This is a genomic window from Streptomyces sp. NPDC052043 (assembly GCF_044548235.1).
In the GTDB taxonomy this organism is placed as follows: Bacteria; Actinomycetota; Actinomycetes; order Streptomycetales; family Streptomycetaceae; genus Streptomyces.
Map to the genome: position 1 here is coordinate 115,344 of NZ_JBIUBT010000013.1, position 55,547 is coordinate 170,890.

Below are 55,547 nucleotides of genomic sequence, written 5' to 3' on the forward strand. Positions count from 1 at the left end.
TGCTCAGTGCGGCCGTTGACGACGGGCTGTTGCCCCGTAACCCGTGCTCCGCCAAGTCCGTCCGCCCGCCGGCCGCCGAACAACGCCGCGTTGTGCCGTGGCTGCCTGCCCAGGTTCACGCGGTCCGCGCCGCGCTCCCCCAGCGCTACCGGCCCATGGTGGACGTGGGTGCCGGGTGCGGGCTCCGCCAGGGGGAGATCGTGGGACTGGCCGAGGATGCGCTCGCCTTCGACGGCGGCATCATTCGGGTGGTCCGGCAGGTGAAGCTGATTCTGGGCAAGGCCGTGTTCGCTCCGCCGAAGTGCAATAAGGAGCGGGACGTGCCGTTGCCGCCGTCGGTGGCTGAGGCCCTGCGGGCTCACATGGATGCCTTCAAGCCGGTTGGGATCACCTTGCCCTGGCGTAAGCCGGACGGCCCGAAGGTGTCGGCCCGCCTCCTGTTCGCGAACACCGCGAGCGGTCTCGTCTGGCGCAGCAACTTCAACATCCAGGAATGGAAGCCTGCTCTTGCGGCTGCTGGCTTGATCTCGGAGGCCGGGGAGGACGGTAAGTATGAGTCCGCTCGCGAGCACGGCATGCACGCCCTGAGGCACTTCTACGCCTCGGTCCTGCTCGACGCGGGAGAGAGCATCAAGGCCGTCAGCGAGTACCTGGGGCACTCCGACCCTGGGTTGACCCTGCGGGTGTACGCACACCTGATGCCGTCGAGTCAGGAGCGGACCCGTCGAGCCGTCGACACACTCTTGGCGGACCGGCCTAATCATGACGACAACAGCTGACCTGGGGGAGTCAGGGCAGTTCAGCAGAGTTCGTTTGACGCCGAGCCTCATGCACGAGGCGTCGGCGCCGAGCCTCAGCCGTGTGAGAGGTGAGGGGCGGCATCTCTTCTTCTCTCAGGCTGGCACCCAAGCAGCCAAGCGCTTCCGCAGTCACGGTGAAGGCTGCTGTGAATCTTGTTTGACGGTCATCTTCAAAGCCTTGAAAAGCACGTTGGCTGGCCAGCGTGACGTCACCGATACGGATCCTGAGCTGCTCGTTCGGAAGTCTGACGAGTGCCTGGTCAATGCGCAGGTGATGATCCAGCGCCTCTAGGCGAAAAGGGCGCATTTCATCCTCACCGGCGTCCTCCTCCGGGTATCTCCTTGCTAGGTTCCGTAAGGCCACGAACTCGGCCGTCAATGTGTCAACGGCCTCTCGCTCAAGCTGCGAACGCCGTTCGTCACGGGCCATGGACCGTTGATGACGCTGTGAAATCAACGTCGACGCTATAGCACCCGCTGTCCCTAGCGCCGCTCCCGTCAAGCCAGAGATGGCGCCAACCCACACTGCTGCATCCACGAGGCCATTCTCGCGTGCCCAGCAACGACTTCGGGCGGTCTCAGCTCAGGTTGATAGAGCGGCGCACCTCACCTCACGGCCCACAGACGGCCCAGCCCCACGTTGAAGGATCCCGATCACCCGAAAAAGTGCAGGTAGAAGCCCTAAACGAGACGGCTACTAGTTAGTTCTCCGGGCTTAGGCATGGCTGTACCAGTGTCGCAGATCCAATTGGGTGACCTGGGACTGTCCACCCGGACGACTGTCGTCAGTGGTCGGCACCGGTCGCCGTTGAGCGTCCCCGCACGGCCCAGAGACGGCCCAGCCGACCGGACGCCCCTGAGGCGCTGCCGTATCGGGCACGCGGCAGGCACGCTCAATCGTCGGCCTGGTGATCTTCTTGGCTTCGAGGAAGCGTCGATTGGATGGACCACACAGCCGCGAGCAAGCCGAACCCGAAAGGCACGCCGTCCCACGGCTGCGGCAACGTGGACTGGAGCCACCTGGTCCCCACGGCGATCAGCACGAGGACCAGGATCAGCAAAGGGCGCCGGACAATGTGCCTGACTATCGCGATGAACGACGCGCCGAACTGCCTCAGTCTCCCCGGCTTCATGTCCGGGACTGTAGCGCCGCTTCCCCCACCTTCACCACGTACGCCAACCCACCACTCACCCCGGCTCCCATCTCGTCCACCGTCGACCCACACGCATGGGGAGCGGGCTTGGTCCAGGGCGTCAAGGTGGAGCGCGCCACTGCACGAACGACTGTGAGGATGATCTGGCACCGCTCGGCGGCCTGACCAGTTCAGGAGGCCGGGAGCGACGGCGAGCGAAGCGAGCCTTGATGAAGGAGGGAACGTCTTACCGCGCGCGTCACCGCGTCGTGTCTTGTCTCGGTTGATGCTCGGCGTTGTGGCTTCACCTGATGCTTGACACCGCTTGCCTCGGCTTGGCTGTGCGCGTCTGACGAGCGTGCGCAGGGGCCGGGGCCGTCGGAGTCAGAACATCCCGAACGCCCTCACCCCGGTCACTGCAAGGGAGACGACACCGAGGACCCCGAAGATCCCTCGCATGACGTCCGGGGAGAACCTTGGATCGACCCCGCCACCAGGTGAGCGCTGGGCTATCAGGTCATACACGCGCAGCCCAACGTTCCGATAGTCGAGTGCGATGACCGTCGCGCCAGCACCCACGGCGCCTCCCCAGATCAAGCTCGTCCAGTCACCCACGGATTGCCCCTCCCCAACGGATTGCCCGGATGGAGCATCTCGGACCCTGGCCTCATCGCCTGCGGGTGCCTTTTCAAGGTGGCCGTCCCGCCAGCCCGCCACCGCTGCTGCCCCCGCCCGCCGAGCAGATCGCCGAGCGGACCGTTAGCAGTGTCGGCGGTTTCATGGTCGCCGGACAGCGCATCCAACTCGGCCGCGGCTATGCCCACAGGGTCGTCACCGCCCACCTGAGCGAGGTCGTGATCCGTGTCTTCCCCGGCCAGGGCTTGATCATCACCGTCCCGAGAGTCACCAGAAAGGAGGTGGTGGTCCGCAAGTCCGGTGAACACAACCGTCGGAGCATCGACTAGGACAGACGTCAAGCGTCACCCGATGCCAACACGTCAACCATCAACTGAGACTAGACACGCGTCACCGCGTCGAATAGGGGCCAGCCGTCCACCTCGACCGACCCCGCCGCCGGAAACACTTCACGGGCCAGGGCCTCGTCCAGCAACGCTCTTACGCTGCCGGGCTCGTGGAGATTCAGATACTCCCGGTCCGGCAGGCGCACCGCCGCGCCCTCGTCGAAGTAGCCGTCGGCGATGACCCGGTCGGGTCCCGGCCGGAACACGAGACGCAGACGAGCCGGGCTTCCAGGACGCCATAGCGTCACCGTGCTGCTGCACCCGGGGTAGCCCCGCACCCGATCGTGCCGGTGCCCAACGCGGTCATCAGGTCGCGCCGTGCGCACAGCGTCGCCGGATGTACCCGCGCCCTGTAGTCGTGCGGTCGCCACCGTTCCAGGACCGCGCCTTGGTGATCGGTCCGGCTGGGGGGCGCCCTCGAAGCCGACGGTTGAGCATCGAGCCCCCAACCCGTGCGGGCTGGGGGCTCGATGGCCGCCGGCTTGGGCGGGCCACGGCCGTGGGCTCAGGCGGAGCCGACGAAGAGGACCAGCAGGAGCCAGACCACCGGCGCGGTGGGCAGCAGGGAGTCGAGGCGGTCCATGATGCCCCCGTGGCCGGGGAGCAGGGTGCCCATGTCCTTGATGCCCAGGTCCCGCTTGATCATGGACTCGCCGAGATCGCCGAGGGTGGCGGTGGCGGCGACCGCGAGGCCGAGCAGCAGGCCCTGCCACCAGGCGCCGTCGTCGATCAGGAACTGCATGCACAGCGCGCCGGCCACCATCGCGAAGGCCACCGCGCCGAACAGGCCCTCGCGGGTCTTGCCCGGACTGATGCGCGGAGCGAGCTTGTGCCGGCCGAAGCGCCACCCGACGGCGTACGCGCCCGTGTCGCTGACCACCGTGAGCAGGAGGAAGGTCAGCACACGGCGGGGACCGTCGTCCGCGGTCAGCATCATCGCGACGAACGTGGCCAGGAACGGCACGTAGAACGCCGCGAAGACGCCGGCCGTGACGTCCTTGAGGTAGCCCTCCGGTGGCTTCGTCATGCGCCAGACCAGGATCGCGAGCGTGGTCAGCGCCATCGCCACCCAGGCCCCCTCGGCGCCCCGGACGTACCCGGCGACCACCATGGCCGCTCCGCCGACCGCCAGCGGTACGAGCGGCGCCTTGATGCCCTTGCGCTCGTCGAGCCGACTGGTGAGTTCCCACAGGCCGACCACGACCGCGACCGCGATGACACCGACGAACACGGCCTTGACGACGAACAGCGACACGACGATCACCGCGCCGAGCCCGAGGCCGACGCCTATGGCGGCGCCCAGGTCGCGACCCGCGCTCTTCTTCTGCGGCGCGGGCGCCGGCTGCGGGGCGTCGGGCATGGGCTCCGGATTCTGCGACGCCATCCCGTGCAGGGACGGTGTCTGCGGCGTGTCGTGGGGCCGCGGCGCGTGGTGCGGCGGCTGCGGCGTGTCGTCGCGGAACGGGGCGCCGCCCCACTGGGCGGCCCCCCGGTCGTCATCCTGGTTTCCGCCGTGAGCGGGCGCGTCGGGCACGACGGGCATGGGGCGGGTCCGCTGGGCGTCATGCGCATCGTACGCGGGACCCGCCGGAGCGGCCCCCGGGACGGGTCCCTGATGGGCGGGTGACCCGTCCGCGGGCCCCCAGTACCCGGCCTGCCGCGGCGCTCCCCAGGAAGTGTCGTTCATCAGACTTCGAGCAGCTCCGCTTCCTTGTGCTTCAGCAGCTCGTCCACCTGCGCCACGTACTTGGCGGTGATGTCGTCGAGCTCCTTCTCCGCACGGCGGCCCTCGTCCTCACCGACCTCGCCATCCTTGATCATCTTGTCGATGGCGTCCTTGGCCTTGCGGCGCACGGAGCGGATGGACACCTTGGCGTCCTCGCCCTTGCCCCTGGCGACCTTGATGTACTCGCGACGGCGCTCCTCGGTGAGCTCGGGGAACACCACGCGGATGATGTTGCCGTCGTTGCTCGGGTTGACGCCCAGGTCGGAGTCGCGGATCGCCTGCTCGATGTTGCGCAGCGCGGTCTTGTCGAACGGGGTCACGACGGCCATGCGCGGCTCCGGTACGGAGAACGAGGCCAGCTGGTTGATCGGCGTCGGCGCGCCGTAGTAATCGGCCACGATCTTGTTGAACATCGCCGGGTGCGCACGGCCGGTGCGGATCGCGGCGAAGTCCTCCTTGGCGACCACGACGGCCTTCTCCATCTTCTCCTCGGCCTCGAGGAGGGTCTCTTCGATCACCACTTGCTCCTGCGTGTCTTGAGTAGGCCCGGCTCCGGTTCCCAGTCGGGACCGGTGGCCGGCTTCGTCGCGTCTTCTTCCTGCACGGTTCCCGACCGGCAGGACATTGTCCATCCCCCGGCCAGGGTCCGTCCCGTCCGTCGCCCGGACAGGCCTCTTTCCGGCTACCCCTGTGCGGGGTCCGCCGGTCAGCCCCGGCTGCCTTGGTCACCCACAAGCGTGCCGATCTTCTCACCCTTGACGGCTCGGGCGATATTGCCCTCCTTCAGGAGTTCGAAGACGACGATCGGGAGCTTGTTGTCCCGGCACAGCGTGATCGCCGTGGCGTCGGCGACCTTCAGGTCCCGCGTGATGACCTCCCCGTAGCCCAGGGAGTCGAACTTCACCGCGTCCGGGTTGGCCTTCGGGTCGGAGTCGTACACCCCGTCCACGCCGTTCTTGCCCATGAGCAGCGCCTCGGCGTCGATCTCCAGGGCGCGCTGGGCGGCGGTGGTGTCGGTGGAGAAGTACGGCATGCCCATACCGGCGCCGAAGATGACCACGCGGCCCTTCTCCATGTGGCGCACGGCGCGCAGCGGGATGTACGGCTCGGCGACCTGGCCCATGGTGATGGCGGTCTGGACCCGGCTGTCGATGCCTTCCTTCTCCAGGAAGTCCTGCAGGGCGAGGCAGTTCATCACGGTGCCGAGCATGCCCATGTAGTCCGAGCGGGCGCGGTCCATGCCGCGCTGCTGGAGTTCGGCACCGCGGAAGAAGTTGCCGCCGCCGATCACGACCGCGATCTGCGCGCCGTCGCGCACGACGGCCGCGATCTCACGGGCGATGGCGTGCACCACGTCCGGGTCGACCCCCAGGCCCCCGCCACCGGAGAAGGCCTCTCCCGACAGCTTCAGCAGAAACCGTCCGGGTACTTTGCCGTCGTCGCTCTTCTGGGCCTTGGTGGTCATGAGATCCCGCCTCTGTTACGTGGTGCACATGCGAAGAAGGCCATTGCCGGTGGGGCGTGTTTCGCATCCCATGCAGCGGCAATGGCCTCCTCGTCAGATCTGCTGCCGTCCGTCACGCGCGTGAGCGTGGGCGCACACGCGAGCGACGTGGACGACTGCTGTCGACCCTATCGGGGTCGGGGGTCCGTCGCGGTACGGACCGTGGAGTCAGATGCCGACCTTGATGCGCGTGAAGCGCTTCAGGGTGACACCGGCCTCGTCCAGGACCTTCTGGACCGACTTCTTGTTGTCCAGGGCGTAGGGCTGGCCGAGCAGCGTCGCGTCCTTGAAGAAGCCGTTGACACGACCCTCGACGATCTTGGCGATCGCGGCCTCGGGCTTGCCCTCGGCGCGGGTGGTCTCCTCGGCGACACGACGCTCGGACTCGACGATGTCGGCCGGCACGTCCTCCTTGGCGAGGTACTTCGGCGCGAAGGCGGCGATGTGCTGGGCGATGCCCTTGGCGACCTCGGCGTTCGGCTTGTCGAGCTCGACGAGGACACCGATCTGCGGGGGCAGGTCGGGCATCGTGCGGTGCATGTACGCGACCACGAAGCCGTCGGAGAACTGCGCGAAGCGGTCCAGGACGATCTTCTCGCCGAGGTTGGCGTTGGCCTCGTCCACGAACGCCTGGACGGTCTTGCCGGCCTCGATCTCGGAGGCGAGCAGGGCCTCGAGGTCGGCCGGGGAGGTCTTGGCGACGTGCTCGGCGATCGCGCGGGCGACGGCCTGGAACTTCTCGCCCTTGGCGACGAAGTCCGTCTCGCACTTCAGCTCAACGAGGACACCGGAGGAGTTGTCGTCGGCGATGATCGAGACCACGGCGCCGTTCTCGGCGGAGCGGCCCTCGCGCTTGGCGACGCCCTTCTGGCCCTTGATACGGAGCGCCTCGACGGCCTTGTCGACGTTGCCCTCGGCCTCGTCCAGCGCCTTCTTGCAGTCCATCATGCCGGCGCCCGTGAGCTCGCGGAGCTTCTTGACGTCGGCGGCGGTGTAGTTCGCCATGAGTCTGTGAATCTTTCTCGAAGTCTGGAGGATCGAAGATCTGCACGGTCTGCGGTCTACATGTAGATGCAGGTTCCCGACTCGGTGCTGACCTACGGGTGAACGGCGGGAGCGGACTTCATGTCGCCGCTCCCGCCGTCAACGCTGGCGCTGACGGGTCAGGCCTGCTCGCCCTCGGCGGCGGGGGCCTCCGCGACCGGAGCCTCGGCGGCAGGAGCCTCGGCAGCCGGAGCCTCGGCAGCCGGAGCCTCGGCGGCAGGAGCCTCCGCAGCGGGGGCCTCCGCAGCGGGAGCCTCCTCGGCCTTCTTCTCGCCCTCGAGCAGGTCGCGCTCCCACTCGGCGAGCGGCTCGCCCGCGGCCTTCTCACCCTTGCCCTCGGCAGCGCCGGAGCGGGCGATGAGGCCCTCGGCGACAGCGTCGGCGATCACGCGGGTGAGCAGGGTGACGGAGCGGATCGCGTCGTCGTTGCCCGGGATCTTGTAGTCGACCTCGTCGGGGTCGCAGTTGGTGTCGAGGATGGCGACGACCGGGATGTTGAGCTTGCGGGCCTCGCCGACCGCGATGTGCTCCTTCTTGGTGTCCACGATCCAGACGGCGCTGGGCACCTTCTGCATCTCGCGGATACCGCCGAGGGTCTTCTCCAGCTTGGCCTTCTCGCGGGAGAGGACCAGGAGCTCCTTCTTGGTCAGACCGGAGGACGCGACGTCCTCGAAGTCGATCTGCTCGAGCTCCTTCAGGCGCTGCAGGCGCTTGTAGACGGTCGAGAAGTTGGTGAGCATGCCGCCCAGCCAGCGCTGGTTGACGTAGGGCATGCCGACGCGGGTCGCCTGCTCGGCGATGGCCTCCTGCGCCTGCTTCTTCGTACCGACGAACATGACCGTGCCGCCGTGGGCGACGGTCTCCTTGACGAACTCGTAGGCGCGGTCGATGTACGACAGCGACTGGAGCAGGTCGATGATGTAGATGCCGTTGCGCTCGGTGAAGATGAAGCGCTTCATCTTCGGGTTCCAACGGCGGGTCTGGTGACCGAAGTGGACGCCGCTCTCCAGCAGCTCCCGCATCGTGACGACGGCCATGGCCGTATCTCCTTGAGTTTCTCGGTTGTGCCGCGGCTGCCGGACGGCTTCCGCGCCTGACGCCCGCTGCGCGCCGTGCCACGAGGGACCGAGGGGCGCTGACACCGACCGTCGCCGGTCCTGGTGTCGGGGCGTGCGAAGTCGACCCGGTGACCCGGGTCGCCATCAGAAGTGTACGGGACCCACGGGGCGCCGGGTGACGCCGCTGTCCACAATCGGTGGGTTGTCCACAGGTTCCGGCCGTCGTCGGCGGGGTTGCGGGACGGTGGGCGCATGGTTCGGACGCGTGCGATGCGATGGACGGCCGCCGACTTCCGGCGGGGACCGCTGCCCGGGTGGGCGGCGGCACGGGTGGCCTCGACGGTGCTGGTGGCGCTGGTGGCACTCGTGCCCTCGGCGGCACCGGTGGGCTCGGGGGGACGGACGGCGTGGACGGCATGGACGGCGTCGACGGCCCGGGCCGACGGCGACCGCGCCGTGCCGGTCGATTCCGGCCCGGATCCCGGTCCAGGGCCCGGTTCAGGGCCCGGTTCAGGGGAAGGGGATCCGCCGGTCCCGGCCGTGGGCCGGGTGTGGCCGGTGGGGGTACGTCCCGAGGTGCTGCGCGGTTGGGATCCTCCGGCGACGGTCTACGGGCCCGGACACCGCGGCGTGGACCTGGGCGCGTCGCCGGGCGCTCCGGTCCGGGCGGTGGCGGCCGGGCGGGTGTTCTTCGCGGGCCCGGTGGCCGGCCGAGGCGTGGTGTCGGTCGAGTTGGCGGGCACGGGCGAGCCACCACTGCGGACGACGTACGAGCCGGTGAGGGCGTCGGTGAAGCAGGGCGACGAGGTGGCCGCCGGCGCGGTCGTCGGCACCGTGGAGGCGACGGGCCGGCACTGCGAAGGCCCGTGTGTCCACTGGGGCCTGCTGCGCGGCAGAACCTACCTGAACCCGCTTCTCCTGCTCCCGCCGTGGCTCCTGAACGGCCCTACGAGACTGCTGCCGGTGCTGGGGGTGCCGCAGCCCCGGTGATCCGACCGGCGTGCCTCCTGACTCCCGTCGCGTCCCGGGCCCGCCACTGTGCGCGGCCGGGGAGACCGGGTGCTCAGGGGCCCGCAGCCGGCGTCAGCCGCACACGCCGCGCAGCGCCATTCCCACCGCGGCCTCGGCGATGACCGCCGGATCCTCCGCGGCCCCCAGCTCGATCCGCCGCACCGCGGCGTCCACGACGCCCTGGAGCAGCATCGCCGCCAGCCGCGGCTGCTCGTGTCCCAGCTCCCCCAGCGCCTCCACGATCATGGCGACGAGCCCGCCGTGGGCGGCCCGGATCTTCTCCCGGGCACCCGCGTCCAGCTCACTCGCCGAGATCGCCACGACGGCCCGGTGGCGCCGGTCCCCGACCAGCTCCAGCTGCTTGCGCACATACGCCTCGACCTTGGCGGCGGGCCCGTCGGCGCAGGCCATCGCGGCCGCGACCTCCGCGGTCCACACCGGGAAGTCGACCTCGCACAGCTCCTCGACCACGGCAGCCCGTGACCGGAAGTACTCGTACACCGACGACCGCGCGAGCCCCGTCCGCTCGGCCAGGGCCGGGAAGGTCAGCGCCTCCGTTCCCCCCTCGGACAGCAGGGTCCGCGCCGCGTCCAACAGGGCGGCGCGCTGCATCGACCGGTGCTCGGCCACGGAGGCCGCTCGAATCCTTGGCACGTCAACCACTTTACGGATGTGCCACCCGCACCGGGAGGGAGTCCGCCTCGGTCAGCGCCCGAAGCTCGCCAGTTTCGCCCGCAGCTGGAGCACCGATTTGGTGTGGATCTGGCTGACCCGGCTCTCGGTCACACCGAGCACATTGCCGATCTCGGCGAGCGTGAGGCCCTCGTAGTAGTAGAGCATCACGACGGTCTTCTCCCGCTCGGGCAGCGTGTTGATCGCCCGGGCCAGGAACGTGCGCAGCTCCCGGTCCTCGGCGACCTCCACCGGGTTGTCGGCGGCGGTGTCCTCCAGCGTGTCCATGAGGCTCAGCCGGTCCCCGCCCTCACCGCCGACATGCAGCAGCTCCTCCAGCGCCACCACGTTGGCCAGCGACAACTGACTGAAGACGGCATGCAGTTCGTCGACCGCGATGCCCATCTCGGCGGCCACCTCGACCTCCGTCGGCGTGCGCCGCAGCCGGGCCTCCAGGGTCGCGTACGCCCGCTCCACGTTCCGCGCCTTCTGCCGCACGGAGCGGGGGATCCAGTCCAGTGCCCGCAGCTCGTCGATCATCGCGCCCCTGATCCGCGTGATCGCGTAGGTCTCGAACTTGATCTCCCGTTCGATGTCGAACTTCTCGATCGCGTCGATGAGGCCGAAGACCCCGGAGGAGACGAAGTCGGCCTGCTCCACGTTGGGCGGCAGGCCGACGCTCACCCGTCCCGCCACGTACTTCACCAGCGGCGAGTAGTGCAGGATCAGCTGCTCCCGCAGCCGGTCGTCCCCCGTCGCCTTGTACGACCGCCACAGCTCGTCGAGCGTCGTGGGAGCGGACGGCCGCACGCTGCCACCGTCACGGGCGGCTGGGGGGAGCGCCGCCCGGTCGGGCTCGGAGGTGTGCTGGGACATGCGTCGCCTTGCGTCGTTCTGTCGCGGAATGCGGACTTCTGGGTGAGCTGTCGTTCTCGGTCGCTTCTGTGAGGTTGGAACCACGTGAGCGTAGCGTGACTGAAGTGTCGCGGTGCGCGAACGGCGGGGCGCGAAGCGTGCGCAGATTCGTTCCGCGGTGCGCCCCACCGGGTCACACACGTCACCCTCGGTGACCGCCACCGCGCCCAACTGCGGGAATCCCCACCGGCGTAGGGCCTCCCTCGGACGGCCGAACACGCTCGGTCAGCACCGCTCGTGGCCCTCCCGGGCCGAGATCAGCGCCTGGCGTGTCAACTTCCATCCCTCGCCATGTCGTTCGACGTAACCCAGCGATCGGAGTTCGTACAGTTTCGCGATCGCGTCGTCCGCGGTCGTCCGGGCGCTGCGGGCGATCTCGTCGGGCGTCGCCGCGCCGCGCGCCGGCAGCGCGGCCAGAACCTGGCGGGCGTCCGGTTCCAGCAGGTCGCGCGGGAGTACGGGACCACGCCGGTCCGGGGCGAGTTCACCCATGTCGCCGACCAGTTCGACGACTTCCGCGGGGTCGGAGACCAGCACCGCCCCGCCGCGCAGGAGATCGTGGACACCGGCGGAGAGCGCGCTGGTGGCCGGGCCGGGCACCCCCATGGTGTGCCGTCCCAGGCGCTGCGCCGCCCGCGCGGTGACCAGCGATCCGCTGCGGTGGGCGGCCTCGACCACCACGGTGCCCCGGGTGAGCGCCGCGATCACTCTGTTGCGGACGACGAACCGGCTCGGCGTCGGATGGTCACCAGGCGGCAGCTCGCCGACCACCAGACCCTGCTGCGCGATCCTGGTGATCAGCTCGGTGTGCCCGCGCGGATAGGGCCGGTCGACGCCGCAGGCCAGGACGGCGACGGTGGCGCCGCTCGCGGCGAGCGCGCCCCGGTGCGCGGCGCCGTCGACTCCGTAGGCGCCGCCGGAGACCACGACCCAGCCGCGCTCGGCGAGGCCGGCGCCGAGGGCCGCGGCCATGTGGGCGCCGTACTGGGTGCAGGCGCGGGCGCCGACGACCGCGACCGAGCGCAGCGCCCATATCCGCAGGCTGGGCCGGCCGCGCACCCACAGTCCCGTGGGCCGTGTGTCGCCGAGGTCGTCGAGCTGGGTGGGCCACTCGGTGTCCCCGGGACGTACGAACCGCACACCGGCCTCCCGCCCCGCGGCGAGGTCCCGTGCGGGCTCGGCCCGCGCCGCCCGGGCGCACAGCCCCGCCCACCGCTTGTCCGACACCCCGGCGAGCCGTGGGGCGCCGTCGCGCAGCCGCCGGGCCACCTCCACGGCCCCGCACTCCCGCAGCCACCGCCCGCCGGCTTCGTCCCCGGGCTCGAGGACCCGGCTGAGGAAGACCCGGGCGAGCAGTTCGCGGTCGGGAGCCCGGGTGGTGTTCACGCCGAGGCCCCGATGGCCATGGGCACGCCCCGGGGCACTCCGGTGCGCAGTTGCAGCGCCAGGGCGACGTCCGACGCGTCGGGCCGGTCGTGGCCGGCGAGGTCCGCGACCGTCCAGGCGACCCGCAGGACACGGTCGAGGCCGCGCGCGGTGAGGACGCCCCGCTCCAGGCCGCGCTCGGCCTCGTCCATCGCGCCGGCCTCCGCGTGCCAGCGGCTGCGCAGCTCACGGCCGGGCACCTCGCTGTTGGTCCGCCACGGGGTGCCCGCGAGCCGGGCCGCCGCGCGTTCCCTGGCGGCCCGCACCCGGTCGGCCACCGGCGCCGTGGCCTCGCCCCGGGCGTCGCGCCGGGTGAGTTCGGCGCGGGTGACCGGGTCGACCTCGACCCGCAGGTCGACCCGGTCGAGGAGCGGCCCGGACAACCTGGCCTGGTAGCGGCGGACCACCGAGGGCGGGCACTCGCACAGGGTCTCCCGCAGCGAGAACCGGCCGCAGGGGCACGGGTTGGCCGCGAGCACCATCAGGAACCTCGCCGGGAACCGCACCACCCCGGCGCTGCGCGCGATCACCACGTGGCCCGCCTCCAGCGGCTGGCGCAGGGCGTCGAGGGCATGGCTGCTGAACTCGGGGGTCTCGTCCAGAAAGAGCACGCCCCGATGAGCGAGCGACACCGCTCCGGGCCTGGCGACGCCCGGGCCGCCGCCGACGAGGGCCTGCATGGTGGCCGAGTGGTGCGGGGCGCAGTAGGGGGCGAGGTCGATCAGCGGTCTGCCCGGCGGCAGGAGTCCGGCCACCGAGTGGATCGCCGTGACCTCCAGGGACTCCTCCCTGGCGAGGCGGGGCAGGAGCGCGGGCAGCCGCTCGGCCAGCATGGTCTTGCCCGCGCCCGGCGGCCCCTCGAGGAACAGGTGGTGCGCCCCGGCCGCGGCGACCTCCACCGCCGTACGGGCCGAGAGCTGGCCGACGATGTCGGCGAGGTCGTGTCCCAGGTCCTGCTGGGCGGCGCCCACGCTGTGCATTCCGGCGGCCGCGCCCGTGCCGGGCAGGCGCAGGCCGGCCAGCAGCGGGTCCGGTCGTCCCTGCTCGTCCGGGTCCTCGTCGGGCACCGGTTCGTCGGTCAGCACCGCGATCAGCTGCCGCAGGCTGCGCACGCCGAGGACGGAGACCCCGGGCACCAGTGAGGCCTCGGCGGCGGCGCACTCGGGCACGACCACCTGTTCGTACCCGGCGTCGGCGGCGGCCAGCACCGCCGGCAGGATGCCCCTGACCGGACGCACCCGCCCGTCGAGGCCGAGCTCCCCGATCATCACGATGTCGGCGAGCACCTTGGGGTCGATCCGCTCGGCGGCGCCGAGCACCGCACAGGCCACGGCCAGGTCGAAACCGCTGCCGGCCTTGGGCACCGAGGCCGGGCTGAGCCCGACCGTGAGCTTCTTCTGCGGCCACTCGCCGCCGGAGTTGACCACCGCCGCCCGCACCCGGTCCCGGCTTTCGGTCAGGCTCTTGTCCGGCAGACCTACCAGGGTGAAGGCGGCGACACCCGGTTCGAGGTCGGCCTGGACCTCGACGACCACGCCCTCGACGCCGACGAGGGTCACGGAGCAGGTCCGCGCGAAGCCCATCAGGCTGCCCCCCGCACGTGCTCGACCACGGGGGCGCCGCGCCGGGGCAGCAGGACGCCGACCAGGTCGATACGGACGCCTCCGGGCGGTGCCCCTCCATGGGACTGGATCCAGCGTTCGGCGAGGCCGCGCAGCCGCTCGGCCTTCTCCGCTGTGACCGCGGCCATCGGATGCTCGAAGGTCCCCTCCCGGCGGGTCTTCACCTCACAGACGACCAGGACGTCGCCGTCCCGGGCCACGATGTCGATCTCGCCGGTCCTGCCGCAGCGCCAGTTGCGCTCCAGGACCGTCATGCCGGTCCTGGTCAGTCGCCGGGCCGCCAGGCCCTCTCCGTACCTGCCGAGCGCGCTTCGTGCGTTCATGTCGGCACCACCTCCGGTGCCCACGGTCACGCATCCGGCCCCACGGAGTGGATCTTGGTGCGCTACTCACCGGTTGTGGACAACGCTGTCACTCACACGGGTGATATCGACCGGGGGCGGGTGGCAGGTGGCGGATGGCGGATGGCGGGTTCCGACGGCGCCCCTCACCCGCTCGGCAGCTCCAGATCGCTCTTGTTCAGCTCCTCAATGTTCACGTCCTTGAACGTGAGGACGCGTACCTGCTTCACGAACCGGGCCGGCCGGTACATGTCCCACACCCAGGCGTCAGCCATCGACACCTCGAAGAACACCTCACCCTGCACCGAGTGCACCTGCATCTCGTAGTCGTTGGTGAGGTAGAAGCGCCGCTCGGTCTCGATCACGTATTTGAACAGACCGACGACATCGCGGTACTCCCGGTAGAGCTTCAGCTCCATCTCGGTCTCGTACTTCTCGAGGTCCTCGGCGCTCATGGCATGTTCCCCTTCAGCCGTGCGATCCCACCATTGTGCGCCAGTCCCACGAGGCCCTAGACGATTTCGGTGTCGAGGGTCACGGGGCCGGCCGGGGGACCTTCGTCGAGCAGCGTGCGCAGCAGCTCGGCGAGTCTGGTCGGATACACCGTCTCATGTGCCCGGATCAGTTCCTGACACGTCCACCAGCGCGCTCCGGCGACGCTGCGCCGCTCCAGCTCGGTCAGGCCCGTGGCCTCGACCGCGGTCCGGTCCGTACGAGCCAGGTAGTACCACTCGTCCTGGTTCCAGCGTCGGCCCGCGAAGGGGAACGAGCACGTGCGGCGCCACAGCACCGGGCCGAGTTCGACCTCGGTGATGCCGGTCTCCTCGGCGAGTTCCCGCAGGGCGGCCTCCTCGCGCGTCTCGGCGCCCTCCAGGCCGCCGCCCGGGGTGAACCACCAGTCGTCGGCCGGGTCGTCCGGCTCGTGGCCGTGCAGCAGGAGGATGCGGTCCTCGGGGTCGAGCAGGACCACCCGCGCGACCCTGCGCAGTCCGCCGCGGTGACCGTCCGTGTCCTCGGCGTCCTCGACGTCCTCGACGTCCTCGACGTCCTCGACGCCCTCAACGCCCTCGGCGTCCTCAGCGAGCACCGGCCGGTTCCCTCCGGGTACGGGCGCGGGAGCCGCCCAGCCGCGCCGCGATCGGGCCGTAGGCGCCCCCGGCGAGGACCAGAACGGCACCCGCCACGATCATCGTGACGATCGTGCGCAGCGGGCCCGGCTGGGAGAGGGTGCCGAGCGCCTCGAAGCCGGTGGGACGCTCCAGCAGGCCCTTCATGGGCCAGACGACGGCGTCGACCCTGGCGTCCACGGCGTCGGTCGAGACGGTGCCCGTGGCCGCGTCCGTGAGGTGGGCGGTGGAGTCCAGGGAGCCCTGGCGCTCGTCGCCGAGCAGGAACAGCCGGCCCTGGGGCACCTTCACGGTCGGGATGCCGCCGGACTCGGCGACGGCGCCCTTCAGGTACGGCTCGTCGACCTGCTTGCCGTTGACGGTCAGCCTGCCGTTCTCGCAGCAGGAGACGGTGTCGCCGCCGACGGCGACCACGCGCTTGATCACGGCGGAGTTCTGGACCCAGTTCTCGTCGCGGAACACGACCACGTCGCCGCGGTGCACCTGCCCGCCGTCGACCCGCTGGGCCAGCACGCGGTCGCCGATGCCGATCGTCGGCATCATCGAACTGGTGGGCACGGTGTACGGGCGGTAGATCACCGCGGCCCACGCGAACCCCGCCAGGAAGAGCACCAGCCCCACGGCCACGGCGAGCCCGGACAGCCGCTGCCCGGCCTTGCCGCCCGCCGGATCCCTGCCTGTGCCGCCGCCGCGCGGGGCCGTGCGTGTCGTGCTCTCGCCACCCATGGATCCGCACCCTACCGGGCGGTACCACAACGGGGCAGCCCCTCCTCCCCGCCCAACGCCGCACGCGCTGCACGAGAACGTGGCGGCAGTGGACGGGTGTCACGGCGACGGACGGGCGTCACGGCGACGAACGGTGCGGGCGGTTGCCCCCGCACCGCCGCACCCCCAGGCTCAGCGGCTCCCCGTGGCCGTCGTCGGAGTGCCGGTACCTGCCGCGTCCTTCGCCGCTCGCCTGCGCCGCCACACCGCCACCGGCACGACCGCGGTCAGGGCCACGCCCTGGGGGGCCACCGTCAGGGCGCCCGCCGCCGAGGACTGCTCGTTGATGCCCTGCTGGTCGAAGGTGTCCGGGACGGGCAGCGTGCCCCAGCGGTTGATCGGCCAGGCCTTGACGATGGCACGGCCGACGACGTCCTTGACCGGGACCATGCCGTGGTTCTTGTCGCTCTGGTTGTAGCGCGAGTCCCGGGAGTTCTGCCGGTGGTCGCCCATGACCCAGATGTAGCCCTGGGGCACGTGCACCGTGAACTGGCCGCCCTGGTCGTCGACGCTGCACGGTGTGTTGCCCGGGTAGACGTACGACTGCTCGTCCAGCGCCTTGCCGTTGACCATCAGCGGGCCGGTGTTCCTGCACTCGACGGTGTCGCCGCCGACGCCGACGACGCGCTTGATGAGGTCCTTCTCCTCCGCGGACGGCATCAGGCCGATCCAGCTGAGCACCTTCTGCAGTGCGTTGGGGGTGGCCGCCGGCTCGCCCGCCAGCCAGTCGTCCGGGTCGTGGAAGACGACGACCTCGCCGCGCTCGGGCTCGGAACCGAACCACGGGGTCAGCTTGTCGACCAGGACGCGGTCGCCCCGCTGAAGGGTGTCCTGCATCGAGTCCGAGGGAATCGAGAACGCCTGTACGAGGAAGGTCTTGATCAGCAGCGCCAGCACCAGCGCGATACCGATCAGGATGGGCAGCTCCTTCCAGAAGGAGCGGGGCTTCCTCGCCTCGGGGGTGCTGCCCCCGCTCCCCTGGTCACCGCTGTGGTCGTGCTCCGTCACCGTGCCGTCCTCGGCTGCTTCGCTCTCACTCCCGGAGGCCACGGCGCTGCGCGCAGCGGGGTCCGCCGCTCCCTCGGGGTGTCCGCGGTGCTCCTCGCCGTCGTGTCCGGACCGTGCGCCAACCGCCACATCCCCCACGCCAACTCCTCACTCCGTGCCGCCGCCTGCCCCGTGCGCGGCGCAGGCCCACCACTCCCATAACGAGCGGGAGTTCCGCAGGGCTCGGGAGTCGAATCGATCCGTTCGGATCGTCTGGGGCAACCCTATGCGACAGCCGGGGAGCGGCGGTCGACCCGACGGCCGCGTCGGGCACCGAAGAGAAGGTTTTCGGTTCCTTGAGCATGGTCCAGTGGCCGACGGGCCAGCCGATGAGCATGGCCCGCCCCACCACGGAGTTCTCCGAGACGGTTCCGCCGTACGGTGTGTCCTGGTGGGCACGCGAGTCGGCGGAGTTGCCCCGGTGGTCGCCCATCACCCACAGCCGGCCCCGGGGGACGGTGATGTCGAACTGGATGTTGGAGGGGGCGTTGCCCGGATAGAGGTAGTCCCCCTCGTTCAGGGGAACGCCGTTGACGGTCACCCTGCCCTGGGTGTCGCAGCACTTGACGTGGTCCCCGCCGACGCCGACGACCCGCTTGATGAGGTCCTTCTCGTCGTCGGAGGGCAGCAGGCCGATGAAGGTGAGGCCCTGCTTGACCTGCTTGACGCCGATGGGGTCGTCCTTGCGGGCGGTCTGCTCGCCGGCCAGCCAGCCGCCCGGGTCGTGGAAGACGACGACGTCCCCGCGCTGCGGCTTGGCGCCGAACCACGGGGTGAACTTGTCGACCAGGACCCGGTCGCCGATCCGGATCGTCTGCTCCATGGAGCCCGACGGGATCACGAAGGCCTGCACGAGGAAGGTCTTCAGGACCAGGGCTATGAGCACGGCGACGCCGACGAGGAGCGGTATCTCCCGGAACGCCGAGCGCCTGCGCTTGCGCCTGACCTTGCGCTGCAGTTGGCGCCGCTCCGCGCGGGTGCGGCCACCGGCCGGGCCCGCGGCGCGCCGGGCCCCGGTGGGCAGGAGGTTGTCGGCGGCGTTGGCGGAGACGCCGCGCGGTCTGCCGCGGCTACCCATGGGTGCCACCCGCAGGTCCGGCGGCGGGCACGCGCGCGTAGGCGTCCGGGCGGTGCAGACCGGTCCGGTGGCCGAAGGGCCAGACGATCCAGTCGGCCCGGCCGATCACCTTGCCGACCGGGATCATGCCGCCGCCCGGCGAGCCCAGATGGTCGCGGGAGTCGCTGGAGTCCCCGCGGTGGTCGCCGAGGACGAACAGGGTCCCCTCGGGCACGACGACGTCGAAGGGCACGGCGGACGGGCTGTCACCGGGAAAGAGGAACGTCGACTCGTCGACCGATCGGCCGTTCACCTGGATCCTGCCCTCCTTGTCACAGCAGACCACATGGTCTCCGCCTACACCCACAACGCGTTTGATGTAGTCGCCGTGCCCGAAGTACTCCGTGCCGTCGAACACAATGACATCGCCGCGCCGCGGCACGGCTCCGAAACGGTACGCCACCTTGTTCACGGCGACGCGGTCCCCGATCCTCAACCCCGGCTCCATGGATCCGCTCGGAATCTCGAAGGGCTGCACCACGAAGGTGTTGAGGAGCAGCAGGAAGACCAGGCAGCTCAGCGCGGTCAGGGTGATCCTCCCGCCGGGAAGCCACTCGGTGATCCGCGACATCAACGCGAAACGCGACCGTTCCTCCGGCCCCGGCGTCCCCGGGATCTCTCCGGGTTCGTCGTCACAAGGGCGGGAGGAGCGGTCGCGCTCCGTGTGCTGTGCTTCGGTGTCCATCGGGGCGGAATATTATCCGGCCCCGCCATGGACTCCGTCAGGCGCTCAGCTCTCGCGCTTCTCCTTGATCTTCGCGGCCTTGCCGCGCAGCTCGCGCAGGTAGTACAGCTTGGCGCGGCGCACGTCACCCTTGGTGACGAGCTCGATCTTCTCGACGATCGGGGTGTGCACCGGGAAGGTGCGCTCGACGCCGACGGAGAAGGAGACCTTGCGGACCGTGAAGGTCTCGCGCACGCCGGAGCCCTGGCGACGGATCACCACGCCCTTGAACTGCTGGACACGGGAGCGGTTGCCCTCGATGACGCGGACGTGCACGTTGACGGTGTCACCCGGGCGGAAGGCCGGAAGGTCCTCGCGCAGCGACGCGGCGTCGACGGAGTCGAGCAGGTGAGACATTTCGTCTGCTTTCTTCGTTGATGCCACAGGTCATCAACGGGAACTTGAGGTTCGGGATCGGTGCTGCGCGGATCGGGACGGGCGTCGTGTCCCCCTGTGGCAGGGGCGCACGCCGGACCGGCACACAACAGCGGTCTATTGTTCCACGCCGTCGGTCCTGCGCCAAAATCGGCCGTGCGCCTCCCCCCCGGGGTCCGGCGACCAGCCCAGGATGGACAGCATCTCCCGGTCCTTCTTGTCGAAGGCCTTCGGATCGCAGCGCGCGATGAGGTCGGGCCGGTGGGCCGTCGTACGCCGCAGGGCCTCGTCGCGCCGCCAGCGGGCGATCTTCCCGTGGTGGCCGCTGAGCAGCACCTCCGGGATGCCGTGGCCGCGCCACTCGGGCGGCTTGGTGTAGACCGGGCCCTCCAGCAGGTTGGCCATCGTGCCGGGCGCGAAGGAGTCGTCGCGGTGCGACTCGGCGTTGCCCAGGACGCCCGGCAGCAGGCGCGCCACGGCCTCGGTGACGACCAGCACGGCCGCCTCGCCGCCGGCCAGGACGTAGTCGCCGATGGAGACCTCGTAGACGGGTATCCGGGTGGCGTACTCGTCCATCACCCGGCGGTCGATGCCCTCGTAGCGGGCCGGTGTGAAGATCAGCCAGGGGCGCTCGGAGAGCTCCACGGCGAGTTCCTGGGTGAAGGGGCGGCCGCTGGGCGTCGGGACGATGAGCGCGGGCGCGTGGGAGCCGGTCTCGTAGCCGTCGGCGAGGACGGTGTCCAGGGCGTCGCCCCAGGGCTCGGTCTTCATGACCATGCCGGGGCCGCCGCCGTAGGGGGTGTCGTCGACGGTGTGATGGCGGTCGTACGTCCAGCCGCGCAGGTCGTGGACGTGCACGTTCAGCTGCCCGCGCGCGCGTGCCTTGCCGACGAGGGAGACGTTCAGGGGTTCCAGGTACTCGGGGAAGATCGTGACGACGTCGAGCCGCATCAGGACTCTTCCTCCGCGGACGCACCGGGGGACGTACGGGACGAGGCGCCGGGTGCGTCGGTGGCCTCGTCCCGGTCGAGGACGGACCGGTCGTCGATGAGGCCCGGCGGCGGGGCGACGACCGCGCGCTGCTCCTCCAGGTCCACCTCGGTGACGATCTCCCCGACGAACGGGATCATCACCTCGGTGCCGTCCGGACGCTCGACGATCAGGAGGTCCTGGGAGGGCAGGTGGGAGACCTCGGTGATCCGGCCGACCTCCGTGCCGTCCTCGGTGACGACGTCGAGGTCGATCAGCTGGTGGTCGTAGTACTCGTCCTCGTCCTCGGGAAGCTCCTCCGGATCGATCTCGGCGATCAGGAGGATGTTGCGCAGGGCCTCGGCGGCGGTGCGGTCGCGCACGCCCTCGAAGCGCAGCAGGAGGCGACCGCTGTGGACGCGGCCCGTCTCGATGGTCAGCGGGCCGGCGGACGCCGGGTCGGTGGCCAGGACGGCGCCGGGGGCGAGGCGCAGTTCGGGCTCGTCGGTACGTACCTCCACGGTGACCTCGCCCTTGATGCCGTGGGCGCGGCCGATCCGTGCGACTACCAGCTGCACGTGGAAGATCTCCTGTCGGAACGTCTGAACGCGAGCCGCCGGGCGGCTCATACGACTACGGGCCGGGGACGGCCCAGCGGCCCTCCCCGGCCCGAGCCGGATGCGAAAAGCGTCAGCGGACGTGGTCCACGTCGACGAGGTCGACACGGACACCGCGGCCGCCGATGGCGCCCACGACGGTGCGCAGGGCGCGTGCGGTGCGACCATTGCGGCCGATCACCTTGCCGAGGTCGTCCGGGTGGACCCGGACCTCGAGCACGCGTCCGCGGCGCAGATCGCGCGAGGCGACCTGCACATCGTCAGGGTTGTCGACGATGCCCTTCACGAGGTGCTCAAGCGCCTCTTCGAGCATGCTGCTCAGGCCTCGGTCGACTCAGTCGAAGAAGACTCGGCGGCGGCCTCGTCCTTCTTCTCAGCCTTCTTCTTCTGGGTGATGGCGTCACCCTTGTTCTCGTCGTCACCGCCGAGGGCCTCGAACGACGGGCGCGTGGCCTTCTCGGCCGGCTGGAGCAGCGGCGCAGGGGCGGGCTCGCCCTTGAACTTCTGCCAGTCGCCGGTCTTCTTCAGGATGGCGAGCACGGGCTCGGTCGGCTGGGCGCCGACGGAGAGCCAGTACGCCACACGCTCGGCGTTGACCTCGATGCGCGAGGGGTTCTGCACCGGGTGGTACAGACCGATCTCCTCGATGGCCCGGCCGTCACGGCGGGTACGGGAGTCGGCGACGACGATGCGGTAGTGAGGCGAACGGATCTTGCCCAGACGCTTCAGCTTGATCTTGACTGCCACGGGAGTGGGTTCTCCTGGATTTGACGTGGTTGGGCACGGCTGGGACGCCGCGTGGGGTTGCGGTACCCGAGTGCCCGACGGACGCGTCAGCCGGAGGAGAGAGGGGTCCTGTGCGGCTGTCGAGTACAGCTAGCCATTGTGCCACACCCGGCGGGCCCCCTTCCGCGAAGGGTGCGGGGCCACCCCCGCGGCACGGCGGAGCGGCACCCGGCGCTCCGGGTGCCGTGGAGCGCGGGCGTCCGCCCGCACCGGCGGGGGCGCCGCCGGTGCGGCGGCGCCCCGCGCACCGTCCCGCTGCTCGTCCGGCACCCACGAGATACCGGGACGCAGCCGGCCGGTCAGCCGGTCGCCGCGCCCACCGGCTCCGGGATCCTGAACGGCTTTCCGCAGCCGCCGCACATGATCGGAGCCTGGGCCAGGACCGAGGGGACGACCCGCACATTGCGACCGCAGTCGCAGACCGCCTTGACCCTGACCCCGCCGCCGGAGGAGCCGTGCCGGGCGGCCGGTCCGCGGAAGGTACGGCCGGTGTCGGCGGAGGTGGCGGCCGAGTGCGCCTTCAGCGCCCGCTGGAGGCGCTCGATCGTCGGACGGTAGCGCCGCTTCGCCTCGGCACTGAGCGTGACCAGCGAGAAGCCGCTGCTCGGGTGCGGCTCCTCGGGGTGGTCCAGGCCCAGCTCCTCGGAGATCGCGAGGAACCTGCGGTTGTGGTAGCGGCCGGCACGGGACGTGTCGCGTACGCCGCGCGCGGCGGCGACGCCATGGACTGCCTCGTGAAGCAGTCGCTCGAAGGAGAGTTCGTGTCCGCACGCGGACGAGGACTCCCCGATCAGGGACTCAGGCGCGGCAAGATCTGGCAGCTCGGGGTGGTACCGCTGAATGTCGGCCCACGCCTGTGCCAGCTCTGCGGCGAGAACAGGTGGTGTCGTGCTCACGTAATGACAACGAGCCGGAGTGCCACTGTGTTCCTATTCCGGGGCATCCCAAATAATTTGCACGTACCCGTCAGTCGTCACTGATGCGTCCTGACGAGGGCGGGTGCGCTGATCTGCGGAGAAGCCGCACAGCTCCCCCCAAGGTGGTGCGCAAAGGGAGTACGCGCCGGCGCGTACGCCCCTCGCGCACGCGGGGGGTGGCGGGATCACGCCACGCGCAAGAGGCGTTTCGGCCGCTTCCCGGCCGGGGACCCTCTGCCCCGTCAATGCCCGCGAGGTTACCCGGTGCGCCCGCGCCGTCCGGCACCGGCCCGCAGGGCAAGCCGACTTCCGGCCACGTCGATCCGGGGCCCAGGTTGCCGGGACGTGAAATCACGGCCCGCACCGCCCCAGGACACAAGCAGGGTCCCGCGACCCCTGGACGCGAAGGAGGGCTCGGAGTTACCTGGCATACGGGGGAAGTGGGAGCGCAACGGCGGCACGGGGGGCCACGGAACCGGGCACAGCGGCAGCACTCGGCGGATTGGGGCGCCCATCCATGACACCTGCGCTCGTGCGGCAGCACGTACGGCACACGTCACCAGAGCCCGGCGCGGAGTCCCGCGCACGCGCGCGTGACTGGTCCGAGATCCAGGAGCGGATGCTGGTCCCGCTCCACGAGGCCGTCTACACGCGACTGGACGTGGGCTCCGGCACCCGGCTGCTGGCCCTGGGCTGCGGCTCCGGGCTCGCCCTGCTCCTGGCCGCGGCCAGGGGCGCGGCCGTCACCGGTGTCGACTCCTCCCACCCCGAGCGGCTCGCCCTCGCCCGGCAGCGGCTGCTGCCCACGCCGTGGGACACACACACGCGTGCGGCCGCCCGGATCGTCGACGGATCACCGCGGGACGCGGCCGGCCCCGGCAGCCCGGCGTACACCCTGGTGACCGCCTTCGAGCCGATCGGCTGCCTCGCGGGCGACTCGGAGGGGCTGACCGGCCTGCTCGCCGCCGCGACCCCGCTCGCCGAGCGCGGGACGCCCGTGGTCCTGGCCGGCTGGGGGCCTCCGGAACGCTGTGCGACCTCGTCCGTGCTGCGGGTGGCGACCAGGCTCGCCGATCCCCTGCGCAGCGCTGGCAGCTGGCGCCCCGCCCTGCGCGACGACCTGGAGGAGGTGGCCCAGCGGGCCGGGCTGCGGCCGGACGGCTCCGGCCGCGTCGCCTGCCCGTTCGGGTACGCCGACCTCGACAGCGCGGTACGCGGACTGCTCTCCACGGGGCTGTTCGACGCGGCCGTCGCCGCCACCGACCGGAACCAGGTCGACAAGGAACTCACCGAAGCCCTGCACGCGCACCAGCGGCCGGACGGCACCGTTTGGATGCCCAACGTGTTCCGGTACCTGATCGCACGGACGCCCTGAACCTCACGGACGCCCTGGTCGCGGACACCCGATCAGGGACGACGCCCTGAACCCCACCGGGCGAGCCTCACCGGACGCCGCCGTCGGCCTCCGCCTCCTTCCGCAGCCGGGCGATCCCCGCGACCCGGTAGGCGTCGGCCTCCTCCAGCGTCTCGTTCTCCAGCAGCGCCAGCGCCAGCGCGTCCAGTTGCGCCCGGTGGTCGCGCAGCTTGCGGCACGCCTCCTCGTAGCACTCGTCGACGATCCGCCGCATCTCGCTGTCGATGGCGTCCAGGGTCTGCGGGGCGGCGGCGAGCCCGTAGGCCTGCTGGGCGTCGTCCGGCAGGGCGGAGAGGCGGCCCAGATGCTCGCTCATGCCCCAGCGGGCCACCATCCCGCGCGCGATGCCGGTGACCTGTTCGAGATCGTGCTCGGAGCCGGTCGTGACGACCCCGTAGACGACGTGTTCCGCCGCCATGCCGCCCAGCGCGCCGATGATGCGGCCCCGCAGGTACTCCTCGGTGTACGCGTACTTGTCGGACTCCGGCGTCGACAGCGTCACCCCGAGCGCCCTCCCGCGCGGGACGATGGTGATCTTGCGTACGGGGTCGGCACCGGGCTGGAGCATGCCCAGCAGGGCGTGCCCGCTCTCGTGGTACGCGGTGCGCCTGCGCTCCTCCTCGGGCATCACCAGCGCACGTTCGGCACCGAGCTGGACCTTCTCCAGAGCCTCCGAGAAGTCGGTCTGCGTCACCTGCTCCTGCCGCCGCTTGACCGCGAGCAGGGCGGCCTCGTTGGCGAGGTTGGCCAGCTCCGCCCCGGTCATGCCCGGAGTCGTACGGGCCACCCGGGCGAGGTCCACGCCCGGGGCGAGCGGGATCTGGCGGGTGTGGATCCGCAGGATCGCCTCGCGGCCGCCCCGGTCCGGCGGCGAGACGCTCACCACCCGGTCGAAGCGGCCGGGACGGGTCAGCGCGGGATCCAGCACATCGGCGCGGTTGGTGGCGGCGAGCACGACCACGCCCTCCGAGCCGGAGAACCCGTCCATCTCCGTCAGGATCTGGTTCAGCGTCTGCTCGCGCTCGTCGTGCCCGCCCACCGAGGCGCCGCCGCCCCGGGCCCGGCCGATGGTGTCGATCTCGTCGATGAACACGATCGACGGCGCCATCTTGCGGGCCTCGGCGAACAGCTCGCGCACCCGGGAGGCGCCCACACCCACGATCATCTCGATGAACTCGGACGCCGACGCCGAGAAGAACGGCACCCCCGCCTCACCGGCCACGGCCCGCGCGAGCAATGTCTTGCCCGTGCCCGGCGGCCCCGTGAGCAGCACTCCGCGCGGCATCTTCGCGCCCATCCGGCGATAGGCGTCCGGATGCTCCAGGAAGTCGACGACGTCGTCCAGCTCGCCCTTGACCTCGTCGATGCCCGCCACGTCCGCGAAGGTGGTGCGCTGCGTGCCCGGCTGGAGTTCGACCGGCCTGGGCGGCGTCTTGCGGCCGAGCAGTCCGCCCGGCCCGCCCAGACCCGAGCCGATCCGCCGCGCGAAGAAGATCCACAGCGCCACCAGCACCACGATCGGCGCCAGCGAGAGCAGCAGATTGGACAGCAGTCCGCGCTCCTGCACGACCGGCTGCGCGGTCACCGTGACATGGTGGCTGCTCAGGCTCTGCCAGAGCCTGTCGTCCGCGAAGGCCGGGCGCTGGGTCTTGAACTTGGTGTACTTCCCCCCGCCCTCGGGATTGGCCTGGGGGTTCTTCAACCGGCCCTGGATCGCGTCGCCCTTGGAGTAGATCGTGCCGACGTTGCCCGCGTCGAGCTGCCTGCTGAACTCGGTGTACGAGATCGCCGGCTCGTTGCCCCGGTTGTAGTAGCTCAGCCCGCCGTAGGCCAGCAGGAAGACGATCACCGCGGTGACGAGCAGCCCCCACCACCTGCCGCGTGGCCGTCCACCACCGGACCGCCTGGGCGGCTCGTCCGGCGTGCCCTCGGTACGCCACGGCTGGTCAGAGCCGTTGCGCGACGGCGCGGCATCGCTCATATCTGGACGTTACGGCACATGGCGTAACCCGGCACGCGCTGAGGGCGCCCCTCCGCGGAAGGGCGCCCTCGGCGTCGTCCGGACGCCGTACGGGTGACAGGTGCGTACCGTACGGCGTTCGGGGTGGGCGTCAGCCCATGAACTTCTTGAACTCGTCCGGAAGCTCGAAGTCCTGGCCGCCCTGCTGCGGCAGCCCGAGGGCGCCGCCGGCCTGAGCGGCGGCGCGGCGGGCCGCATCCTCCTGCTCCTGCTGCTTGCGCTTCATCGGGTTGCCGGAGCGCTGCTTGCCCTTGGCCTTCTTCGGCTGCTTCTTGGTCCGGCCGGGGCCGCCGCCCATGCCCGGGATCCCCGGCATGCCGGGCATCCCGCCGCCCTGGGCCATGCGGGACATCATCTTCCTGGCCTCGAAAAAGCGTTCGACCAAGTTCTTGACGGCGCTCACCTCGACACCGGAACCACTGGCGATACGGGCGCGGCGCGAGCCGTTGATGATCGTCGGGTCCTGGCGCTCGCCCGGGGTCATCGACTTGATGATCGCGGCCGTACGGTCGACGTCCCGCTCGTCGATGTTGTTGATCTGGTCCTTGATCTGGCCCATGCCGGGCAGCATGCCGAGAAGCTTGGAGATCGACCCCATCTTCCTGACCTGCTCCATCTGGGCCAGGAAGTCGTCCAGGGTGAAGTCCTGGCCCTTCTTGGACGCCAGCTTGGAGGCCATCTTCTCGGCCTCTTCCTGGCTGAACGTCTTCTCCGCCTGCTCGATCAGGGTGAGCAGGTCACCCATGTCGAGGATGCGGGAGGCCATCCGGTCCGGGTGGAAGGCGTCGAAGTCGTCGAGCTTCTCACCGTTGGACGCGAACATGATCGGCTTGCCGGTGATCTGCCGGATCGACAGGGCCGCGCCACCGCGGGCGTCACCGTCGAGCTTGGACAGCACCACGCCGTCGAAGCCGACGCCGTCGCGGAAGGCCTCGGCGGTGTTGACGGCGTCCTGACCGATCATCGCGTCGACGACGAACAGGATCTCGTCGGGGCTGACGACATCCCTGATGTCCGCCGCCTGCCGCATCATGTCCTGATCGATGCCGAGGCGGCCGGCGGTGTCCACGATCACGATGTCGTGGACCTGGGTCCGCGCGTACTCGATGGAGTCCTTGGCGACCTTGACCGGGTCGCCCACGCCGTTGCCCGGCTCGGGCGCGTACACGGCGACGCCGGCGCGCTCGGCGACGACGCTGAGCTGGTTGACGGCGTTCGGGCGCTGGAGATCGCAGGCGACGAGCAGCGGGGAGTGGCCCTGCTCCTTGAGCCACATGCCGAGCTTGCCCGCGAGGGTGGTCTTACCGGCACCCTGGAGACCGGCGAGCATGATCACGGTGGGGGGCTGCTTGGCGAAGCGCAGGCGGCGGGTCTCGCCGCCCAGGATCGTGACCAGCTCGTCGTTGACGATCTTGAGGACCTGCTGGGCGGGGTTCAGCGCCTTGGAGACCTCGGCCCCGAGAGCGCGCTCCTTGACGTTCTTGATGAACGAACGGACGACGGGGAGGGCGACGTCGGCCTCGAGCAGCGCGATGCGGATCTCGCGCGCCGTGGCGTCGATGTCCGCTTCGCTCAGCCTGCCTTTTCCGCGGAGGTTTTTGAAGGTCGCGCTGAGGCGGTCGGAGAGAGTATCGAACACGGCGGCGTCGGTCCTCGGATCGGGGTCGGCAGTCTGAGCGCCTTCCAGGGTATCCGGCCCGGCAAGGAAATCCTCCCCGCCCGCTGATTGCGGCGGACGGGGACGCGGTCACGCCCGTGGCCACTCCTCCGGCTCGCGGGCCGCCGAAGCCGCCTCGTCGGCCGGGAGTGGCGTGCCGGGAGGCCGCACGTCCGCACCACCGGCGGCTCCTGTCCTCGCGTCGTTCAGAGCGCGTCCGGGCCGCGCTCACCGGTGCGGACCCGGACCGCCGTCTCGACCGGCAGGGACCAGACCTTTCCGTCGCCGATCTTGCCTGTGCGGGCGGCGTTGACGATGACCTCGATCAGCTGCTCGGCTTCGTCGTCCTCGGCGAGCACCTCGATGCGCACCTTGGGCACCAGGTCGACGGTGTACTCGGCTCCGCGGTAGACCTCGGTGTGGCCGCGCTGACGTCCGTGGCCGCTCGCCTCGGTGACGGTGAGGCCGCTGACCCCGAACGACTGGAGGGCCTCCTTGATCTCGTCGAGCCGGTGGGGCTTGACCACGGCGGTGATGAGCTTCACGCGTCCACCTTCCCACTCCGCGTGGCGGCCCTCCTGATCTGCGCGGCGGCCAGGGCCGGGGCCGCGACGGCGACGGGAACTCCGCCGCCCGCGCCGGTCAGGTCGTACGCGGTCTCGGCGTGCTCGGCCTGGTCGATGCCGGAGATCTCCTCGTCCTCGGTGACCCGCATGCCGATGGTCCGGTCCAGGAGGAGGGCGAGGACCGCGGAGGCGATCAGGGAGTAGGCGAGGACGGCGAGGACACCGGCGCACTGCTTCCAGAACTGCTCCATGCCGCCGCCGTAGAACAGGCCCCGGACGGCGGACTGGCCCCTGCCGCTGGCGAAGAAGCCGATCAGCAGGGAGCCGACGACTCCGCCGACCAGGTGGACGCCGACCACGTCGAGGGAGTCGTCGTAGCCGAACCGGTACTTCAGGCCGACCGCCATGGCGCACAGGACACCGGCGACGGCACCCACGGCCATCGCACCGAGGGGCGAGACGGCACCGCCGGACGGGGTGATCGCGACCAGGCCGGCGACCGCGCCGGAGGCCGCGCCGAGGGTGGTGAACGCGCCGTGCCGGATCTTCTCGTAGGCGAGCCAGGCGAGCATGGCGGTGCCGGTGGCGACCTGGGTGTTGACGAACATCAGCGGGCCGACACCGTCGTCGTTGCCGAGCCAGGAGCCGGCGTTGAAGCCGAACCAGCCGAACCACAGCAGGCCCGCGCCGAGCATGACCAGCGGGAGGCTGTGGGGGCGCATCGGGTCCTTCTTGAAGCCCCTGCGCCTGCCGACGACCAGGATCACGCCGAGTGCCGCCGCGCCGGCGTTGATGTGGACGGCGGTGCCGCCCGCGAAGTCGATCACGCCGAGTTCACCGGCCCAGCCGCCGGGGCCCCAGACCCAGTGGGCGATCGGGAAGTACACGACGGTGACCCACAGCACCAGGAACAGCGTCCAGGCGCCGAACTTGACCCGGTCGGCCAGGGCTCCGCTGATCAGGGCCGGGGTGATGATCGCGAACATCAGCTGGAAGACGGCGAAGACGAAGACCGGGATGGTGTGTCCGGGCCACAGCTCGGTCTTGCCGATGCCGCTGAAGCCGATGAAGCCGGGGGTCCAGCCGACGAGCGAGCCCCGGTCGGCGCCGAAGGCCGTCGAGAAGCCGTAGAGCACCCACAGGACGGTGACGACGCCGAGGCTGATGAAGCTCATCATCAGCATGTTCAGCGCGCTCTTGACCCGGACCATGCCTCCGTAGAAGAAGGCCAGACCGGGGGTCATCAGCATCACCAGGGCGGAACAGATGAGCATGAAGCCGGTGTTGGCGGACGACAGTTTGGGCGCGTCCGCCGCCAGCAGGATGGCGGCTTGTGCCATCGGCGTCTCCTCGTCGGTCGGTACGGCCCCGTGCGGGCGGCCGGGCGAAGCCGTGCGTGGCCCGGTCGGCGAGGCGTTGGCCGGCCGACCGTGCCACGAGACTGACGTGGCGCGGTTTCGGTGGCCGCCTTCTGTCGTTTCGCCGGGGTGACGAAGAGGTCTGCTGTGTTACGTGCCGGTGAAGGGCGTGCTGACGTGCCCGTGCGTCGCGGACGGGAAACAGGCCGGCCGCGGGCGGCCTTCCGATGACCAGGCATGGGGGAGCCGAGTCGGGCAGTTCGGGAGGGCCGGCCGCGGCCGGGGTCGGGGAGGCGCCGTCAGACGGCCTCGGCGGTCTCGGCGGTCTCGGGGAGTTCGGCGGCGAACTGTTCGGTCAGGTCGATGACGTCCGCGAGGTCGCCGTAGCCGCGGACGGTGTTGTCGACGGTCTTGCGGATGCGGGTGTTCACGCGCTCGGAGCGGACCTTCTTGGCCACCCTCATGGCCTGCCGCGCGTACTCGGTGCTCTGCTCGGGCTCGCGCTGGAGCAGGTGGACCGTCGCCATGCCGATGAGGTTCAGGGCGTACGACCGCTGGTGTTCGCGGTCCTCGGCGAACTTGTCCACCGCCTTCCGCATCAGCGGTTCCGCCAGCGAGGCGTAGGTGGGACTGCGGCCGGCGACATAGGCGAGGTCGCGGAAGGAGTGGGAGTTCTCGCCGTACAGCTCGGCCTCGGAGAAGAAGCGGATCCAGTCGGGGTCGGGCTCGTCCCAGTCCTCGGCGTCGGCGAAGACGTCCTCGGCCATGCGCACGGCGCGCTTGCACTTGCCGGGCTGGCCCATGTTGGCGTAGGCACGGGCCTCCAGCGCGTACAGCATGGACTGGGTGCGCGGGCTCGCGCAGTCGCGGCTGCCGTACTGCGCGAGGTGGATGAGCTCCAGGGCGTCCTCGGGGCGGCCGAGGTGGATCATCTGGCGGCTCATGCTGGACAGGACATAGGAACCGAGCGGCTTGTCGCCGGCTTCCTTGGCTGCGTGCAGGGCGAGGACGAAGTACTTCTGGGCGGTGGGCTGGAGTCCCACGTCGTAGCTCATCCAGCCGGCCAGCTCGGCGAGTTCCGCGGCGACCTTGAACAGCCGGCGGCCGGTGGCTTCCGGCTGGGACTCCTGGAGGAGGTCCGTCACCTCGTGCAACTGGCCGACGACGGCCTTGCGGCGCAGGCCGCCGCCGCACTGGGCGTCCCACTGCCGGAACATCACGGTGGTGGTCTCCAGCAGCTCCAGCTCGGGCCGGGACAGCCGGCCGGGGCGGCGGGAGGCGGTTTGCGGCTCGGGCTCCTCGGCGGGGGCCGGGGGCACGGGCACGAGCCAGCGCTGGAGCGGCTCGATGAGGGACGGGCCCGCGGACAACGTCAGCGAGGTTCCGAGGAAGCCGCGCCGCGCCAGCATCAGGTCGCTGCGCGAGAACTCGCTGAGCAGGGCCACGGTCTGCGGGCCCGTCCAGGGCAGGTCGACACCGGTGGCGGAGGGGGTCGGGCGCGCGGTGCGCAGGCCGAGGTCCTCCACGGCGACGACGCAGCCGAAGCGCTCGGAGAAGAGCTCCGAGAGGATTCTGGGAATCGGCTCGCGCGGGTTCTCGCCGTCCAGCCACCGCCTGACGCGCGAGGTGTCGGTGGAGATGTGGTTGGCGCCCAGCTGGCGGGCGCGGCGGTTGACCTGGCGGGCGAGCTCGCCCTTGGACCAGCCGCTGCGTGCGAACCACGAGGCGAGCAGCTCGTTCGGGCGCTTGTCCGCGCTCGCAGCGCCCGTGCCGCTTTCGCCGTTGCCGCTCACTGGAACGCCCCCATTCCTGAGACCACTTGTCCTGAGACCACTTGTCGCTTGGTGGGCCAAGCCCTATCAGAATGCCGGTCAACAAGGCCGTTCGTCCGCCGATTCTCACCCTTCGAACCGACTGCCGACTTGCCTGCGGCATACCCACACGTGCATGTGCCCCCAGGCCTCGCACACTCACAGTAATCCTACGATCACCCGCTCAACCACAGGGATCGCTGAAACGCCACCATTCGCCACCCCTTCGAATGAACCCTTGATGGTCCGCGCGCGATTCACTTGACATAGGACAGGCGCGGTCGAGTGGAGCGGTGCACGCGAGGGCGCACGCCGCCGGACGCACCACCCGCGGGGCTGCGGCACGCCGTAAGGACCCCGCACGACCAGGGTGGAGCGGACACAGAGAGTGACGATCGGCATCCGCCTCGTAACCATCGGGGCGGTGGACCCGTTGGAGGGGGCATGGGCTTCACGATCGGCGGGATGCGCGAGATCCGCTCCGGCACGCGGCGACGCGGCCGGTCGTACCGCTCGTCGGAGTGCACGGCGGTGGCCGAGTACACCGGGCTGTGGGGCTGGGACGTGGTGCGGGGCGCGCGAGCCGTCGGCGGCGCCTGTTCCTGCGGGCGGACGAACTGCCCGGCTCCGGGCGCCCACCCCCTGGAGTTCGCGCCCGGGATCCCGGCCGGCGCCACGCTCGACGAGGTGACCAGGGCGTGGCGGGACCTGCCGGGGGCCGCGGTGATGCTGGCCGTCGGCCGCGTGTTCGACGCCATCGAGGTCGCCGAGCCCGCCGGGCGCCGTGCCCTGGCCCGGCTGGAGCGCATGGGCCTCCCGCTCGGCCCGGTGACCGCCACCCCGGACGGCCGAGCCCACTTCTTCGTCGCCCCCGGTGCCGCCGCCGAGCTGCCCGCCCTGCTCTACCGCCTGGGCTGGGACGATCCCGCCGCCCTCGACCTGCGCGGCCTCGGGCCCGGCACGTTCCTCACGGCCCCGCCGTCCGACCGCGGCGGCCGCGGCCCGGTCCGGTGGCTCCGCCCACCGGCCCTCGACACGGCCAAGCCGCCCCAGGCCCGCCTCCTCCTGGGCACCCTGGCCTACGTGGCCCACCGGTCACGGGCATGACGGCCTGAGGCCGTCGCGGGGCACCATCCCCGGGACCCGGGCCGCACCCGCACCCGCACCCGCCGCGAATACAGCCGCGTCGGCAGGGTCGCGCATGCCAGCACGATGCGGGTTACCGAGGCGCCCCGGTATGGGACGTGGCCACGGCACCGGCGCTCTTCGGTGGTGACGGTCGGGGCCGGGGCCTGTCCTGTGGGCCGGCTCGGTGGGGCGGTTTCGTCAACGGAAGCGCCCGCCCCGGTGGGACCGGGGCGGGCGCTGGGGAGGGTGGGGGTCAGTCGCCGATGAGGGCGTCGACGAAGGCCTTCGGTTCGAAGGGGGCCAGATCGTCGGGGCCCTCACCGAGGCCGACGAGCTTGACCGGCACGCCCAGCTCGCGCTGGACGGCGACCACGATGCCGCCCTTGGCCGTGCCGTCCAGCTTGGTGAGGACGATGCCGGTGATGTCGACGACCTCGGCGAAGACGCGGGCCTGGACCAGGCCGTTCTGGCCGGTGGTCGCGTCGAGCACGAGCAGCACCTCGTCGAGCGGCGCGTGCTTCTCCACGACGCGCTTGACCTTGCCCAGCTCGTCCATGAGGCCGGTCTTGGTGTGCAGACGGCCGGCGGTGTCGATGAGCACCACGTCGGCGCCCATCTCCTTGCCCTCCTTCACCGCGTCGAAGGCGACGGAGGCGGGGTCGCCGGCCTCCGGGCCGCGCACGGTGTGGGCGCCGACCCGTTCGCCCCAGGTCTGGAGCTGGTCGGCGGCGGCCGCGCGGAAGGTGTCGGCGGCGCCCAGCACGACGCTGCGGCCGTCGGCGACCAGGACGCGGGCGAGCTTGCCGGTCGTCGTGGTCTTGCCGGTGCCGTTGACACCGACGACCATCACGATGCCCGGCTTGCTGGTGGCCGGCTCGGTCTTCACCGTGCGGTCCATGTCGGGGCCGATCAGCGTGAGGAGCTCCTCGTGCAGCAGTCCGCGCAGCTCCTCGGGGGTGCGGGTGCCGAGCACGCGTACGCGCTCGCGCAGCCGGTCGACCAGCTCCTGGGTGGGCTGCACACCGACGTCGGCGGTGAGCAGGGTGTCCTCGATCTCCTCCCACGTGTCGTCGTCGAGGTTCTCTCGGGACAGCAGGATGAGCAGGCCCTTGCCCAGGGCGTTCTGCGAGCGGGAGAGGCGGGTGCGCAGCCGCACCAGACGGCCCGCGGTGGGCTCGGGCACCTCGATCGGGGGTGCCGGAAGCTCCTCGACAGGCGCCTCTTCGACGGCGACGGGAGCCGAGCCGTCGGGGAGGTCCACCTCCTCGATCGTCCGCCGCGGCTCCTCCCGCGGCGTCTCTGCCTCCTCGCCGACGTGTGGCTCGGCCGGAGGGGCGGTGATGTCGGGCGCCGAGGGCGGCGGCGGGGGCGGTGGCTTCCTCCGTCGGCTGCCGACGATGAGCCCGCCGAGCGCGCTGAGCACCACCACGGCGATAACTACAGCAAGGATGATGGTTTCCATAACCTGTCCAGTATGCGTGACCGGCCGGGCGGTCAGTGGTAGTCGGACGGGGCCGCGTGCCCCTGGATACCAGGCCCGTGGGCACCCTGCCCACGGGGCGCGGCGCGCCCTCACGAGCGCGTGCCGCCCCGGCTCACGCCCCGGATCGGTGCGCGAGCCCGGGCAGCGGGAAGTCGGTACGGAGCGGTTGCCCCATCTCCTCCAGCGTCCTGCCCTTCGTCTCCTTCATGAAGGGCAGAGGAAGCAGAGGGACGGGACGGAGAGCACGGCGCTACCGCAGGCGCTGGCTGATGACCTTCGACACGCCGTCGCCCTGCATGGACACGCCGTAGAGCGCGTCGGCGACCTCCATCGTGCGCTTCTGGTGCGTGATCACGATCAGCTGCGAGGCCTCCTGGAGCTCCTGCATGATCCGGATCAGCCGCTGGAGGTTGGTGTCGTCGAGTGCCGCCTCGACCTCGTCCATGACGTAGAAGGGGCTGGGGCGGGCCTTGAAGATCGACACGAGCAGCGCGACGGCGGTCAGCGACCGCTCGCCGCCGGAGAGCAGGGACAGCCGCTTGACCTTCTTGCCCGGCGGGCGCGCCTCGACGTCCACGCCCGTGGTGAGCATGTTGTCGGGGTCGGTCAGCACGAGCCGGCCCTCGCCGCCCGGGAAGAGCCGGCCGAAGACGCCCTCGAACTCGCGGGCGGTGTCCCGGTAGGCCTCGGTGAAGACCTGCTCGACGCGTTCGTCCACCTCCTTGACGACGTGGAGCAGGTCGGCGCGGGTCTTCTTGAGGTCCTCGAGCTGCTCGCTGAGGAACTTGTGGCGTTCCTCCAGCGCCGCGAACTCCTCCAGGGCCAGCGGGTTGACCTTGCCCAGCTGCTGGTAGGCGCGCTCGGCGGCCTTCAGTCGCTTCTCCTGCTCGGCCCGCACGTAGGGGCGGGGCCGGTTGCGGGGGTGCTGCGGGTCCTCCGGCAGCTGCTCGCCCTCGGCGGGGGGCGAGGGCGGCACGAGCTGGTGCGGCCCGTACTCCGCCATCAGGCCGGCCGGTTCGACGCCGAGCTCCTCCAGCGCCCTGGTCTCCAGCTGCTCGATGCGCAGCCGCTTCTCGGCGCCGAGCACCTCGCCCTGGTGGACCGAGTCGGTCAGCTTGTCGAGTTCGGCCTTGAGCTCCCGGCCCTCGGCGCGGGCGGCGGTCAGCTCCTGTTCGCGCCGGGTCTTGGCGGCCTCGGCGGCGGCCCGCTCCTGGTCGGCGCGGGCCACGGAGACCTCGACGTGCGCGAGCAGCTGCCGGGCGCCGGAGGCGACCGCCGAGGCGACCTCCGCCTCGTGACGCAGCCGGGCGCGCCGCTGCTCGGCACGCGCGCGTGCCTCGCGTTCGCCACGGGCGGCCCGGTCCAGCGAGTCGGCCCGGCCGGCGAGTCCCTTGACCCGCTCCTCGTGCGTACGGACCTGGAGGCGGGCCTCCATCTCGGTCTGGCGGGCGTTGGCTCCGTCGGCCGCGAGCCGGTCGCGTGCGGAGGTGTCGGGCTCCTCCTCGATCGGCATCTCCTCGGCCACGGCGAGCCGCTCGGCGAGTTCCTCCACCTGCTGGAGGGCGTTGTCGAGGGCCTCCTGGGCGCGGGCGGCGGCGGCCGCGGAGCGCTCGGCCTCCCCGGCGGCGCCGCGCGCCTGCCCGGCGAGCCGGCCCAGTTGCTGGGCGACGGCCGACTTCTCCCGGTCGGCGGTCCGCCGCCGCTCCCCCAGCTCCTCGACCAGCGCCGCGCACCGGCCGCGCCGCTCGGCGGCCCGCCGCTGCTCCTCGGTCAGCTCCTCGCACCGCACGGCGAGCTGCTCCAGCTCGGCGGCGGCCTCGTCCACGGCGGCCTGCACCTCCAGCAGGCTGGGCGCCCCGGCGGAGCCGCCCTGCGCGAAGTACGCCCCGAGCAGATCCCCTTCGGCGGTCACGGCGGTCAGCTCGGGCCGGGCGAGGACCAGCTCCTCCGCGTCCTCCAGCGTCCCCACCACGACGATCCGGCGGAGCAGCCGGCGCACGGCGGCCATCAGCTCAGCGGGACCGCTGACGAACTCGGCGGCCAAGCGGTGCCCGGCCGCAGCAGCCGCGGCGGGTGCGCCGGTACGGTCCTCGGACCCCGCCCACTCGGCGGCGCCGTCCGGTCCGCCGGTCGCGGCACCCGCGGCTTCCGCCGCACCGCTGTCACCGGCGTCGGCCGCCGCGTTCCCGGCCGGGGACGGGGACGGGGACGGGGACGGGTCGACGGTTTCGGGTGGGAGGCCCGCGAGAAGCAGCGCTGCTCGGCCCGCGTCCTGTTTGCGCAGCAGGCGGAGGGCGTCGGCCGCCGCGGAGGGGGTGGTCATGGCCACGGCGTCGGCGGCGGTGCCGAATGCGGTGGCCAGGGGGGTTTCGTAGCCGGGGGTGACCGTCAGGAGTTCGGCGGCGGGGCCCAGCAGGCCGGTGAGGCGGTCCTTGGCGTCGAGCAGGGCGCCCGTTCCGTCCTTGCGGCGCAGGCCCAGGGCGAGGGCGTCGTGCCGGGCCCGGGTCGCCGCCCGGCGGCGCTCGGCCGCGGTGAGCGCCTCACGGGCGGCGGTGAGGGCGGCCTCCGCCTCGGCCAGCGCCGCCTTCGCCGTCTCGTGCCGCCCGGCCAGCTCCTCGTCGCCCGCGTCGAGGCCGTCGACCTCGGCCTTGAGCGCCTCGTACTCCTCCTGGGCGTGGACGGCCCGTTCCTGGGCCTCGTCCCTGGCGGCGGCCAGCCGCTCGATCTCGGCCTGGGCGGAGGCGGCGCGCGAACGTGCCGCGTTCACCTGGCCGCCCAGCCGGGCCAGGCCCTCACGGCGGTCGGCGATGGCGCGGGCCACGTCCTTCAGGCGCCGCTCCTCGACGGCCAGTTCCCGCTCCAGCTCGCCGCGGTGGGCGACGGTGTCGTCCAGGGCACGCCGGGCCGCCTCCAGGGCCGCCTCCAGCTCGGCCTCCTGTTCGCGCACGCGGCCGGCCTCGCGTTCCAGTTCCTCGGGGTCGCGGCCGCGCCGGTCCTCGGGGGGCGCGGAGGTGGCGCTCTGCACACGCGCGTCGGCGAGCGAGATCGTGCCGCGTACGCGCTCGGCGAGCTGGGACAGCTCGTACCAGGTCTGCTGGGCGCGCTGGAGGCGCGGGACGAGCCGGCGCACCTCGTCCTCGAGCAGGGCCTCGCGCTGGAGGGCCTTCTTCAGCTCCTGCTCGGCGGTCTCCTTGCGTTCCTTCAGGGCCGCCTCGTCGGCGACCTCGGTCCTCAGGGCCTCGCGCAGGCCGACCAGGTCGTCGGCCAGGAGCCGCAGGCGCGCGTCCCTCAGGTCCGCCTGGATGACCGCGGCCCTGCGGGCGACCGCCGCCTGCCGGCCCAGCGGCTTGAGCTGTCGGCGCAGTTCGTCGGTGAGGTCCTGCACGCGCGCCAGGTTGGCCCGCATCGCGTCCAGTTTCCTGAGCGCCTTCTCCTTGCGCTTGCGGTGCTTGAGGACGCCCGCGGCCTCCTCGATGAAGGCGCGGCGGCCCATGGGGTCGGCGTGCAGGACGGAGTCGAGCTGGCCCTGGCCGACGATGACGTGCATCTCGCGGCCGATGCCCGAGTCGGACAGCAGTTCCTGGATGTCGAGGAGACGGCATGTGTCGCCGTTGATCTGGTACTCGCTGCCGCCGTTGCGGAACATGATCCGCGTGATGGTGACCTCGGCGTACTCGATGGGCAGGGCCCCGTCGGAGTTGTCGACGGTCAGGGACACCTCGGCACGGCCGAGCGGCGGGCGGCCGGTGGTGCCGGCGAAGATGACGTCCTCCATCTTGCCGCCGCGCAGCGACTTGGCCCCCTGTTCGCCCATGACCCAGCTGAGCGCGTCCACGACATTGGACTTGCCCGAGCCGTTCGGACCGACGACGCACGTGATCCCCGGCTCGAACCGGAGCGTGGTCGCCGAGGCGAACGACTTGAACCCCCGGAGGGTCAGGGCCTTGAGGTGCACGCAGCCGGACTTTACCGGCCACCGCTACCTCACTCCACGAACCCCCGCAACCGCGCGGTTTCGCCTGTGAACATGCAGGGCACACCAAATGTTAAAGACCCTGAAAGGATGCGCGGGGGCGACCAAGGCAGGGCAAGAAGGGCGGGGGAAGGGGCAGGAGGGGTCGGGGAAAGAACGAAGGGACGCCGAAGCGTCCCTTGCAACTCTGACAACTGAGCGGTTGACGGACACCAACCCCTGTGTCGTGGTGCGATGCAGTGATCAGGTGAGCGCAGGCTCCGCCTGGTGTGCGTCGACGCGCTCCATGATCCTGTCGTGAGAAGCGGCAGCCGTCAGGGCGTCGTTCTCCGCCTGGATCCGCACGATCTCGGATTCCAGGTCCTGGACGCGCTGCTGGAGCCGTCGCATCTCGGCGAGGAGTCGAGGGTCGGAGCCGCCGACGTAACCGAGAAGCGCCTTTGCCATGATGGATGGTCCTCCACACTGAGTGACCGACCGAAGCGGTGTGGGTCGTGAGGGATTCGCACCCGTGGTGCTTGGCACTGCCTGAGTTGTGGTGCCGTTCATCCATGCCAAACAGCTGAGGTGCGCGGGCTTTCAGCGTCTCACCAAAAAGTTTGACGGTCAACACGATCACGCCCCGTATCCATGGGCGTCCCGGGGGCGCGCGACCGGAAACCTGGTGGCGCTGCAACTCCTGCGGGCCCCTCGGGGCGTGCGGATCATCCTGCTGTGCGGAGCCTGCCACGCCGCGCGTTTCTTGGCAACCACCTGCCCGTTTTCCCTTCTGGCGGATGCCGGTGGCAGATGCCGCCGCCACCGCAGCGGCCCGCACCGCGCCACACGGTCAGCGGATCGCGAAGCCGTCGTACCCGCCGCGAGGTGTGTCCCAGATCTCGGTGACACCGTCCACACGTCCGGGCGTGTCGCCGCCCTGCAACCAGTCCAGGAGCTTCTGGCAGCCCTCGCGGGCCCCCTCGGCGACCACCTGCACGCGCCCGTCGCCCAGGTTGAGGGCGAAACCGCTCAGGCCCCCGATCTCCAGCGCTCTGGCCCGGGTGAACCAGCGGAAACCCACTCCCTGGACGCGTCCGCGGACCCAGGCGACCAGTCGAACATCCTCGCTCATGGGTGCAACCTAACCGGCCAATGTCTCTCGGGGCACCACCGCCTCCCGCGCCATGCGGTACCGTCCCGGTCCAATGAATCTCATCTGAAACTCACTCGATCGAGTGAGTTGGGTTGACCGCGTCGGCTCAGGGCGCGCGTCGACAGAGAGAGACGAGGAAGGCCAGCACATGGGACGCCACCGACGCTCGGACGCCGGCCGCGCCGCCACGGGCCATGCCACGGGGGACAGCCGGACGCACGGCTCGTACGGCTCGTACGAGCAGGACCGCGATCCGTGGGACAACCACCCGCAGGACGACGACGGCCGCCTGGGCATCGCGCCCTACCTGAACCCGGACCTGTACGCCGACGCCGGCACCAGGTCCCAGGAGTACCTCTTCGACACGGACGACGGCATCGCCCACGCCAGGACCACCGTGGTCTTCCCGGCCGAGGGCTTCAGCCCGGCGGACGGACCGCGGGAGCGGGGGCACCGCCGGAAGAAGAAGGCCGCGACGCCGGTCCGCACGGGGCTGCTCGGGGTCTCCGCCGCGGTCGCCCTCGGCACCGTCGCGGTCGCCACCGGCACGGTGCCGGGGCTCGAGAACTACAAGCTGGGCGGCCCGAAGGACGGCGGCGCCGACTCGGTGCAGGCCGCGGGCTCGCCGACGAACAGCGAGAGCCCGCAGGGCGGCACCTCCGGCAGCGCAGCCCCGGGCGGCCCGGCCGACGGCTCCACGACGAGCCGCGACGTCGACCGGTCCGCGCCACCGCAGCGATCCGCCTCCGAGCCGGCTCCGGCCACCACCCCGGCCGCGGACCGGCCGTCGGCCACGCCCACCGAGGCGCCGGAGGCGCCGGAGGCGAAGCCGACCACGGCGCCGGCGGAGGCGGAGACCAAGCCGACGGAGACCGCCACCAGGGCCCCGGCGAAAACCCGGGCCCCGGCCACCGTCTCCACGCAGGCCGCCGTCGAGACCGAGGTGCTCAGGCTCGTCAACGAGGAGCGGGGGAAGGTGGGGTGCAGCGCGCTGACGGCGAGCGGCGCGCTCGCCGGCCTCGCCCAGGACTTCAGCGAGGCCATGGCCGCCGAGAACTTCTTCGACCACACCGACCCCAGCGGCGCCTCGCCGTGGGACCGGGCGGCGAAGCTCGGCATCACCAGCCTCGGGGGCGAGAACATAGCTCGGGGGCAGGCCGACGCGGCGGCGGTGATGGACGCCTGGATGCACAGCCCCGGCCACCGCGCCAACATACTGAACTGCGACTTCAAGACCCTGGGCGTCGGTGTGCACTTCGGCTCCGGCGGCCCGTGGTGGACGCAGGACTTCGGGTACTGACGACGGCGAATCCTGTTCGGCTGATCGTCGGGTGGCGCCGGCTCCGGGTCGGCGCCACCCGACGGTCAGGAGCTACGACGCCGCGCGCGGCGCCCGCTGGCACTTCGGGCAGTAGTAGCTGGAGCGGTTCATCCACGGGCGGCGGCGCAGCGGGGTGGCGCAGCGGCGGCAGGGCAGGCCCTCGCGGCCGTAGGCGTCCAGGGAGCGGTCGAAGTAGCCGGACTCCCCGTTGACGTTGACGTAGAGGCTGTCGAAGCTGGTGCCGCCGACGGCGAGGGCCTCGTTCATCACTGCCCGGACGTGGGTGAGGAGTTCGGCCGTGCGGGGGCGGGTGAGGGTCGCGGTGGGGCGTTCGTAGTGGACGCGGGAGCGCCACAGGGCCTCGTCCGCGTAGATGTTGCCGACGCCGCTGATCAGGGACTGGTCGAGCAGGGCCCGCTTGACGGTGGTTCGCTTGCGGCGCAGGGCCTGGTGGAAGGCCTCGTCGTCGAACTGCGGGTCGAGGGGGTCGCGGGCGATGTGCGCGATGACGTCGGGCAGCCCGTCCGGGGTCGTGTCGTGCACCGACAGGCCGCCGAAGGTGCGCTGGTCGACGAAGCGGAGTTCGGTGGCCTCCGCCGCACAAGCGGCCGATGTCGGCGTGTCGGCGAAGCGGACGCGGATCCGCAGATGCTTCTCGGTGGGCGCGCTCAGCGGCTGGACCAGCAGCTGGCCGCTCATGCCGAGGTGGGCCAGGATCGCCTGGCCGCTGTCCTCGAGAGGCAGCCACAGGTACTTGCCGCGGCGGCTGGGCAGGCCGAGCCGGTGGCCCTGGACGCGGTGCGCGAAGTCCTCCGCGCCGGCCGGGTGGCGGCGTACGGCACGCGGGTGCAGCACCTCGACGCCGGCGACGCTCCGGTGCGCGACCCACCGTTCCAGTCCGCGGCGTACGACCTCGACCTCGGGCAGCTCGGGCATGACTCCCCCGTTCACACATCGTGGCCGCTGTGGCCGGTCACGGGCCGAGCGCCCGCCCCGGGGCGGGGACGGGCGCTCGGTCGCGTACTGCTGCGCGCTGCCTGCCGGGCGGAGGACCGCCGGGCTGCCGCGCTGGGTCTTTCCCGGTTCTCAGGCGGAGGCCGGCGCGTCACCGGCGCCGTCGGTGGATCCCACCGCTTTGGCGCGCTCGTCCGCCGCGGCCCGGATGGCCCGCCACGCGGACTCCGCGGCCTGCTGCTCCGCCTCCTTCTTGCTGCGGCCGGTGCCGGTGCCGTACGAGACGCCTCCGACGCGGGCGGCAGCAGTGAAGGTCTTCTCATGGTCGGGGCCGGTCTCCGTGACCAGGTACTCGGGAACGCCGAGCCCCTCGGTCGCGGTGAGCTCCTGGAGACTGGTCTTCCAGTCCAGGCCGGCTCCGAGGTTGGAGGACTTCTCGATCAGCGGGTCGAACAGGCGGTGCACCAGTTCGGAGGCCGCGTCGAGGCCCTGGTCGAGGTAGACCGCGCCGATCACCGCTTCCAGGGTGTCGGCGAGGATGGACGCCTTGTCCCGGCCGCCCGTGCCCTCTTCACCACGGCCGAGCCGGATGAAGGCGCCCAGGTCGAGGCCACGGCCGACCTCCGCCAACGCACGCGAGTTGACCACCGCGGCCCGCAGCTTGGCCAGCTGGCCTTCGGGCAGGTCGGGGTGGGTGCGGTACAGCGTGTCGGTGACGACCAGACCGAGGACGGAGTCACCGAGGAACTCCAGCCGCTCGTTGGTCGGCAGACCGCCGTTCTCGTACGCGTAGGAACGGTGGGTCAGCGCGCGCACCAGAAGGGCGGACTCGAGCTGGTAGCCGAGCCGCCCTTCCAGAAGCGTGTGGGACGAGGCCGTGTTGTCCGACGGAGCACCTCCGCGTCGGCGGTGATTGCCCGCTTCGGCGCCTTCCGCCTTCTTGGCAGTGGACACAGTGCCTCTCACCAGCCGCTCAGACCTCGAGGACCTGGCGCTTGTTGTAGGTGCCGCACGACGGGCACGCGATGTGCTGCTGCTTGGGCTCGTGGCAGCGCTCGCACGCAACCAGGGTGGGGACCGCAGCCTTCCACTGCGACCGGCGGTGGCGCGTGTTGCTGCGCGACATCTTCCGCTTCGGAACAGCCACGGCTACTTCTCCTGCTTCTCGTCGGCGCGTGCTGATCGAGGCGCGCCGCCGCTCATCTCGTCCTTCTCGCCGTCCTTCATGGTGCCGGCGAGTCCCTGCAAAGCCGCCCAACGGATGTCGACGGCGTCGTGGTGGTGGTCCGGGTCGTCCGCGAGCCGCGCTCCGCACTCGGAGCACAGGCCTGTGCAGTCTTCCTGGCACACCGGCTGCATCGGCAGTGCGAGCACCACCGCATCGCGCAGCAGAGGTTCGAGGTCGAAGAGTCCGTCCTCGAGGAAGAGCCTGTCCTCGTCGTCCTCGGCGTCGGCGTCGGGCTCCGCGACCACGCGGCCCCGCTCGTCGGCGTCAGGGTACGAGAACAGCTCCTGGAAGTCCGCGTCGAGTTCGAGCTCGAGCGGCTCCAGACACCTTACGCACTCCCCCTCGGCCTGTGCATGGGCGGTGCCTGTGACGAGCACCCCTTCCATGACCGACTCGAGTCGGAGTTCGAGCTCCACCGGGGCGCCTTCCGGCACTCCGACGACGCCCTGGAGACCGAGGTCCCTGGGGGCGGGGACCGCGCGGGTCAGGCGCTGCAGCGCGCCGGGCCGCCGCCCCAGCTCGTGCGTGTCGAACACGAGAGGGTTGCGGTGGTCGAGGCGGGCGTTGTGAGCCATTCCTGCTTTCGGTTTCCGAACTCGAGGGGACGCTTTCCCGGTGGTGTTCCGGGCAGCGCGGATCGCGGACGTCTGCGCGACCGAAGAGCCAGGATACTTGACCTTTCGCTCTCGGCCCAATCGGCGGTCGCGCTACAGGCCGCGGCCCTGCTCGTAGGCGCGCAGCTGCTCGGCACTGATCATGCTGGTGTCGAAGAGGCTGGTCTCGTCCAGGGCGTGGGCCTGCGGCTGTGCGTAGCCGTGGGGGTCCTGCTGGTCCTGCTGGGCCTGGTTCGGGTCGTAGCCGGCGGGCTGCTGGGCGTCGTAGCCCTGGAAGGGCGCGCCTCCCGCCGGGGCGTAGCCGGAGGCGCCGGGGGCGGCCGCGTACGAGTCGGGCTGCTGGTAGCCGTACTGGTCCTGCTGGCCGTACCCCTGCTGGTAGCCGCCGTACGGATCGGTCTGCCCGGGCTGCTGGTAGCCGTAGGCCGACTGCGGCTCGTACTGCGGCGGGGCGGGCTGCTCGGCGGGCGGGGCCGCCGGGGTCCGCGGGGTGGTCGGGTCGGCGGCCAGGGCCGCGAGGTCGGCGAGGTAGTCGGCGTCGCTGGAGTGCTGGACGGTGGTGGTGTCGTCGGCGAGGGCGCCGAGGTCGTCGGTGGCGATGCGGCCGTGCAGCTTCTGCCGGCCGCGGCCGACGGCCTCCAGCGTCTTGGCGAGGACCGCCTCGAAGGCACCGAGCTTGGCGTCGACGTACGCGTCGGCGTTGCGGCGCAGGGTCTCGGGGTCGTGGCTGCGCTCGGGGGCGTCCTCGTCCTCGTAGCCGTCCTCGTCGAGGCCGGGCCCGGTGCCGAGCAGCTTCTCGCGGCCGCGGCCGACCGAGCCGAGGGTCTTGGTGAGGACGACCTCGAAGTTGGCGAGCTTGGAGTCCACGTAGTCGTCGGCCTCGGCGCGGACCTCCTCGGCCTCCTGCCGGGCCTCGCCGAGGATGCGGTCCGCCTCGGCCTGGGAACGGCGGGCGACCTCGGTGCCGGAGACCAGCGAGCCGCGCTCGGCGTGCGCCGTCTCGATGATCCGGTCGGCCTCGCGCCGGGCCTGGTCGACCATCTGCTCGCGGTCGCCGATCAGCTCCTGCGCCTGCGCCAGCGAGCCGGGCAGTGCCTGGCGCACCTCCTCGAGCAGTGCGAGCAGGTCGGCGCGGTTGATCACGCAGGACGCCGACATGGGCATGGACCGGGCGCTGGAGACCGAGGCGACGATCTCGTCGAGCTTGTTCTGCACGTCCACCGTGTGCTCGCCACTCTCTACAGGTGTGTTGGACTACAGGGGTGTTGGACTACCGATGTGTCGGAGACGGACGGGACGACTGTACGTCCATGAGGTGATCGCCGGACACCGGGTGACGGTCCGTCAGCCGCGTCAGTCCTTCTGCAGCCGCTGGGTGAGGGCTTGAAGGACCTGCGGCGGCACCAGGTGCGAGACGTCGCCGCCCCAGGTCGCCACCTCCTTGACCAGGGAGGACGACAGGAAGCTGTAGGTGGGGTTGGTGGGCACGAACAGCGTCTCGACTCCGGAGAGGCCGTTGTTCATCTGGGCCATCTGAAGTTCGTAGTCGAAGTCGCTGACGGCACGCAGGCCCTTGACGATGGCCGGGATGTCGCGCTGCTTGCAGAAGTCGACCAGGAGGCCGTGGAAGGCCTCGACGCGGACGTTGCCGTACTCGGCGGTGACCCGCCGGATGAGGTCGATCCGCTCGTCGATCTCGAACAGGCCCTTCTTCGACTGGTTGATCATCACCGCCACGTAGACCTCGTCATAGAGGCGCGAGGCGCGGGCGATGATGTCCAGGTGTCCGTTGGTGATGGGGTCGAACGACCCGGGGCAGACGGCGCGGCGCACTTGAGATCCCTCGCTCTCCGGTCCGGTCATCGTGCGTCTTCGCACGTAGAGGCGGCGCGACCGTACCAAAACGTCCCTTCGCCGTAGCGACGGGCCCGGATCGCGTCGAACCCGCGCGGCCACGTGAACTCCCCGCCCCTGGTGCTGCGCTCCACGGTGACGAGGGCGTCCTCCGCGAGCCACCCCCGCGTGCGGAGTGTGAGCAGGATCTCGCGAAGATCGTCGTCGGAGACCGCGTACGGCGGGTCGAGGAAGACGATGTCGTACGGCTGCGCCGGGGGCGGGGTGTGGACGATCTGTTCCGCTTTGCCCGCCCGTACGTCGGCGCCGGGGAGGCCGAGCGCCTTCACGTTCTCCCGGACGGTGCGGGCCGCTCGCCCGTCGGCCTCCACGAGCAGGACGTGCCCGGCGCCCCGGGACAGGGCCTCCAGGCCGACGGCGCCCGAACCGGCGTACAGGTCCAGGACGCGCTCGCCGTCCAGCGGGCCGCCCAGGAGGGACTGCCAGGTGGAGAACAGGCCTTCGCGCGCCCGGTCCGAGGTGGGGCGGGTTCCGCTGCCCGGCGGTACGGCGAGTCGGCGTCCGCCGGCCCGGCCGGCGATCACGCGGGTCATGTCTGGTCCTTGATTGGTCGGAGGCGGCCTGGGCCTGTCGGAAACGGCCCGGCCGGTGGCGGCCGTCGTGGTGGCGGCGGGGGTGCGGGCCGCTCCCAGTCTGTCAGCCCTTCTCCAGGTACTGCTCCCGCTCCTCGTCCAGCAACGCGTCCAGCGCCGTGCGCAGCCCGGGCAGACGCTCCAGGTCCGGGTCCGCGGCGACCACCGCGGCGGCCTCCTCGCGGGCCTCGGCGATGATCTCCTCGTCGTCGATGACGGCGAGCACCCGCAGGCTGGAGCGGGCGCCGGACTGGGCCTGGCCGAGGACGTCGCCCTCGCGGCGCTGTTCGAGGTCGATGCGGGACAGCTCGAAGCCGTCGAGGGTGGCGGCCACGGCGTTCAGCCGCTGCCGGGCGGCGCTCGCCTCCGGCATCTCGGTGACCAGCAGGCACAGCCCTGGCGCCGAGCCGCGGCCGACGCGCCCGCGCAGCTGGTGCAGCTGGGAGACGCCGAAGCGGTCGGCGTCCGTGATCACCATCACCGTGGCGTTCGGCACGTTCACACCGACCTCGATGACCGTGGTGGCGACCAGGACGTCGGTCTCGCCGGCGGCGAAGCGGCGCATGACCGCGTCCTTGTCGTCGGGCTGCATACGGCCGTGCAGCACCTCGACCCTCAGGCCGTGCAGGGGGCCCTTGGCGAGCTGGTCGGCGACGTCCAGCACGGCGAGCGGCGGGCGCTTCTCCGCCTCGTCCTCGGGGGACTTCTTCGCGGCGGCCCTCTTCGGGTCGTCCTCCTCGTCCCCGATGCGCGGGCAGACCACGTACGCCTGGTGGCCCTTCGCCACTTCCTCGCGCACCCGCTCCCAGGCCCGGGCCAGGAAGTGCGGCTTGTCTGCGGCCGGGACGACATGGCTGGCGATGGGCGAGCGGCCCGCCGGGAGCTGGTCCAGGACGGAGGTCTCCAGGTCGCCGAAGACGGTCATCGCGACCGTGCGCGGAATGGGCGTGGCGGTCATGACCAGCAGGTGCGGGGGTTGCTTGCCCTTGCCGCGCAGGGCGTCGCGCTGCTCGACGCCGAACCGGTGCTGCTCGTCCACCACGACCAGTCCCAGGTCGTGGAAGCCGACCTTGTCCTCGATCAGCGCGTGCGTGCCGATGACGACGCCCGCCTCGCCGGTGGCCAGGTCGAGCAGGGCCCGCCGACGGGCGGCGGCGCCCATGGACCCGGTGAGCAGCACCACCTTGGTGGCCTGCTCGGCGCCGCCCAGCATGCCTCCCTCCGCCAGCTCCCCCATCATCTCGGTGACCGACCGGTGGTGCTGCTGGGCCAGCACCTCGGTGGGCGCGAGCATCGCGGCCTGCCCGCCCGCGTCGACGACGGCGAGCATGGCGCGCAGGGCGACGAGCGTCTTGCCGCTGCCGACCTCTCCCTGGAGCAAGCGGTGCATCGGGTGCTCGGTGGCCAGGTCGGCGAAGATCTCCCGGGAGACCTTCCGCTGTCCCTCGGTGAGGGTGAAGGGGAGGCGGTCGTCGAAGGCCGCCAGGAGGCCGTCCGGGGCCGGTACCCGCGCGACGGCGGGGAGTTGGGTGTCCGCGTGGCGGCGGCGGGCGAGGGCGACCTGGAGGACGAAGGCCTCGTCCCACTTGAGGCGGGCGTGCGCGTCGGCGATGTCCGCCTTGGTGTGCGGGCGGTGGATCTTGAGCAGGGCCTCGGGCAGGGGGACCAGGCCGCGGCCCGCGCGCAGCGACTCGGGCAGCGGGTCGAGCGCCTCCTGGGCACTGGGCAGGACGGTCTGGACCGCCTTGCCGATCTTCCAGGACTCCAGCTTGGCGGTGGCCGGGTAGAGCGGGATCAGGGCGCCGGCCCAGCTCTCCACCGCCTCTCCGTCCTCCCCCTTCAGCAACTCGTATGCCGGGTGGGCCAGTTGCAGCCGCCGGTTGAAGACCGAGACCTTGCCCGCGAACATCGCGCGCGTGCCCGGCAGGAGCTCCTTGTGGGGCTTGTGCACGCCGTTGCCGAAGAAGACCAGCTGGAGCCGGCCGCTGCCGTCGGTGATCGTCACCTCCAGGCGCTGGCCCTTGCCGCGGGGCGCGCGGGCGGAGGCGAAGGTGTGCAGGCGCGCGTCGGCGACCTGGGCGACCACCGTGACGTGCTCGTCCATGGGCAGGTCGGCGAGGTGGGTGAGCTGGCCGCGCTCCTCGTACCGGCGCGGGTAGTGGTGCAGGAGGTCGCCGACGGTGTGCAGGCCGAGGTGCTCGGCCATCACCTTCGCGGTGGCGGGGCCGAGCACTGACTTCAGTGGCTGTTTCAGTGGTTCTCGCAGTGCGGGCACGAGATCCATTGCACACCACGGCACCGACAATGCCGTAGACCTCCCGGGAAACCCCTGGTCAGCCGGTCCGCCGAGGCTCACTCCACCCCGATGAGCAGCGGCGCTCCCTGCCGGCCGCCCTGGTGGACCACCGTGTCGACGGCGAGGTAGGACTCGCGGACCCGCGTCCGGAGGTGGTCGGCGATCGAGTCGGGGGCCTCGTCGCCGAGGACGAGGGTGACCAGTTCGCCGCCCGCTGCGAGCATGCGGTCCAGGACGGTCTCGGCGACGGCCGTGACGTCCGAGCCGATCACGGCCACGTCGCCGTCGATGAGGCCGAGGACGTCACCGGCCTGGCAGATGCCGGCCGTGGTCCAGGACTGGCGTTCGGCGACGGTGACCTCGGCGTGCCGGGTGGCGCCGGCCGCCGAGGTCATGCCGACGACGTCCTCGTCGAAGCGCCGCCCGGGCTCGTGCACGGCGAGGGCGGCGATGCCCTGCACGGCCGAGCGGGTCGGGATCAGGGCGACGCGGACGCCCTCCCCGCGGGCCTGCTCGGCCGCGGCGGACGCGGTGTGGCGCAGCTCGGGGTCGTTGGGCAGCAGGACCACCTCGCGCGCGTGGGCCCGCCGTACGGCCTCGACGAGCTCCCCGCTGGCGAGCTGCTCCCCGGGCCGGGCGAGCACCGCGGTCGCCCCGGCCTCGGTGTAGAGCGCGGCCAGGCCCTCGCCGGGCACGACGGCCACCACGGCTCGCTGGGCCCGCTCCCGGTGCGGCCGTCCGGACCCGTCGGTGTGCGCGTCGCCGGCCCCGAAGTGCGTGATCCGGATCCGGTGCGGCCGCCCGGCCTCCACGCCCGCCTCCACGGCGGCGCCGGCGTCGTCGACGTGCACGTGCACGTTCCACAGGCCGTCGCCGCCGACGACGACGAGGGAGTCCCCCAGCTCGTCGAGCCGCTCACGCAGCCGGGCCACGGCCGTGTCCTCGGCGTCGAGCAGATAGATCACCTCGAAGGCGGGGCCACTCGCGGGCGGCGCGCAGGCATCGGGCCCGTCGTTTTCGGTCGGGCACACGCGCGCGTGGGGCACGGTCGGCAGGCCGTCGCCCGCCCCCGCGGCCGTCGAGGGGGCCGCGCTCTGCTCCGGGGTCCGTCCCGTGAACGTCTCCACCAGGGCCGCGAGGACCGCCACGAGCCCCCGCCCGCCCGCGTCGACCACCCCGGCGCGCTCCAGGACAGCCAGCTGGCCGGGGGTCGCGGCGAGGGCCGCGCACGCTCCCTCGTAGGCGGCCAGCGCGACCGTCCGGCAGTCTCCCTCCGCCCCGGTGGCGGCGTCCGCGGCGGCCGAGGCCACCGAGAGGACCGTGCCCTCCATCGGGTGCGCCACGGCCTGCCGGGCGGAGTCGGCCGCGCGCCGCAGGGCCAGGCACAGGCCGTGCCCGTCGGCGTGGGCGCGGTCGCCGTCGGTGGCGAACACCTGGGCCATGCCGCGCAGCAGCTGGGCGAGGATCGTCCCGGAGTTGCCGCGGGCCCCGATCAGCGCGCCGTGCGCCATCGCCCGCGCGGCGTCGGCCAGGGAGGGCCCGGACAGGGCCCCGGCGGTGCCGCCGTCCACCTCGTGCGCGGCGAACACGGCCTCCACCGCCGCGGCGGCGGACTCCACGGTCAGATACAGGTTGGTGCCGGTGTCCCCGTCGGCCACGGGGTAGACGTTGATCGCGTCGATCTCCTCGCGCGCCCGTCCCAGCGCCCGCAGCGCCAGTCCGCACCAGGTGCGCACCGCCGGCGCGTCGAACGTCTGCGGCACCTGCGCCACCTGCGCCTCCCTGAGCTGCTGGACTGGACGCAGCGTAGACCCCGGGGCGGCGCGGGACGGAAGAGGCCCTGCGCGGGCCCCGGCGCCGTCGTGGTAGTTTCGCCCTACGGACGCAGCCGTTGTATGCTGCTCCGGTTGCCCGATCTGATCGGGCTCTCCCCCTGGCAACGCCACTCAGATTTCAAGAGCGCTCATTGAGCCTGAGATCTCGATCCCGGCATGCCGGGATCAACCGTAAGTGCATCTGAAGTCTTTGGAGTGACCCGTGGCTGCCAACTGCGACGTCTGCGGCAAGGGGCCGGGCTTCGGCAACAACATCTCGCACTCGCACCGCCGTACGTCCCGTCGCTGGAACCCGAACATCCAGCGTGTGCGTACCGTGGTCGGCGGGACGCCGAAGCGCGTGAACGCCTGCACCTCGTGCATCAAGGCCGGCAAGGTCTCGCGCTGACGCACAGCAACAGCTAAGCGCGCGGCCACCGCTGGTTCGCTGCACTGAGCCGGTCCACCTCGGTGGACCGGCTTTTTGCCGTACCCGCACACGCCGTACCCCCGCACGCCGAGCCCGCGGCCGACGGTCGGCGCGCGGGCCGGGTGACTACCCCTCCCGGGACCTCCGCAGGGCCCATCCGTGGTCCACGGGCCCGATCCCCCCGCCGAGCGCGAAGCCGGCCGCGATCGCCCCGGTGACGTACGCCTTGGCCGCCGTCACGGCCTCCGGCACGGACCGGCCCTTCGCCAGGTGCGCGGCGATCGCGGAGGCGAGAGTGCAGCCGGTGCCGTGGGTGTGCCGGTTGTCGTGGCGCACGGCGCGCAGCCAGTGCTCCTCGGAGCCGTCCGTCAGCAGGTCCACGGCGTCCCCGGAGAGGTGGCCGCCCTTGATCAGCACCCACTTCGGTCCGAACGCCAGCACCGCCGCGGCGGCCTCCCGCATCTGCTCCTCCGTCCGGACCCGGACGCCGGTCAGCCGGCCCACCTCGTCGAGGTTCGGCGTGGCGACGGTCGCCACCGGCAGCAGCCTGGTGCGTACGGTCCGCAGCGCGGACGCGGCCAGGAGGGGGTCGCCGTGCTTGGAGACGCCGACCGGGTCGACGACCGCGGGCGCGTCCGTCCCGGCGATCAGCTCGGCCACGGCCTCGGCCAGTTCCGCCGAGGCCAGCATCCCGGTCTTGACCGCCTGGACGCCGATGTCGTCCACGACGCTGCGGTACTGGGCCCGGACCGCGTCCACGGGCAGCTCCCAGGCGCCCTGCACGCCGAGGGAGTTCTGCGCGGTGACCGCGGTGATCACGCTCATGCCGTGCACGCCGAGGGCGAGCATCGTCTTCAGGTCGGCCTGGATCCCGGCGCCGCCGCCGGAGTCGGAGCCCGCGACGGTCAGCACACGAGGAGGAGCGGCGGTCATGACTCGATGTCCCCGAAGTGGTCCCAGCCGCCCTTGCTGGTCCACGGCGCGCCGTCGACCGTGACCTGGGGCAGCGCCGAGGGGCTGAGCACCTCGCCGATCACCTTCCAGCGGGCCGGCAGCTTCACGTCCGGCGGGAAGGCCGCCACGATCGCGTGGTCCTCTCCCCCGGTCAGCACCCACTGCAAGGGGTCGACGCCGACGGCCTGCCCGATGTCGTTCATCTGCGAAGGGATGTCTATGGCCCCGGAGCGGATGTCGATGTGGACCTTGCTGGCCTCGGCGATGTGCCCGAGGTCGGCGATCAACCCGTCGCTGACGTCGCACATCGCGGTGGCGCCGAGCCCGGCGGCCGCCGGGCCGGCGTGGTACGGCGGCTCGGGGCGGCGGTGGGCCTCGACGAAGGCGCGGGGCGAGCGGAAGCCCCGGGAGAGCACCGCGTACCCGGCCGCGGACCAGCCCAGCCAGCCGGTCACCGCGATCAGGTCGCCGGGTTGTGCGCCGGCGCGTGTGACCGGCTCGTGGTTGCGCAGGTCGCCGAGCGCGGTGATCGACACCATGATCGTGTCGCCGCGCACCACGTCGCCGCCGACGACGGCGGCCCCCGCGACCTGGCACTCGTCGCGCAGGCCGTCCATCAGCTCGGTGGGCCAGGTCACCGGCAGCTCGGTGGGGACGACCAGGCCAAGCAGCAGCGCGGTCGGCACCGCGCCCATGGCGGCGATGTCCGCGAGGTTCTGGGCGGCCGCCTTGCGGCCCACGTCGTACGCCGTGGACCAGTCCCGGCGGAAGTGCCGCCCCTCCAAGAGTATGTCGGTGCTCGCCACGACCCTGCGGTCGGGGGCGGCGACCACGGCGGCGTCGTCGCCGGGACCGACCCGGACCGCCGGGGTGGTGGTGAGACGGGAGGTGAGCTCCCTGATGAGCCCGAACTCCCCGAGCTCACCGACAGTGCCCTTCATCGGCCTTTCGCCCCTTCTGTCCCTGTACGTTCCCGGTCGCGCGTCAACGCGGTCCTCGCTACGGTCGAGGTGACCGTCAACTTCCGTCCTACCTGCACCCCGGCGCGCACGTCACGGTCTTCCCGGGTCTCCCCGTGGCGCGTGACGACGCGATACCGTGGCGTTCCTTTCCCCCACATGATCCTCGTGGCCGCCCTGGAGGTTCCGTGGTACAGGCGTACATCCTGATCCAGACGGAGGTCGGCAAGGCGTCGACCGTCGCCGAGACGATCGGCAAGATCCCTGGGGTGATCCAGGCCGAGGACGTGACGGGGCCCTACGACGTCATCGTGCGCGCCCAGGCCGGCACGGTGGACGACCTGGGCCGCATGGTGGTCGCGAAGGTCCAACAGGTGGACGGCATCACACGCACCCTGACCTGCCCGGTCGTGCATCTGTAGCCCCCGTCTACCCTTGGCCGGTGAGCTTCTTCCGTCACCGGCTTCTCGGCCTGCCCGTTCTCGCCGCGCTGATCACCGCCGCGGGCTGTTCCCCAAGCGACGACAGCGCCACCGTGGCGGTTCCCAGCCCGCGGCCGTCGGTTGCGAAACTGTGCCGGAGTCTGGACAGGGAACTGCCTGGGAAAGTGGACGGACTGAGCCGCGAGGACCCCAGGCCCGCATCCGCACTGACCGCGGGCTGGGGAAGCCCGGCGATCATACTGCGCTGCGGTGTCCCGCGGCCCGCCGCGATGGACGATCCGGAGGCCGACGGGGCCGAGGTGAACGGCGTGGGCTGGCTGCTCCAGAAGCAGCAGGACGGTTCGTTCCGCTTCACGACCACGCTCCGCCTGGCCTATGTGGAGGTGACGATCCCCGCGAAGCGGACGGACCACGGGGTGGCACCGCTGGTCGATCTGGCCCCGGCCGTGAAGAAGGCGATCCCCGAGGGGATCGCCGACTGAGCGCCTGACCTGCGCCAAGGGGGCGGCGGGCACCGGCCGGTGCCCGCCGTCCCCTCCGCGTACGCGCTCAGCGCAGGCCGGTCGAGCGGCGCAGCGCCGCCTGGATCAGCCGGTCCACCAGTTCCGGGTAGCCGATCCCGCTCGCCTGCCACATCTGCGGGTACATCGAGATGGGCGTGAAGCCGGGCATGGTGTTGATCTCGTTGATCACGAACTCGCCGTCCTCGGTGAGGAAGAAATCCGCGCGGACCAGGCCCTCGCAGGAGGCCGCCTCGAACGCCTCCACCGCGAGCCGCCGCACCTCGGCGGTCTCCTCCTCGGTCAGCGGGGCGGGCACGATGCCGGGCGTGGAGTCGATGTACTTGGCCTCGAAGTCGTAGTACGCGTGCGCCTCGGGCGGCGGGATCTCGGCCGGTGCGGAGGCCCGCGGGCCGTCCTCGAACTCCAGCACCCCGCACTCGATCTCACGACCGCGCAGCGCCGCCTCCACGAGCACCTTCGGGTCGTGCCGCCGGGCCTCCTCGACCGCCTCGTCCAGGCCGGAGAGGTCGTCGACCTTGGTGATGCCGATCGACGAACCGGCGCGTGCGGGCTTCACGAACAGCGGCCAGCCGTGCTCGCCGGCGAAGTCGACGATCTTCTTGCGGGCGGCGGACTGGTCCCGCGCCCACTCGCGCGGCCGGATCACCACGTACGGGCCGACCTTGAGCCCGAAGGAGGTGAACACCCGCTTCATGTACTCCTTGTCCTGGCCGACGGCCGAGGCGAGCACGCCCGAGCCCACGTACGGCACGCCGGACAGCTCCAGGAGGCCCTGGAGGGTGCCGTCCTCGCCGTAGGGGCCGTGCAGCACCGGGAAGACCACGTCGACCTCGCCGAGCGCCTTGGGCACCGAACCGGGCTCGCTGTAGACGACTTCGCGGTTGGCCGGGTCGACGGGGAGCACCACGCCGCCCTCGGCGGAGTCGGCGAGTTCCTCGACGCTCGGGGTGCGGCCCTCGGTGATGGCCATGCGCTCCGGCTCGTCGGCGGTCAGGGCCCAGCGGCCGTCGCGGGTGATGCCGATCGACAGGACCTCGTACTTGGTCCGGTCGATGGCGCGCAGCACCGCGCCCGCGGTGACCACGGAGATCCCGTGTTCGGAGCTGCGGCCGCCGCACACGACGGCCACGCGGGGCTTGCGGGACGGCTGCTCGGGGCTCTGGGGGAGGTTCTCGGTGCTCATATCGCGACGAGAGTACCCGCTGGTATCCGCGGCGTCAGTGCCCGCCCGGGCACCGTCGCTCAGCGTCGCACGGACGGTCGCGCAACGTGATGCGGACGGCCGAACGGCGCCGGTTTCAGCGGCGTTCGGGCTTGGCGCTGCGCGACATCAGCTCCCGGAGGGCCACCACGGGCGGCTTGGCCTCGTGCACGATGCCGACGACGGTCTCCGTGATGGGCATGTCGACGCCGTGCCGGCGGGCCAGATCCAGCACCGACTCACAGGACTTGACGCCCTCGGCGGTCTGCTTGGTGACCGCGATGGTCTCCTGGAGGGTCATGCCCTTGCCGAGGTTGGTGCCGAAGGTGTGGTTGCGCGACAGCGGCGACGAGCAGGTGGCCACCAGGTCGCCGAGTCCGGCGAGTCCGGAGAAGGTCAGCGGGTCGGCGCCCAGGGCCATGCCGAGGCGGGTGGTCTCGGCGAGGCCGCGCGTGATGAGCGAGCCCTTGGCGTTGTCGCCGAGCCCCATGCCGTCCGCGATGCCGACGGCCAGACCGATCACGTTCTTGACGGCGCCGCCGAGTTCGCAGCCCACCACGTCGGTATTGGTGTACGGCCGGAAGTACGGGGTGTGGCAGACGGCCTGCAACCGCCGGGCCACCGCCTCGTCGGTGCACGCGACCACGCCGGCGGCCGGCATGCGGGCGGCGATCTCCCGGGCCAGGTTGGGCCCGGTCACGACGGCGATGCGGTCGGCGCCGACCTTGGCGACGTCCTCGATCACCTCGCTCATCCGCATGGCCGAGCCGAGTTCGACGCCCTTCATCAGGGAGACGAGGACCGTGTCGGGGGCGAGCAGCGGCACCCATGCGGCGAGGTTCGCCCGCATGGTCTGCGAGGGGATGGCGAGCACCGTGAAGTCGGCGTCGCGGGCGGCCTCGGCGGCGTCGGCCGTGGCCCGCAGGTTCTCCGGGAGTTCGACTCCGGGCAGGTAGTCGGGGTTGGTCCGGGTGGAGTTGACCGCGTCGACGAGCTCGGCGCGGCGGGCCCACAGGGTCACCTCGCAGCCGGCGTCGGCGAGGACCATGCCGAAGGCGGTGCCC

The 55,547-nt window shown here is 71.6% G+C and carries 56 protein-coding genes and 1 pseudogene (2 of these 57 cut by a window edge); 9 read left to right on the forward strand and 48 right to left on the reverse strand.

Translation table 11 applies throughout. The annotated features are described in order from the left end of the window. A protein-coding gene (locus ACIHCX_RS29200) for a tyrosine-type recombinase/integrase (RefSeq protein ID WP_400034648.1) crosses the window boundary here: on the forward strand, positions 1-779 show its 3' portion. 472 nt of this gene lie to the left of the window's left edge; the window shows 779 of its 1,251 coding nt (coding positions 473-1,251); its start codon lies beyond the left edge, outside the window; the stop codon is at positions 777-779. Positions 780-789: 10 nt separating this feature from the next. Here the strand turns inward: ACIHCX_RS29200 and ACIHCX_RS29205 are convergent, their stop codons facing one another. The 3 genes from ACIHCX_RS29205 to ACIHCX_RS29215 form a co-directional block, all read right to left on the reverse strand. Beyond that, positions 790-1,230 (reverse strand): hypothetical protein, encoded by a 441-nt coding sequence (locus ACIHCX_RS29205; RefSeq protein WP_400034650.1) that lies wholly within the window; start codon positions 1,228-1,230, stop codon positions 790-792. A gap of 463 nt (positions 1,231-1,693) precedes the next feature. Next, positions 1,694-1,933 carry a hypothetical protein gene (locus ACIHCX_RS29210; RefSeq protein WP_400034652.1) on the reverse strand — a complete coding sequence of 80 codons (240 nt, stop codon included), beginning with the start codon at positions 1,931-1,933 and terminating at the stop codon, positions 1,694-1,696. A 384-nt stretch (positions 1,934-2,317) separates the two neighbouring features. After that, on the reverse strand, positions 2,318-2,548 hold the full coding sequence (locus ACIHCX_RS29215) for a hypothetical protein (protein WP_400034654.1): 231 nt from the start codon (positions 2,546-2,548) through the stop codon (positions 2,318-2,320). Positions 2,549-2,622: 74 nt separating this feature from the next. Here ACIHCX_RS29215 and ACIHCX_RS29220 point away from each other — a divergent pair. Then, positions 2,623-2,898: pseudogene (locus ACIHCX_RS29220) on the forward strand (IS481 family transposase); the annotation flags it as partial. A gap of 50 nt (positions 2,899-2,948) precedes the next feature. On the opposite strand, the gene ACIHCX_RS29225 reads toward ACIHCX_RS29220, so the two are convergent. The 6 genes from ACIHCX_RS29225 to rpsB all read right to left on the reverse strand — a co-directional run bounded on the left by ACIHCX_RS29225 (position 2,949) and on the right by rpsB (position 8,266). Beyond that, complete coding sequence (locus tag ACIHCX_RS29225) at positions 2,949-3,161, reverse strand: hypothetical protein (RefSeq protein WP_400034656.1); 213 nt, start codon at positions 3,159-3,161, stop codon at positions 2,949-2,951. Between the two features lie 299 nt (positions 3,162-3,460). After that, positions 3,461-4,642, reverse strand: coding sequence for a phosphatidate cytidylyltransferase (locus ACIHCX_RS29230; RefSeq protein ID WP_400034658.1), 1,182 nt, complete (start codon positions 4,640-4,642; stop codon positions 3,461-3,463). Then, entirely contained in the window at positions 4,642-5,199 is a 558-nt protein-coding gene (gene frr / locus ACIHCX_RS29235; RefSeq protein ID WP_400034660.1) for a ribosome recycling factor, read from the reverse strand. The genes ACIHCX_RS29230 and frr overlap by 1 nt, the downstream gene beginning before the upstream one ends. Before the next feature lie 188 nt (positions 5,200-5,387). After that, positions 5,388-6,146: a UMP kinase gene (gene pyrH, locus ACIHCX_RS29240; protein WP_400034662.1), complete on the reverse strand. Its 759-nt coding sequence runs from the start codon at positions 6,144-6,146 to the stop codon at positions 5,388-5,390. Between the two features lie 207 nt (positions 6,147-6,353). Then, positions 6,354-7,190 carry a translation elongation factor Ts gene (gene tsf / locus ACIHCX_RS29245; protein WP_400034664.1) on the reverse strand — a complete coding sequence of 279 codons (837 nt, stop codon included), beginning with the start codon at positions 7,188-7,190 and terminating at the stop codon, positions 6,354-6,356. 158 nt (positions 7,191-7,348) lie between these two features. Then, positions 7,349-8,266: a 30S ribosomal protein S2 gene (gene rpsB, locus ACIHCX_RS29250; protein WP_400034666.1), complete on the reverse strand. Its 918-nt coding sequence runs from the start codon at positions 8,264-8,266 to the stop codon at positions 7,349-7,351. Positions 8,267-8,539: 273 nt separating this feature from the next. Between rpsB and ACIHCX_RS29255 the strand changes: the two genes are divergently transcribed. Beyond that, a complete protein-coding gene (locus tag ACIHCX_RS29255; RefSeq protein ID WP_400034668.1) occupies positions 8,540-9,277 on the forward strand; it encodes a murein hydrolase activator EnvC family protein in 738 nt (245 codons plus the stop codon). A gap of 93 nt (positions 9,278-9,370) precedes the next feature. On the opposite strand, the gene ACIHCX_RS29260 is transcribed toward ACIHCX_RS29255, so the two are convergent. The 17 genes from ACIHCX_RS29260 to ACIHCX_RS29340 all read right to left on the reverse strand — a co-directional run bounded on the left by ACIHCX_RS29260 (position 9,371) and on the right by ACIHCX_RS29340 (position 22,696). Then, positions 9,371-9,928: a TetR/AcrR family transcriptional regulator gene (locus ACIHCX_RS29260; protein WP_400034849.1), complete on the reverse strand. Its 558-nt coding sequence runs from the start codon at positions 9,926-9,928 to the stop codon at positions 9,371-9,373. A gap of 75 nt (positions 9,929-10,003) precedes the next feature. After that, entirely contained in the window at positions 10,004-10,846 is an 843-nt protein-coding gene (gene whiG, locus ACIHCX_RS29265) for an RNA polymerase sigma factor WhiG (RefSeq protein WP_400034670.1), read from the reverse strand. Between the two features lie 264 nt (positions 10,847-11,110). After that, positions 11,111-12,271 carry a DNA-processing protein DprA gene (gene dprA / locus ACIHCX_RS29270; RefSeq protein WP_400034672.1) on the reverse strand — a complete coding sequence of 387 codons (1,161 nt, stop codon included), beginning with the start codon at positions 12,269-12,271 and terminating at the stop codon, positions 11,111-11,113. After that, positions 12,268-13,893, reverse strand: coding sequence for a YifB family Mg chelatase-like AAA ATPase (locus tag ACIHCX_RS29275; protein ID WP_400034674.1), 1,626 nt, complete (start codon positions 13,891-13,893; stop codon positions 12,268-12,270). Before ACIHCX_RS29275 ends, dprA begins: the two co-directional genes overlap by 4 nt. After that, a complete protein-coding gene (locus ACIHCX_RS29280; protein ID WP_400034676.1) occupies positions 13,893-14,255 on the reverse strand; it encodes a YraN family protein in 363 nt (120 codons plus the stop codon). Before ACIHCX_RS29280 ends, ACIHCX_RS29275 begins: the two co-directional genes overlap by 1 nt. 164 nt (positions 14,256-14,419) lie before the next feature. Further along, positions 14,420-14,728, reverse strand: coding sequence for a DUF2469 domain-containing protein (locus tag ACIHCX_RS29285; RefSeq protein ID WP_003993268.1), 309 nt, complete (start codon positions 14,726-14,728; stop codon positions 14,420-14,422). Between the two features lie 56 nt (positions 14,729-14,784). Beyond that, entirely contained in the window at positions 14,785-15,261 is a 477-nt protein-coding gene (locus tag ACIHCX_RS29290; protein WP_400034851.1) for an NUDIX hydrolase, read from the reverse strand. A gap of 88 nt (positions 15,262-15,349) precedes the next feature. Further along, positions 15,350-16,126 carry a signal peptidase I gene (gene lepB, locus ACIHCX_RS29295; protein ID WP_400034678.1) on the reverse strand — a complete coding sequence of 259 codons (777 nt, stop codon included), beginning with the start codon at positions 16,124-16,126 and terminating at the stop codon, positions 15,350-15,352. 171 nt (positions 16,127-16,297) lie between these two features. Next, positions 16,298-17,311, reverse strand: coding sequence for a signal peptidase I (gene lepB / locus ACIHCX_RS29300; RefSeq protein ID WP_400034680.1), 1,014 nt, complete (start codon positions 17,309-17,311; stop codon positions 16,298-16,300). Continuing rightward, a complete protein-coding gene (gene lepB, locus ACIHCX_RS29305; protein WP_400034682.1) occupies positions 17,199-18,290 on the reverse strand; it encodes a signal peptidase I in 1,092 nt (363 codons plus the stop codon). Before lepB (ACIHCX_RS29305) ends, lepB (ACIHCX_RS29300) begins: the two co-directional genes overlap by 113 nt. Beyond that, positions 18,283-19,014 carry a signal peptidase I gene (gene lepB, locus ACIHCX_RS29310; RefSeq protein ID WP_400034684.1) on the reverse strand — a complete coding sequence of 244 codons (732 nt, stop codon included), beginning with the start codon at positions 19,012-19,014 and terminating at the stop codon, positions 18,283-18,285. Before lepB (ACIHCX_RS29310) ends, lepB (ACIHCX_RS29305) begins: the two co-directional genes overlap by 8 nt. Before the next feature lie 45 nt (positions 19,015-19,059). Further along, positions 19,060-19,410, reverse strand: a complete 351-nt coding sequence (rplS, locus tag ACIHCX_RS29315) for a 50S ribosomal protein L19 (protein ID WP_400034686.1) — start codon at positions 19,408-19,410, stop codon at positions 19,060-19,062. A gap of 135 nt (positions 19,411-19,545) precedes the next feature. After that, positions 19,546-20,379: a tRNA (guanosine(37)-N1)-methyltransferase TrmD gene (gene trmD, locus ACIHCX_RS29320; RefSeq protein WP_400034688.1), complete on the reverse strand. Its 834-nt coding sequence runs from the start codon at positions 20,377-20,379 to the stop codon at positions 19,546-19,548. Then, complete coding sequence (rimM, locus tag ACIHCX_RS29325; protein ID WP_400034690.1) at positions 20,379-20,975, reverse strand: ribosome maturation factor RimM; 597 nt, start codon at positions 20,973-20,975, stop codon at positions 20,379-20,381. The genes trmD and rimM overlap by 1 nt, the downstream gene beginning before the upstream one ends. Positions 20,976-21,087: 112 nt before the next feature. Next, positions 21,088-21,327 (reverse strand): RNA-binding protein, encoded by a 240-nt coding sequence (locus ACIHCX_RS29330; RefSeq protein ID WP_005479813.1) that lies wholly within the window; start codon positions 21,325-21,327, stop codon positions 21,088-21,090. 5 nt (positions 21,328-21,332) lie between these two features. After that, positions 21,333-21,761, reverse strand: a complete 429-nt coding sequence (gene rpsP, locus ACIHCX_RS29335; protein WP_400034692.1) for a 30S ribosomal protein S16 — start codon at positions 21,759-21,761, stop codon at positions 21,333-21,335. 338 nt (positions 21,762-22,099) lie between these two features. After that, positions 22,100-22,696, reverse strand: a complete 597-nt coding sequence (locus ACIHCX_RS29340) for a hypothetical protein (RefSeq protein WP_400034694.1) — start codon at positions 22,694-22,696, stop codon at positions 22,100-22,102. Positions 22,697-23,234: 538 nt separating this feature from the next. On the opposite strand from ACIHCX_RS29340, the gene ACIHCX_RS29345 reads away from it, so the two are divergent. Beyond that, positions 23,235-24,092, forward strand: coding sequence for an SAM-dependent methyltransferase (locus ACIHCX_RS29345; protein ID WP_400034696.1), 858 nt, complete (start codon positions 23,235-23,237; stop codon positions 24,090-24,092). A gap of 67 nt (positions 24,093-24,159) precedes the next feature. On the opposite strand, the gene ftsH is transcribed toward ACIHCX_RS29345, so the two are convergent. The 5 genes from ftsH to ACIHCX_RS29370 form a co-directional block, all read right to left on the reverse strand. Next, positions 24,160-26,112, reverse strand: a complete 1,953-nt coding sequence (gene ftsH / locus ACIHCX_RS29350; RefSeq protein ID WP_400034698.1) for an ATP-dependent zinc metalloprotease FtsH — start codon at positions 26,110-26,112, stop codon at positions 24,160-24,162. 130 nt (positions 26,113-26,242) lie between these two features. Continuing rightward, the gene (gene ffh / locus ACIHCX_RS29355; protein ID WP_400034700.1) at positions 26,243-27,790 is read right to left on the reverse strand and encodes a signal recognition particle protein; all 1,548 of its coding nucleotides are present in this window, start codon (positions 27,788-27,790) and stop codon (positions 26,243-26,245) included. 224 nt (positions 27,791-28,014) lie between these two features. Continuing rightward, a complete protein-coding gene (locus ACIHCX_RS29360; protein WP_400034702.1) occupies positions 28,015-28,353 on the reverse strand; it encodes a P-II family nitrogen regulator in 339 nt (112 codons plus the stop codon). Then, entirely contained in the window at positions 28,350-29,714 is a 1,365-nt protein-coding gene (locus ACIHCX_RS29365) for an ammonium transporter (RefSeq protein WP_400034704.1), read from the reverse strand. The genes ACIHCX_RS29360 and ACIHCX_RS29365 overlap by 4 nt, the downstream gene beginning before the upstream one ends. Before the next feature lie 317 nt (positions 29,715-30,031). After that, on the reverse strand, positions 30,032-31,525 hold the full coding sequence (locus ACIHCX_RS29370; RefSeq protein WP_400034706.1) for a hypothetical protein: 1,494 nt from the start codon (positions 31,523-31,525) through the stop codon (positions 30,032-30,034). 462 nt (positions 31,526-31,987) lie between these two features. Here ACIHCX_RS29370 and ACIHCX_RS29375 point away from each other — a divergent pair, with 462 nt between their 5' ends. Further along, entirely contained in the window at positions 31,988-32,650 is a 663-nt protein-coding gene (locus ACIHCX_RS29375; protein ID WP_400034708.1) for a bifunctional DNA primase/polymerase, read from the forward strand. A gap of 274 nt (positions 32,651-32,924) precedes the next feature. Here the strand turns inward: ACIHCX_RS29375 and ftsY are convergent, their stop codons facing one another. The 4 genes from ftsY to ACIHCX_RS29395 all read right to left on the reverse strand — a co-directional run bounded on the left by ftsY (position 32,925) and on the right by ACIHCX_RS29395 (position 39,238). After that, positions 32,925-34,133, reverse strand: a complete 1,209-nt coding sequence (ftsY, locus tag ACIHCX_RS29380) for a signal recognition particle-docking protein FtsY (protein WP_400034710.1) — start codon at positions 34,131-34,133, stop codon at positions 32,925-32,927. A gap of 271 nt (positions 34,134-34,404) precedes the next feature. Next, on the reverse strand, positions 34,405-38,109 hold the full coding sequence (locus tag ACIHCX_RS29385) for an AAA family ATPase (RefSeq protein ID WP_400034712.1): 3,705 nt from the start codon (positions 38,107-38,109) through the stop codon (positions 34,405-34,407). Positions 38,110-38,370: 261 nt separating this feature from the next. Further along, positions 38,371-38,574, reverse strand: coding sequence for a hypothetical protein (locus tag ACIHCX_RS29390; RefSeq protein ID WP_361297589.1), 204 nt, complete (start codon positions 38,572-38,574; stop codon positions 38,371-38,373). Positions 38,575-38,956: 382 nt separating this feature from the next. Beyond that, positions 38,957-39,238 (reverse strand): acylphosphatase, encoded by a 282-nt coding sequence (locus tag ACIHCX_RS29395; RefSeq protein ID WP_361416386.1) that lies wholly within the window; start codon positions 39,236-39,238, stop codon positions 38,957-38,959. A 169-nt stretch (positions 39,239-39,407) separates the two neighbouring features. On the opposite strand from ACIHCX_RS29395, the gene ACIHCX_RS29400 reads away from it, so the two are divergent. Next, complete coding sequence (locus tag ACIHCX_RS29400) at positions 39,408-40,559, forward strand: CAP domain-containing protein (RefSeq protein WP_400034715.1); 1,152 nt, start codon at positions 39,408-39,410, stop codon at positions 40,557-40,559. A 72-nt stretch (positions 40,560-40,631) separates the two neighbouring features. Here ACIHCX_RS29400 and mutM read toward each other — a convergent pair whose 3' ends face one another. The 9 genes from mutM to ACIHCX_RS29445 form a co-directional block, all read right to left on the reverse strand. Continuing rightward, the gene (gene mutM / locus ACIHCX_RS29405; protein WP_400034717.1) at positions 40,632-41,516 is read right to left on the reverse strand and encodes a bifunctional DNA-formamidopyrimidine glycosylase/DNA-(apurinic or apyrimidinic site) lyase; all 885 of its coding nucleotides are present in this window, start codon (positions 41,514-41,516) and stop codon (positions 40,632-40,634) included. Between the two features lie 150 nt (positions 41,517-41,666). Further along, entirely contained in the window at positions 41,667-42,500 is an 834-nt protein-coding gene (gene rnc / locus ACIHCX_RS29410; protein WP_400034719.1) for a ribonuclease III, read from the reverse strand. Positions 42,501-42,507: 7 nt separating this feature from the next. After that, positions 42,508-42,681, reverse strand: a complete 174-nt coding sequence (gene rpmF, locus ACIHCX_RS29415) for a 50S ribosomal protein L32 (RefSeq protein WP_003951102.1) — start codon at positions 42,679-42,681, stop codon at positions 42,508-42,510. 2 nt (positions 42,682-42,683) lie between these two features. Then, entirely contained in the window at positions 42,684-43,337 is a 654-nt protein-coding gene (locus tag ACIHCX_RS29420) for a YceD family protein (protein WP_400034721.1), read from the reverse strand. A gap of 132 nt (positions 43,338-43,469) precedes the next feature. Then, positions 43,470-44,597, reverse strand: coding sequence for a cell division initiation protein (locus tag ACIHCX_RS29425; RefSeq protein WP_400034723.1), 1,128 nt, complete (start codon positions 44,595-44,597; stop codon positions 43,470-43,472). 132 nt (positions 44,598-44,729) lie between these two features. After that, on the reverse strand, positions 44,730-45,209 hold the full coding sequence (gene coaD, locus ACIHCX_RS29430) for a pantetheine-phosphate adenylyltransferase (RefSeq protein WP_400034853.1): 480 nt from the start codon (positions 45,207-45,209) through the stop codon (positions 44,730-44,732). 26 nt (positions 45,210-45,235) lie between these two features. Beyond that, on the reverse strand, positions 45,236-45,823 hold the full coding sequence (rsmD, locus tag ACIHCX_RS29435) for a 16S rRNA (guanine(966)-N(2))-methyltransferase RsmD (RefSeq protein WP_400034725.1): 588 nt from the start codon (positions 45,821-45,823) through the stop codon (positions 45,236-45,238). 103 nt (positions 45,824-45,926) lie between these two features. After that, positions 45,927-48,146: an ATP-dependent DNA helicase RecG gene (recG, locus tag ACIHCX_RS29440; RefSeq protein WP_400034727.1), complete on the reverse strand. Its 2,220-nt coding sequence runs from the start codon at positions 48,144-48,146 to the stop codon at positions 45,927-45,929. A 68-nt stretch (positions 48,147-48,214) separates the two neighbouring features. After that, a complete protein-coding gene (locus ACIHCX_RS29445) occupies positions 48,215-49,930 on the reverse strand; it encodes a DAK2 domain-containing protein (protein ID WP_400034729.1) in 1,716 nt (571 codons plus the stop codon). 265 nt (positions 49,931-50,195) lie between these two features. On the opposite strand from ACIHCX_RS29445, the gene rpmB reads away from it, so the two are divergent. After that, positions 50,196-50,381, forward strand: a complete 186-nt coding sequence (rpmB, locus tag ACIHCX_RS29450) for a 50S ribosomal protein L28 (RefSeq protein ID WP_003993230.1) — start codon at positions 50,196-50,198, stop codon at positions 50,379-50,381. A 147-nt stretch (positions 50,382-50,528) separates the two neighbouring features. On the opposite strand, the gene thiD is transcribed toward rpmB, so the two are convergent. Together thiD and ACIHCX_RS29460 are read right to left on the reverse strand one after the other, a co-directional pair. Then, entirely contained in the window at positions 50,529-51,335 is an 807-nt protein-coding gene (gene thiD, locus ACIHCX_RS29455) for a bifunctional hydroxymethylpyrimidine kinase/phosphomethylpyrimidine kinase (RefSeq protein ID WP_400034731.1), read from the reverse strand. Beyond that, complete coding sequence (locus ACIHCX_RS29460; protein WP_365421759.1) at positions 51,332-52,297, reverse strand: thiamine-phosphate kinase; 966 nt, start codon at positions 52,295-52,297, stop codon at positions 51,332-51,334. Before ACIHCX_RS29460 ends, thiD begins: the two co-directional genes overlap by 4 nt. A gap of 206 nt (positions 52,298-52,503) precedes the next feature. Between ACIHCX_RS29460 and ACIHCX_RS29465 the strand changes: the two genes are divergently transcribed. Together ACIHCX_RS29465 and ACIHCX_RS29470 are read left to right on the forward strand one after the other, a co-directional pair. Then, the gene (locus tag ACIHCX_RS29465) at positions 52,504-52,737 is read left to right on the forward strand and encodes an Lrp/AsnC family transcriptional regulator (protein ID WP_400034732.1); all 234 of its coding nucleotides are present in this window, start codon (positions 52,504-52,506) and stop codon (positions 52,735-52,737) included. Positions 52,738-52,757: 20 nt separating this feature from the next. Beyond that, the gene (locus ACIHCX_RS29470) at positions 52,758-53,240 is read left to right on the forward strand and encodes a DUF3515 domain-containing protein (protein ID WP_400034734.1); all 483 of its coding nucleotides are present in this window, start codon (positions 52,758-52,760) and stop codon (positions 53,238-53,240) included. Between the two features lie 67 nt (positions 53,241-53,307). On the opposite strand, the gene ACIHCX_RS29475 is transcribed toward ACIHCX_RS29470, so the two are convergent. Together ACIHCX_RS29475 and ACIHCX_RS29480 are read right to left on the reverse strand one after the other, a co-directional pair. Then, the gene (locus ACIHCX_RS29475) at positions 53,308-54,465 is read right to left on the reverse strand and encodes a D-alanine--D-alanine ligase family protein (RefSeq protein WP_400034736.1); all 1,158 of its coding nucleotides are present in this window, start codon (positions 54,463-54,465) and stop codon (positions 53,308-53,310) included. A 115-nt stretch (positions 54,466-54,580) separates the two neighbouring features. Next, positions 54,581-55,547, reverse strand: partial view of an NAD(P)H-dependent glycerol-3-phosphate dehydrogenase gene (locus ACIHCX_RS29480; protein ID WP_400034738.1) — the 3' portion only. 44 nt of this gene lie beyond the right edge of the window; the window shows 967 of its 1,011 coding nt (coding positions 45-1,011); its start codon lies off the right edge, out of view; its stop codon occupies positions 54,581-54,583.

What these genes read in the sequence shown, in the direction of transcription:
- ACIHCX_RS29460 (WP_365421759.1), bottom strand. Translation starts at nt 52,297, where the DNA reads ATGAAGGGCACTGTCGGTGAGCTCGGGGAGTTCGGGCTCATCAGGGAG.
- ACIHCX_RS29230 (WP_400034658.1), bottom strand. Translation starts at nt 4,642, where the DNA reads ATGAACGACACTTCCTGGGGAGCGCCGCGGCAGGCCGGGTACTGGGGG.
- ACIHCX_RS29420 (WP_400034721.1), bottom strand. Translation starts at nt 43,337, where the DNA reads ATGGCTCACAACGCCCGCCTCGACCACCGCAACCCTCTCGTGTTCGAC.
- pyrH (WP_400034662.1), bottom strand. Translation starts at nt 6,146, where the DNA reads ATGACCACCAAGGCCCAGAAGAGCGACGACGGCAAAGTACCCGGACGG.
- recG (WP_400034727.1), bottom strand. Translation starts at nt 48,146, where the DNA reads ATGGATCTCGTGCCCGCACTGCGAGAACCACTGAAACAGCCACTGAAG.
- thiD (WP_400034731.1), bottom strand. Translation starts at nt 51,335, where the DNA reads ATGACCGCCGCTCCTCCTCGTGTGCTGACCGTCGCGGGCTCCGACTCC.
- ACIHCX_RS29365 (WP_400034704.1), bottom strand. Translation starts at nt 29,714, where the DNA reads ATGGCACAAGCCGCCATCCTGCTGGCGGCGGACGCGCCCAAACTGTCG.
- tsf (WP_400034664.1), bottom strand. Translation starts at nt 7,190, where the DNA reads ATGGCGAACTACACCGCCGCCGACGTCAAGAAGCTCCGCGAGCTCACG.
- rsmD (WP_400034725.1), bottom strand. Translation starts at nt 45,823, where the DNA reads ATGACCCGCGTGATCGCCGGCCGGGCCGGCGGACGCCGACTCGCCGTA.
- ACIHCX_RS29285 (WP_003993268.1), bottom strand. Translation starts at nt 14,728, where the DNA reads ATGAGCGCCGAGGACCTCGAGAAGTACGAGACCGAGATGGAGCTGAAG.
- lepB (WP_400034678.1), bottom strand. Translation starts at nt 16,126, where the DNA reads ATGGGTGGCGAGAGCACGACACGCACGGCCCCGCGCGGCGGCGGCACA.
- ACIHCX_RS29210 (WP_400034652.1), bottom strand. Translation starts at nt 1,933, where the DNA reads ATGAAGCCGGGGAGACTGAGGCAGTTCGGCGCGTCGTTCATCGCGATA.
- rpsB (WP_400034666.1), bottom strand. Translation starts at nt 8,266, where the DNA reads ATGGCCGTCGTCACGATGCGGGAGCTGCTGGAGAGCGGCGTCCACTTC.
- ftsY (WP_400034710.1), bottom strand. Translation starts at nt 34,133, where the DNA reads ATGGAAACCATCATCCTTGCTGTAGTTATCGCCGTGGTGGTGCTCAGC.
- ACIHCX_RS29255 (WP_400034668.1), top strand. Translation starts at nt 8,540, where the DNA reads ATGGTTCGGACGCGTGCGATGCGATGGACGGCCGCCGACTTCCGGCGG.
- lepB (WP_400034684.1), bottom strand. Translation starts at nt 19,014, where the DNA reads ATGGACACCGAAGCACAGCACACGGAGCGCGACCGCTCCTCCCGCCCT.
- ACIHCX_RS29475 (WP_400034736.1), bottom strand. Translation starts at nt 54,465, where the DNA reads ATGAGCACCGAGAACCTCCCCCAGAGCCCCGAGCAGCCGTCCCGCAAG.
- lepB (WP_400034682.1), bottom strand. Translation starts at nt 18,290, where the DNA reads ATGGGTAGCCGCGGCAGACCGCGCGGCGTCTCCGCCAACGCCGCCGAC.
- ACIHCX_RS29400 (WP_400034715.1), top strand. Translation starts at nt 39,408, where the DNA reads ATGGGACGCCACCGACGCTCGGACGCCGGCCGCGCCGCCACGGGCCAT.
- rplS (WP_400034686.1), bottom strand. Translation starts at nt 19,410, where the DNA reads ATGTCTCACCTGCTCGACTCCGTCGACGCCGCGTCGCTGCGCGAGGAC.
- ACIHCX_RS29275 (WP_400034674.1), bottom strand. Translation starts at nt 13,893, where the DNA reads ATGGGCTTCGCGCGGACCTGCTCCGTGACCCTCGTCGGCGTCGAGGGC.
- ftsH (WP_400034698.1), bottom strand. Translation starts at nt 26,112, where the DNA reads ATGAGCGATGCCGCGCCGTCGCGCAACGGCTCTGACCAGCCGTGGCGT.
- ACIHCX_RS29280 (WP_400034676.1), bottom strand. Translation starts at nt 14,255, where the DNA reads ATGAACGCACGAAGCGCGCTCGGCAGGTACGGAGAGGGCCTGGCGGCC.
- trmD (WP_400034688.1), bottom strand. Translation starts at nt 20,379, where the DNA reads ATGCGGCTCGACGTCGTCACGATCTTCCCCGAGTACCTGGAACCCCTG.
- ACIHCX_RS29390 (WP_361297589.1), bottom strand. Translation starts at nt 38,574, where the DNA reads ATGGCAAAGGCGCTTCTCGGTTACGTCGGCGGCTCCGACCCTCGACTC.
- ACIHCX_RS29375 (WP_400034708.1), top strand. Translation starts at nt 31,988, where the DNA reads ATGGGCTTCACGATCGGCGGGATGCGCGAGATCCGCTCCGGCACGCGG.
- whiG (WP_400034670.1), bottom strand. Translation starts at nt 10,846, where the DNA reads ATGTCCCAGCACACCTCCGAGCCCGACCGGGCGGCGCTCCCCCCAGCC.
- ACIHCX_RS29395 (WP_361416386.1), bottom strand. Translation starts at nt 39,238, where the DNA reads ATGAGCGAGGATGTTCGACTGGTCGCCTGGGTCCGCGGACGCGTCCAG.
- mutM (WP_400034717.1), bottom strand. Translation starts at nt 41,516, where the DNA reads ATGCCCGAGCTGCCCGAGGTCGAGGTCGTACGCCGCGGACTGGAACGG.
- ACIHCX_RS29330 (WP_005479813.1), bottom strand. Translation starts at nt 21,327, where the DNA reads ATGCTCGAAGAGGCGCTTGAGCACCTCGTGAAGGGCATCGTCGACAAC.
- ACIHCX_RS29345 (WP_400034696.1), top strand. Translation starts at nt 23,235, where the DNA reads ATGACACCTGCGCTCGTGCGGCAGCACGTACGGCACACGTCACCAGAG.
- ACIHCX_RS29205 (WP_400034650.1), bottom strand. Translation starts at nt 1,230, where the DNA reads ATGGCCCGTGACGAACGGCGTTCGCAGCTTGAGCGAGAGGCCGTTGAC.